Origin of the sequence: Hydrogenophaga sp. NFH-34, from assembly GCF_021401345.1 — a bacterium.
GTDB lineage: Bacteria > Pseudomonadota > Gammaproteobacteria > Burkholderiales > Burkholderiaceae_C > Hydrogenophaga > Hydrogenophaga electricum.
Window position 1 is genome coordinate 112,834 of the sequence record NZ_JACBGE010000009.1, and the last position, 55,229, is coordinate 168,062.

Sequence of the window (55,229 nt, forward strand, 5' to 3'; positions counted from 1 at the left end):
TGCCTGCGCGCGGCTCAGGCGCCCGGCCGGCGGACGGATCCGGACCACCAGGCCATCGCTGGCCGCCATCGGCCGCACCGCCCCCGGGCACCAGCCCTTGACGGTCACCGGGTTTTCGCCGCGCAGCGCGGTAGGGTCGGGCAGGTTCATGCGCATGCGCCCTTTCAGGCGGCCTCGAAATGCGGGCTGAGCTGCACGGTCTCGCCGATGAGTAGCAGGCCGGGTTGCGGCCCATAGGCCGGCGCCTGGGCCACCAGGCGGCTGAGGCGGCAGGCCAGCACGGTCTGTGTCGGGCGGGTGCCGTCGCGCACGATCGCAGCCGGCGTTTCGGGCGACAGGCCGGCAGCGATCAGGCGTTCGGCAATGTGCGGCAGGCGCTGGATGCCCATGTAGAACACACGGGTCTGGCCCGGCCGGGCCAGCGCACGCCAGTCGTGGGTGGCTTCGTCGTCGGCCAGGTGCCCGGGCAGGAACACGCAACTGGCCGACAGCTCGCGGTGGGTGAGCGGGATGCCGGCGGCGGCAGCGCAGCCGCTGGCGGCCGTGACCCCGGGCACCACCTCGAAGGCGATGCCCGCGGCCAGCAGGGCCTGCACCTCTTCGCCGCCGCGCCCGAAGACGTAGGGGTCGCCACCCTTGAGCCGCACCACCCGGCGCCCTGCCCGCGCGTGTTCGATCAGCAGCGCATGAATGCCGGCCTGCGGCACGCTGTGGTGGCCCAGGGCCTTGCCCACGTACACGCGCTGCGCGGTCGCCGGAATGCAGGCCAGGATCTCGGGCGAAATCAGGCGGTCGTGCACGACGACCTCGGCGCGCTGCAGGCGGTCCAGCGCACGCAGGGTCATGAGGTCGGCCGGGCCGGGGCCCGCACCGACGATCGCGACCTGAGTGGTGTGTGGCCGATCGCTCACGATCCGCGTCTCCCGGCGTCCGGCGCGTGGCGCCGGTTCCTCACCATGACCATGGCCCGGTGGCCCTCAGGCGGCGTTGTGCAGGCGCGGCTCGACCACCAGCGTGCCCTTGAGGCGGTGCAGGGTCTTGGCCACGGCCAGCACGGCCAGGTCGATCAGGGGCTCGGCCAGCACCACGCTCATGTAGGCCACGCCAAAGCTGCCGATGCTGGCGAGGTTGCTCACTTCCAGACCGCCGCCGTACAGCGCCCAGAAGCCCACCCACAGCACGATGCCACCCTGGTAGGCCACCGACAGCTTGAGGGCCTGGCCGTAGCGCAGGTCCACATAGGCCACGTTGGCGGGGATCACACGGCGCGCCAGCGCGGCGGTGGCGAACAGTGGCACCAGCAGCGTGGTGACGTTCATGCCGTACTGCGGCAGGTCGAAGGGCGCGAAGAACAGGCCTTGCACCAGCAGGCCACCGGCCAGGCCGATGGCCGCGGGTGCGGCACCGAACAGCAGCAGCAGCGTGGTGCCCAGGATCAGGTGCACCTCGGACACGCCCACCGGGTGGTGCGGCAACACCTCGAAGAAGCAGAACACCAGCGCGATGGTGAACAGCGAACGCAGCAGCAGGGCCGCCACCCCTTCCTTGCGGACCATGTCCAGCGACAGCTTGGCCGCATAGCCCAGCGACGCTGCCGCCGTGGCATAGCTCAGGACGATCTTGGTGCCGTCGACCAATCCGGGTTCAATGTGCATGACTCCACTCCTCGAAAAAATGCGTTGCGCGCAACGCGGTTTGAAAAACGTTTCAGCCGGGCGCCCCGGTCCGGGGCAGCGCCACCCACTGGCCCTGCAGGGCGTGCACGGCGATGCGGTGGTCGAACACCGCCTCCAGTGCGCGGTGTGTGGCGGGGTCGGCGCAGGGGCCCTGGTGGCGGATGCGGCCTTGCGCCATCACCACCAGGTCGTCGGCATGCAGGGCCATGCCCACCTCGTGCAGCACGCTGACCACGGTCCGGCCTTCGGCCACCAGGGCCTGCACCAGCGCCAGCCAGTCGGCCTGGTGCGGCGGGTCCAGGTTGGCCAGGGGTTCGTCCATCAGCAGCACCTGGGCCTCCACCGCCAGGGCCCGCGCCAGCAGCACACGCTGGCGCTCGCCACCGGACAGTTGCCCGAGCGAACGGGCGCGCCAGTCCCAGGCCTGGGTGGCGCGCAGCGCACGCTCGACCGCCGCGCGGTCGGCGGCGCCGGGAGCGCTCAGCCAGGGCTGGTGCGGCAGGCGGCCAAGCATGGCCACGTCCCACACAGTGAGGTCGTCGCCGCCGTGTTCGCTCTGCCCCAGCCACGACAGGTGCTGCGCACGCTGGCGCTGTGGCCAGTCGGCCAGCGGCCGGCCCAGCAATCCCACGTGGCCCGTGGCCGGCAGCAGCCCCGCCAGGACTTTGAGCAGCGTGGACTTGCCAGCCCCGTTGGGGCCGACGATGCAGGTCCAGCGGCCGCGCGGCAGCGACAGGTCAATGCCGTGCAGGATCGTGGCACCGCCCAGGCGGGCCTCCAGGTCGCGCGCCTCGATCGCGGTGGTGGTGAACGGCAGGGTCGTCACAGACCAGCCCCCCGCATGACGCGCGTGTTGCGCTGCATCAGCCACAGCAGGTACCCGCCCCCCAGCACCGCGGTGAGCACGCCCACCGGCAGTTCCTGCGGCGCGATCAGCCAGCGCGCCAGCGTGTCGGCGGCCATCAGCAAGGCCCCGCCCATGGCGCTGGCCAGCAGCATCAGGTAGGCGCTGGTGGTCTTGACCAACGAACGCACCAGGTGCGGCGCGGCCAGGCCCACGAAAGCGATCAGGCCGGTCTGGGCCACGGCCGTGCCGGTGGCCAGCGCCAGCACCGCCACCAGCGCGGCGCGCATGGGACCGATGGGCAGGCCCAGGCTGCGCGCGGTGGCGTCGCCCAGGCTCAAGCCGTCGAGCACCCGCGCCAGCAAGCCCGCCGCCAGCGCACACAGCGCCCACACGCCGGCCATCAGCGCGCAGGCGGTCCAGCCGACGAAGCTGGTGGAGCCCAGCATGAAGGCCTGCATGGCCTGCAACGATTCGGGCGAAAACAGCAGCACCAGGTGCGTCATGGCGCCCAGCACCACGCCCACCACCACGCCGGCCAGCAGCAGCCGCAGCGTGTGCTGCACGCCGCTGGCCAGCGCCAGCGTGATCAGCACCGCCAGCACGGCACCACCGAAGGCGGCACCGGTCAGGCCCAGGCGCACCCAGGCGCTGCTGGAAAACACGCCGATGGCCATGGCCCCGTTCATCATGCCTGCGCCGCCGAGCATGCCGGCACCGCCCCCCAGCGCCGCCAAGGCCAGCGCCACGCCAAGCGAAGCGCCCGAAGCGCTGCCGAGCAGGAAGGGATCGGCCAGCGGGTTGCGGAACAGCCCCTGCGCGACCGCACCGGCCAGGCCCAGCAGCGCGCCGGCGCACCACGCGCCCAGCGTGCGCGGCAGCCGGATGTCCCACACGATCTGCTGCGCCATGGCGGTGGCACCCGGGTCGCTGACCGGGTCCAGCAGCGGGCCGACCAGGTTTTCAAAACCCGCGCTGCCCACGCACACGCCCAGCAGCGCCAGAGCGGCCGCGAGCAGCAGCAGAGCCCCCAACAGCCAGGATGCGCGGCGGGCGTTCACGGGCGCGCTCCCGGGCGGACCGCTGCCTTGTCGGCCAGGCAGCGCGCCATCAGGCGCGCGCCTTCGGCCATGCGCGGGCCGGGCCGCACCAGGGTGTCGGATTCGTCGGCGGTAAACACGCACAGCCGCTGCTGGCGCAGTGCGCGCAGGGCCTGCCAGCCCGGGCGTTGCAACAGGCCGTCGACGCTGCGCTGGCCGACCATGATGAGGTCCGGATCGGCGCGCACCACGTATTCGGGGTTGAGTTTGGGGAACGGCCCGAGCGCGGCCGGCACGATGTTGCGCGCGCCCAGGCGCTGCAGCGTCTCGCCGATGAACGAACTCTCGCCCGCGGCATAGGGGCCGGGGTTGACCTCGAAATACACCCGCGTGCCGCGCGCGGCCGGCGGCAGCGACAGCGCGGCCGCCATCACGGCGGCGTCGATGGCGCGCCAGATCTTCTGCGCGTCGGGCACGCCCAGCACCTGCCCGACGGTGAGCATCACGCGCTGCACGTCGGCATGGGTCTTGGGCTCCAGCGCCACCACCTTCAGGCCCAGCGCGCGCAGCCGGTCGCCCGCGCGGGACGAGACGGACATCAGCACCAGGTCGGGGCGCAGCGCCACCACGCGCTCGATGTTCGGGTCCAGGCCGCCGCCCACCTGCGGCAGCGCCTGCACGCTGGCCGGCCAGTTGGTGTAACGGTCCACCCCCACCAGGCGCTGGCACTGGCCCAGTTCGCACACGATTTCGGCCAGCGAAGGCAGCAGGCTGACGATGCGCTGCGGCGGGCGGTCGAACACCACCGTCGCGCCCAGGTCGTCGGTGATCCGGGTCTGCGCCAGCGCCAGGCCGGGCATCCCGCCCAGCAGCGCCACACACAGCGCCCCCAGCCACCACCGTCGCCAGAGTGCGCTCATGCCAGGGCTCCTTTCAGGGTCAGCGGCAAACCGGCCGCCATCAGCGTGACGCCTTCGCACGCGGCCGCCACCTGCTGGTTCAGCCGCCCCAGGGCGTCGACAAAGTGCCGCACCTCGCGGCCCATAGGAATCACGCCCAGGCCGATCTCGTTGCCCACCAGCACCACGGGCCCCGGCACCTCGGCGATGGCGCGGCAGAGGTCGTCGCCGGCCGCGGCCACCGCCGCGTCGGACAGCGCCGCCGCGGTGGCCGCCGGCATCAGCAGATGCGTCAGCCACAGGGTGAGGCAGTCGATCACCACCAGGGTCTGCGCATCGCTGCAGCGGCGCAGGGCGGCGGCCAGCGCGGCGGGTTCTTCCACCGTGCGCAGGCCAGGCACGCGCACGGCGCGGTCGGCCTGGTGGCGCGCGATGCGCTCGCGCATCTCGTCGTCCCAGGCGGTCGCGGTGGCGATCAGCACCGCCGCATGGGCGGGCGAGGCATCCAGCCACTGGCGGGCGCACATTTCGGCCCGACGCGACTTGCCGCTGCGCTGGCCGCCCAGGATGAATTCGCTGCGCAGACCTTCAACCATGGGCCAGCCTCCAGGCCTGCACGATGTGGTGCAGTTGCGCCACGCCGTCGGTCAGCGCGGCCGGGCCGGGCTGCAGGATGTCGGCCGACTTGATCTCGAACAGCTGGTTGTCCCGGACCGCCGGCACGGCGGCCCAGCCCGGGCGCGCGGCCACGTTTTCGGGCCGGAACTTCTTGCCGCACCACGAGCCGATCACGATGTCGGGCGCGCGCGCCACGATCTGCGCCCCGTCGGCGATGATGCGGTCCTTGCCCAGCGGCTGCACCGCCAGTTCGGGGAACACGTCGTCGCCGCCGGCCATGCCCAGCAGTTCGGACACCCAGCGGATGCCGCTGATGTGCGGCTCGTCCCATTCTTCAAAAAACACGCGCGGGCGCCGCTTGCCGGCGGCCGTCAGCGCGTCGGCCTCGGCGCGAATCGCGGCCAGCCGTTCGCGCATCGCGGCGATGCGCGCCAGGCCCTGATCGGCACAGCCCACCACGGCCGCAACCTGGAACAGCATGTCGAAGATCTGTTCCACGCTGCGCTGGTTGAACACCGTCACCGGCACGCCGGCGCGGATCAGCGCGGCGGCGATGTCGGCCTGCAGGTCGGAAAAGCCGAACACGCAGTCGGGCTGCAGCGCGAGGATCTTGTCGATCTTGGCGTTCAGGAAGGCGCTGACCTTGGGTTTTTCGGCGCGGGCCCGGCGGGGCCGCACCGTGTAGCCGCTGATGCCGACAATGCGCTGCTCCTGCCCCAGCAGGTACAGCCACTCGGTGGTCTCTTCGGTCAGGCAGACGATGCGCTGCGGTCCGGGCAGGGTCATGCGGCCTCCGGCAGGAACAGGCCCGCGCTGGCCACCGGGTGGGAGGCAAACCAGGCGTGGAAATAGCTCGCCCGCACCGGCCCCTGGCCGTACACGGCTTCGGGGCGACCGTAGGCGCTGGCGGCCTCGGTCTGCGCCACCGGTGCCAGCGGCGATTCGGTGAGCGAGTAATGGAAGGTGTGGCCGCGCAGGTCGCCGCGCGGCGTGGCCCAGCGCTGCGGGCCGAGCGCCGCCAGCCGGGGCTGCATGCGCACCTCGCCGGGCAGCAGGCCCCACATGGGTTGGCGTTCCCCGCCGGCCAGCGTCAGGCCCTCGAACAGCGGCATCATGCCGCCACATTCGGCCCAGACCGGGCGCCCGGCCGCCACATGCGCGGCGATGCCGGCGCGGCTGGTGCCGGCGCACGCCAGGGCCGCCGCATGCAGTTCGGGGTAACCGCCGGGCAGCCACAGCGCGTCGCACGGCGGCAGCGGTTCGTCGGCCAGCGGTGAAAAGAACACCACGTCGGCACCAAGCGCGCGCAGGGTGTCGAGGTTGGCGGGATAGATGAAGCAGAAGGCGGCGTCGCGCGCCACGGCCACGGTGCGGCCTTGCAGCAAGGCGGGCGTGGAGGCAGGTTCCGGCGCCTCGAAACGCACGGCCCAGCGCTGCCAGCCGGCCGCGTCCAGCTGGCCCAGCGGGGTGCGGGCCAGGGCGTCGGCGAGCGCGTCCAGGCGCGCCATCGCATCGGGCAATTCGGCCGCCAGGGTCAGTCCCAGATGGCGCTCGGGCAGTGCAAAGGCCGTATCGCGCGGCAGGGCCCCGAGCCAGCCGGCGTCGAGCCCGCCCGGTTCGGCGCCCAGGTCGTCGGCCCGCACAGAGCGGCACAGCATGCGGGCATGGCCTTCGCTGGCCACGCGGTTGGCCAGCACGCCGGCCCAGGGCAGGCCCGCCCGGTAGTGGCGCAGGCCGTGCACCAGCGCACCGAAAGTGCCCGCCATGCCCGAGGCGTCGATGACGGCGAGCACGGGCAGGCCGAAACGTTGTGCCAGATCGGCCGCACTGGGCTCGCCGTCGAACAGGCCCATGACACCTTCGATCAGGATCAGGTCGCTGTCGGCCGCCGCCGTGTGCAGGCGGGCGCGCACATCGTCTTCGCCGTTGAGCCACAGGTCGAGGTTGTGCACCGGCCGGCCGCTGGCCAGCGCGTGCCAGTGCGGGTCCAGAAAGTCGGGCCCGCACTTGAACACGCGCACCCGCCGCCCCTGCCGCGTGTGCAGGCGCGCCAAGGCCGCGGTGACGGAGGTCTTGCCCTGGCCCGAGGCCGGCGCCACCACCATCAGCGCCGGGCAGGCCTGGGCACCACGCAGCGGTGCAGCCGGGTGCGTCATCTCAGCGCGGCGACCAGGTCAGACCGAGGTAGAACGTGCGTCCGGCGGTGGCGTAGCCCAGCACCGACTCGTAGGCCTTGTCGGTCAGGTTGTTCACCCGCGCCAGCAGTTGCCAGTCGCGGGCGATCGTGGTGCTGGCGCTCAGGTTGAGCAGCGTGTAGGCAGGCAGCAGTTGCGTGTTGGCCGCGTCGTTGTAGCGCTTGCCCACGTGCTGCAGTTCGCTGCCCAGGGTCCAGCCGGCCAGCACGGTGTCGGCGGTCAGCGTGGCCTGCGTTTCGGCGCGGCGCGCCAGCAGCATGCCGGTGTCGCTGTTCTTCGGCCGCATCAGGTCGAGCGAGCCCCCCAGGTTCACCATGCCCACGCGCAAGCCGCCACTGAGCGTAGCGCCGTGGTACTGCGCACGCCCGGTGTTGCCGTAGCAACCGGCCCAATCGCCCACGCCGTTGAGGCAGTTGCCCGGGCCGGCCACGTAGTTGATCAGGTCCTTGACCCGGCTGCGGTAGAGCACCAGCCCCGCATGGCGGGTGCCGTCCTGCCAGCGCAGGCCGGCTTCGGCGCTGCGCGAGGTTTCGGCCTTGAGGTCCGGCGTGCCGTAGAGGCTGAAGCGCTGGAACAGCGTCGGCACGCGGAAGGCCGTGCCGGTGGATGCCGTCAGTTGCCATTGCGGGCTCAGCGCATAGCCGTAGGCCAGCGAGCCGGTGGTTTCGGCACCGAATTCGCTGTCATCGTCCCGCCGTGCGTTGACCTGCAGGGTGTGGGCGCCGGAACGCAGGCCGTAGCCCAGGGCGACGCCATCCAGGTGGCGGTCGCTCACCGCGGGCACGGTGCTGTCGTTCTCAAGGTTGTCCTTGCGGCGTTCGACATCCAGGGTCAGCAGGCCGGGCCCGGCTTTCCACTCGTTGCGCAGCAGCAGCGTGTCGACGCGGGTTTCGCTCAGGTAGGGCGAGGGCGTGGTTTCGTAGCGGTCGGTGCCCCGGCTGACGCTGACGCGGGTGCGCCAGGCATCGCTCCACCGGCCGTCCCAGTTCAGGCCCAGGGTCCGCAGATGGCTGCGGGACTGGTCGTCCACCCCGGGCACGAAGCCGTCGTAGTCCGCCTTCTGGCGGTTGTCCAGCCAGGTCAGTTCCAGGCGCTGGCCCGGGGCCAGCTTCCAGCCCAGACGGCCGGAGAACGATTCGTTGCGGTAGCCGTCATCGTCGGGATTGCCTTGCGGACGGGCATTGAAGCCGTCGCTGCGCTCGGTGCCCAGACCCAGCGCGTAGTCGAAAGCCCCTTCCCCACCGCGCAAGGACACCAGGGCCTCGCGCGTGCCGTGCGAGCCCAGACCCACCCGCACCGACGGGAAAAAGCCTTGCTCGCCGGCGCGCGTGAAGATCTGCACGACACCGGCCATCGCGTCGGAGCCGTACACGGCGGCAGCCGGCCCGCGCAGCACCTCGATGCGCTCGACCTGGGACAGCGGGATGGCGTTCCAGCTCGCACCGCCGGTGGCCTGGGAGTCGACACGCACACCGTCGATGAACACCGCCGTGAAGCGGGTCTCCCCGCCGCGCAGGTACAGGCTCGTGGAAGCGGCCGGCCCGCCGTTCTGGTTGATCGTGACGCCAGGGACGCGCGCCAGCACCTCGGCCACCGAGCTCACCCCGCTGCGCTCGATGGCGTCGCGGTCGACGATGGACACATCGGCCACCACGTCGGTGATGGGCTGCTCGGAGCGGGTGGCCGACACCACCACGGTGGGCAGCGTGGTCTGGGCCAGGGAGGCAAAGGAAGCGCAGGCGGCCGCACAGGCCAGCGGCAGCACGGCCAAGCGTGCACGGGAAGCGTGGGTAGACATGAAAAAGAATGGCGATGAAGCTGCCCTCGCCATCTTCCCCGACAGCGCATGGGCGATACGGCGGAGCCCGCATGCGCGCGCACCACCACCTCGTTGGCCGGTATCCGGGCTGACAGAAACAACCTCCAAAAGCCTTCCCAGATGTCGATGACGTCCAGTGGCTGTTGATGGAAGCGGGGCCTGCGCTGAAAACGAAGGCCCGTCTGCTTACCGTTGCGGGGGCAGCGCAGGTTAGGTCCACCCGGCATGGGCTTTCCCTCCTGCTTCCCGTTGAACTGCGGCGTGAGACCCACACCGCGAGCACCAACACCGCCATTGTAATTGGCCCCGCCCTGCCACAACCCTACAATGTCCCGGCAACTCGTGGTAACCATGCATGGCCGACCTCAATCCCATTGACCAGATCGCCGAGCGGGTGGAACGCCTGCTGCTGCGCCATGAAGAACTGCAGCGCACCAACGCGCTGCTGACCGAACAGGTGCAGACCCTGCAGGCTGAGCGCGACTCGCTGCGCTCGCGCCTGAGCGCCGCGCGCGGACGCATCGAGGCCCTGCTCGAACGCCTGCCGCTCGACCCGGCCGATGCGGCCCCCGCCAAGGAACGCGAATGAACAAGCCCGCGACCAAGCAGATCGAGGTGCAGATCATGGGCCAGAGCTACCTGCTGGCCTGCCCCGCCGGTGGCGAACAGGCCCTGCTCGAAGCCGTGGAACGGGTCGACACCGCCATGTGCCGCATCCGCGACGCCGGCAAGGTCAAGGCGCGCGATCGCATCGCCGTGCTCGCCTCGCTGAACCTGGCTTTCGAGCTGGCCCAGAAGGAAACCCAGGCCCTCGAAGCCACGGCCCACCCGACCCCGCTGCCTCCGGCCATGGCGGCGGCCGCACCGGCCGAGTCGTGGGACACCGCATCGCTGGCCCGGCTCGACGACCTGGCCCGGCGCATCGACCACACCCTGGGTCAGGACGGCCAGTTGCTCTGATAGCGCTTTCGCGGCGCCCCGGACCGGCGGTGGCTCCGGGACAGCGCCGCGAGGCAGGCAACCGGCCTACAATGGCGTTGTCTGCGGTGCATGCCGGGCTTTATATTTCCTTGAACCAATGCTCTTTGAGCCCGGGCTTGGTACATTGCGTGGCTGGTGCGAGCGTCTCGCGTCAGATGAACCCGAAGCCCCGCTGCCCTCGCCCACCTGAACCCCCGGTTCAGGATGACGGTCCGGTGGCACTTGCAGACACCTTCTTTTTTCATGCGGCCCTCTGGGCCGCATGTCTTTTGTGCGCCGCCCTATGCTCGACCCCCTGCTGATCCTGGAACTGGCCGCACTGGGCCTCGCCGCCGGCTTCCTCGCCGGGCTGCTGGGCATCGGCGGCGGCATGCTGATGGTGCCCTTCATCACCCACATCCTCGGCGCCCGGGGCGTGGCGCCGGACCTGGCGGTCAAGATGGCCATTGCCACCTCGATGGCCACCATCATGTTCACCTCGATCTCCAGCGTCCGGGCCCACCACCGCAAGGGCGCGGTGCGCTGGGACATCGTGCGCCAGCTTGCACCGGGCATCGTGATCGGTGGCGCCATCGCCAGTCTGGGCGTGTTCGCCGTGCTCAAGGGCAGCACGCTGGCCCTGCTGTTCGCGGTGTTCGTCGGCTTCTCGGCCACACAGATGCTGGTGGACCGCAAACCACGCCCGTCGCGGGCCCTGCCCGGCCCCGCCGGGCAGACCGGCGCCGGCGCCGCCATCGGGCTGCTCTCGGGCCTGGTGGGTGCGGGCGGTGGCTTTCTGAGCGTGCCCTACATGACCTGGTGCAACGTGGCCATCCACAACGCCGTGGCCACCAGCGCCGCGCTGGGCTTTCCGATCGCGGTGGCCAACGTCATCGGCTACGCCGTGTCGGGCCAGGGCATGAGCGGACTGCCGTCCGGTTCCCTCGGCTACATCTCCCTGCCTGCGCTGGCCGTGATCGCCAGCGCCAGCGTGCTGATGGCCCCCCTGGGTGCCAAGGCCGCGCACGCCCTGCCCGTGCGCACCCTCAAGCGCGCTTTCGCCGGCGTGCTCTACCTGCTGGCGGCCTACATGCTCTTCAAGGGACTCGGCAGCGCCTGAGGCCACCGAGGCTCAGGCTTCCAGACGGCGGTCGGACACGACGATGCCGTCTTCGTCCGCGTAAAGCCAGTCACCAGGCCGGACCCAGACGCCCTGCACCAGAACGGGCAGATCGCGCAGACCTTCGGCTTTGCGCTCGGTCGGCAACGGCATGCTGGCCAGCGCCCGGATACCCACCTCGCAGACAGCCAGCTCCGCCACATCGCGCACGCAGCCGTCGATGACCACACCGGCCCAGCCATTGCGGGCCGCCGCCGCGCCCAGGTTGCCGCCGAGCAGCGCGCGCCGCAACGAAGCGCCACCGTCCACCACCAGCACACGCCCTTCCCCCGGGCTCTCGACGGCGGCCTTCACGGGCGTGTTGTCCTCGAAGCACTTGACGGTGACCACCGGCCCGGCAAAGCGGCGCACGGCACCGAAATCGCGGAACACCGGAGGCAGCACGCGAAAGCGGCCGCTGGCGTCGTTTTTGTGCGCATCGCACAGGTCGCAAGTGGGTATCACAGGGGTCGTGTTCATGAGGAAATCGGCGGGCAAAAAGGGGGAGACAAAGGCCTGGTCAGGCGGCGGAAAACCGCATCATGCCAAGGCCCGCCAGCAGCCGGATACAGGCGGTGGTGACAAGTGTTGTTTTCGGGGCCAAAAAAGAGGGCCAACCCTCGGGAAACGCGCAAAAAATCAGGCGCTCCACCTTGGAATGGCCCGGCATCTCCATTAGCATGCGGAGCACTGGTGAGAAAGCGCGTTTTCCGCCAGTCTCCGACTCACTTCTAGAAGGAAACTCCAACATGGCAACTGCAAAGAAAGCTCCCGCCAAGACGGCGGCAGCCGCCCCGGCCAAGAAGGCCGCTGCTCCGGCGAAGAAGGCCGCTGCGCCCGCCAAGAAGGCTGCCGCTCCGGCGAAGAAGGCCGCTGCGCCCGCCAAGAAGGCTGCCGCCCCGGCGAAGAAGGCCGCTGCGCCCGCCAAGAAGGCTGCCGCTCCGGCAAAGAAGGCCGCTCCTGCCAAGAAGCGCACCCCCAACGCCGCCTTCCTCAAGCCCCTGACCCCCAGCGCTGCGCTGGCCGCCATCGTCGGTGCCGCTCCGCTGCCCCGCACCGAAGTGACCAAGAAGGTCTGGGACTACATCAAGAAGAACAAGCTGCAGGACTCGGTGAACAAGCGTGTCATCAAGGCCGACGCCAAGCTCAAGGAAATCTTCAAGAAGACCGAAGCCACGATGTTCGAACTGACCAAGTTCGTCAACGAACACCTCAAGTGAGCTGACGCCCGGCAGCCCGGCATCTGACCGGCTGCCTCCAGGCAAAAAGAAAGCCGGCATCTGCCGGCTTTCTTTTTGCCTGCGGCGTCGCCCCCGCCCGGTTGGCGTTCGCGTTTCGGTGGGTGCTCAGGCAGCGCCCTGGCTGGCCCGGCGGATCGCCGACAACGTGCCGCGCGTGGTGATCACCTCCAGATCCAGCGGCACCTCGATCAGGGTGCCGGTGGGCGCGGCCAGCGCGCGCAGCAGCGCCGGCTCGAAAGCGGCTGTCCCGGTCACGCGTTCGGCCGCCCAGCCATAAGCCCTCGCCAGCGCACAGAAATCGGGATTGCCCAGCGCGGACCCGCTCACATGGCCGGGATAGGCCCGCTCCTGGTGCATGCGGATGGTGCCGTAGCTGCCGTTGTTGAGCAGCAGCACGATGCAGCGCGCGCCTTCCTGCACGGCCGTGGCCAGCTCCTGTCCGTTCATGAGGAAGTCGCCGTCGCCCGTGATGGTGAACGCCACCCGGCCGGAGGTGATCGCGGCACCGATACCGGCCGGCACCCCGTAGCCCATGGCCCCGTTGGTGGGGGCAAGCTGGGTCTTGAGCCCCCTGGCGAGGCCGTGGTAGCGGTAGAAACGGTGCAGCCAGCTGGCGAAGTTGCCGGCCCCATTGCTCACCACGGCGTCGGCCGGCAAGTGCCGCTGCAGCGTGTGGATGAGGGCCGGCATGTCGATGGGACCAGGCAGCTCGATGCCGCCATTGCCCGGATCCACGTTGGCCAGGTAGTCGGCGTGGCAGGCCTTGGTCCAGGCCGTCCAGGGCAGTGTCGGCGGCGCCGTCAGCACTTCCAGGCTGCGGGCCGCGGCGTTCATCGTCGCCTGCATCGCCAACACCGGCAGGTACACCCGCCCGAGTTCCTCGGCACTGGCGTGGATGTGCACGAGCTTCTGCCGGGGCTGCGGGGCCTCGATCAGCGCGTAGCCGCCGGTGGTGGCCTCCCCCAGGCGCGGACCGATGGCCACGATCAGGTCGCTGTCGCGGATGCGCCGGGCCAGCGCCGGGTTGATGCCCAGCCCGACGTCGCCCGCATAGTTCGGATGGTGGTTGTCGAAACAGTCCTGAAAACGGAAGGCGTTGGCCACCGGCAGTTGCCAGTTTTCCGCAAAACGCTGCAACGCGGCCGCACTCTGCGGCGTCCAGCCACCGCCACCAGCGATCACCAGCGGACGCTCGCTCGACAGCAGCAGGCGACGCAGCTCGCGCAGACCACCGGGATCGCTCCAGGCCTGTACCGGCTCGACCCGCGGCAGCGGCGCCGCCGCCTCCACGGTCTGGGCCAGCATGTCCTCGGGCAGCACCAGCACCACCGGGCCGGGCCGCCCGTTCATCGCCGTGGCAAAGGCACGCGCCACGTATTCGGGCAACCGACGCGGGTCGTCGATGCGCTCGACCCGCTTGGCCAGCCCCTTGGTCGAGGGGCCAAAGAATGCCGCGAAGTCCACTTCCTGGAACGCCTCGCGATCGCGCGCGTCGCTGGCCACGTCGCCCACAAACAGCACCAGGGGCGTCGAATCCTGAAACGCGGTGTGCAGGCCGATGGCGGCGTTGGTCGCCCCCGGCCCACGCGTGACGAAACACACCCCGGGCCGCCCGGTGAGTTTGCCCTGGGCTTCGGCCATGAAGGCCGCACCCCCCTCCTGCCGGCAGGTCACGAACCGGATGCGATCTTCATGCACATGGAAACCGTCCAGCACGGCCAGGTAGCTTTCACCCGGCACCCCGAAGGCGTGGGTGACCCCCTGGGCGATCAAGCATTCGACGAGCAGGTGGCCGGCAATCTGGGGCATGGCTTGACTTAATTAACCAACTAGTGAATTATCGCGGCATGCACACAGAACAGGCACCTGCCACGGAAGAGCGTCAGCGGGACGCCGAACGCTCGCAGAGCACCATATTAGCGGCGGCCCGCGACGAGTTCGCCGAACACGGCCTGGGTGGCGCGCGCATGGACCGCATTGCCGAACGCGCCGGGCTCAACAAGCGGCTGATCTACTACTACTTCGCCGACAAGGAGCGTCTGTTCCAGGCCGTTCTGGAGCAGGCCTACCGGGACATCCGCGACCGGGAGCGGGCGCTCAAGCTGCAGGATCTGAGCCCCACGGAAGCCGTGCGGCGGCTGGTGGAATTCACCTGGCAGTACTACCTCGAATGCCCCGAATTCCTGACGCTGCTCAACAGCGCCAACCTGCACCGGGCCCGGCATCTGCACCAGTCGGCCGAGGTGCGGGAAATGAACTCGCCCCTGGTGGACATGCTGGGCGAAATTCTCGAACGCGGCCGCAAGGACGGCAGCTTTCGCGGCGGCATCGATCCGGTGCAGCTGTACGTGTCCATTGCCGGGCTGGCGTACTTCTACCTGTCCAACAACCACACGCTCTCGGCCATCTTCGGGCGCGACCTCATGGCCCCCAAGGCGCGCAACGAGCGCCTCTCGCACATGTGCGACGTGATCCTAGGGTATGTCCTGAGAGATTGACGGTCCAGACAAATTGACACCCCGTGGGCGCTTCCTACAATTCACTGTTTGGTGAATTAAACAGGAGACAACCCATGCCATCGTTCCCCCTTGCCCGTCGCGCGCTGGTTCTCGGCGCCCTTTCCCTCGCTGCCGGCGCCGCCATGGCGCAGTGGAAGCCCGACCGCCCGATCACGCTGATCGTGCCCTGGGCTCCGGGCGGCTCCACCGACCAGGTGACCCGCGTCACCGCGGCCGAACTGGAAAAGCACCTGGGCCAGAAGATCGTCATCATGAACCAGCCGGGCGCGTCGGGTTCGGTGGGCACCAAGAACGCCATGGCTGCGCCGGCCGACGGCTACACCTGGACCGCCGGCGGCGCCAAGGACCTGGGCACCTACAAGGTGCTGGGCATGCTGGACACCTCGGCCAGCGACTGGAACCTGTACCTGAACGTGGCCCACATTGCCGTGGTCGGCGTCAATGCCGACACGCCTTACAAGACCATGCCGGACCTGCTGGCCGCCATGAAGGCCAACCCGGGCAGCATCTCGGTGGCGACCGCGGGCGTGAATTCCAGCGGGCATTCGGCCATCGAGGCGCTCGCCCGCGCCACGGGCGTGACCTACAAGCACGTGACCTACGACGGTGGCGCCCCCGCCGCGGTGGCCGCAGCCTCCGGCGAAACGCAGGTGACCACCCAGCTGGCCGCCGAGCAGACCGACATGATCCGCGCCAAGAAGATCCGCCCGCTGGCCGTGGTGGGCGACAAGTCCATCGAGATCGAAGGCTACGGCACCATCCCGCCGCTGTCGCAGTTTGTGCCGGGCTTCAAGGACCCGATCAACTACTTCGGCATCTTCGTGCCCAAAGCGTCGCCGCCCGAGGTCAAGCAGACGCTGGACCGCATCTGGGCCACCGAAATGGTCAAGAACGAAGCCCTGCGCAAGTACGCGCAGTCGCGCGGCGCCATGTTCGCCCCGATGGCGGGCGACGAAGCGCAAAAGGCCGTGTTCCCGGCCATCCAGGCCTATGCCTGGACGCAGCAGGCCGCTGGCAAGGCCAAGGTGTCGCCCGACACCGTGGGCATTCCCAAGCCCTGACATCCCAGCAGGAACACCCATGAGCGAGGGCGGAACAACCGCCCGCTCCGACCTCCGGGGCGGGGCGGCGTGGGCAGGCTTTGGCCTGCTGATCCTGGGCGAGTCGCTGCGCATGGACCGTTTCGAGTCCATGGGAGCGGTGATCTACAGCATGCCGGGCTTCGTCCCGGGCATGCTCGGCGTGGTGGTGCTGTTGCTGGGCATCAGCCTGATGCTGCGCGGCTGGCGACGCCAGCGCGACGAAGCCGGCGCCGACGCGCCGGACGAACCGCTGTTCAACCGGCGCATCGTCGCCACCATGGCGCTCTGTCTGCTGTACGCCGGGCTGCTGATCGGCCGGGCCCCGTTCTGGCTGGTCACCGCGCTCTTCGTCGGCGCCTTCGTGGCCGTGTTCGCCCCGGCGGAGCAGCCCCTGCGCCGCCGCATCGCGGTTTCGATGCTGGCGGGCGTGATCACCGCTGCCGTGGTCACCGTGGTGTTCCAGCAGGTCTTCCTTGTCCGCCTCCCCTGATTGCGCTTGCCCATGCTCGACGGACTGCTTCTTTTCGGCCAATCGATCCTGCGCTTCGGCGCACCGGAAACGATCTTCCTGGCCTTGCTGGCCTCGCTGGTCGGTGTGGTCATGGGCGCCCTGCCCGGGCTGACCGCCACCATGTCGCTGGCGCTGGTGACCACGCTGACGCTCAAGCTGCCGCCGGAACAGGCGCTGCTGATCCTGATCTGCACCTACGTCGGCTCCATCTATGGCGGATCGCGCTCGGCGATCCTGCTGAACATTCCGGGCACGCCGGCCTCGGCCGCGTCCTGCCTCGACGGCTACCAGCTGGCGCGCCAGGGCATGGCCGGCCGCGCCATGGGCATCGCCACCACCGGCTCGGTCATGGGCACGCTGATCGGCATGTTCTTCCTGGCGGCGTTCACCCCCGTGCTGGGCGGGCTGGCCCTGAAGTTCGGCGCCTACGAATTCTTCTGGCTGGCGCTGTTTGGCGTGATCATCGCCGGCACCCTGACCGGGGACGATCCGCTCAAGGGCTGGATCGCCGGCATCGCCGGGCTGTTCATCGCCACCATCGGCCAGGAGCCGCAGTACGGCTACGAACGCTTCGCCTGGGGCGTTCGCGACCTGGCCGGCGGCATCCAGCTGGTGCCCGCGCTGGTGGGGGCCTTCGGTTTCGCCGAACTGCTGACCGCCATGCGCCAGCGCCAGGCGCCGGTGAAGATCAGCGCCTTCGACACCGTGATCCCCAAGCTGCGTGACGTGACGCGGTACTGGCGCACCATCCTGCGCTCCGGCCTGATCGGCACCGGCGTGGGCATCGTGCCCGGCGTGGGCGAAGACGTGGCCGCGTGGTCGTCCTACGCCGCCGCCAAGCGCGCCAGCCCGGAGAAAGCGCAATTCGGCAAAGGTTCGGTGGAGGGCCTGATGGCGGCCGAAACCGGCGACAACGCCTGCGTGCCCGGCGCCATGATCCCGGTGCTGACCCTGGCCATCCCCGGCTCCGCGCCTGCCGCCGTGCTGATGGCCGCGATGATCATCCACGGCGTCAAGCCGGGGCCGCTGATCATGGTGGAGAACCCCTCGTTCGTGTACGACGTGGTGGCCATGATGCTGTTCGCCACCATCGGCATCCTGATCTACGGCCTGGTGCTCACCAAGGCGCTGGTGCAGGTGCTGCGCGTGCCCCAGCACCTGATCGTGCCGATCATCTTCGTGCTCTGCTCGGTGGGCAGCTTCGCCATCGCCGGACGCCTGTTCGACGTCTACGTGATGCTGGCCTTCGGCCTGATCGGCTTCTTCCTGCGCCACTTCGGCTACCCCATGGCGCCGCTGGTGCTGGGCATCGTGCTGGGCGACCTGCTCGAAAAGAACCTGCGCCGCGCGCTGATTCTGTCGGACGGCGACCTCTCGCCCTTCTTCACCCGACCCATCTCGGGAGCCGTCGCGGCCCTGATCTTCGGCACCATCGGCTTCAAGCTCTACAGCCTGCACCGACGGCGCAAGGGGGCCGCATGAAGCTGGCCCTGTGCAACGAGGTGCTGCACCCCCTGCCCTTCGAACGCCAGTGCGCACTGGCCTCCAGCCTGGGTTACCAAGGGCTGGAGCTGGCGCCCTTCACGCTGGCCGACGATCCGCTCGCGCTGGACGAAGCCGCTGCCCGGCGGCTGCGTGACACCGCCCGCGACCACGGCCTGGCCCTCTCGGGCCTGCACTGGCTGATGGTCAAGCCCGAGGGCCTGTCGCTGGTCGACCCCGACCCCGGCGTGCGGGCCCGCAGCCTGCGCTGGCTGCGTCAACTGATCGGTTTTGCCGCGGCCTGCGGCGCGCCCGTGCTGGTGCACGGATCGCCCCGCCAGCGCTCACCGCTGCCCGGCCAGAGCGTGGGCGACGCCACCGCGCGCCTGGCCGATGCACTGGCCGAGCTGGCGCCCCATGCCGAAGCGGCGGGCGTGACCTATTGCCTGGAACCGCTGTCGCCGGCCGAGACACCGGTGATCAACACCGTGGCCGAAGCCGCCGCGCTGGTGGACCGCATCGGCTCCCCCGCGCTGCGCACCATGCTCGACACCAGTGCCGCCGCACAGGCCGAGGCCGAGCCGCTTCACACCGTGCTCGCGCGCTTCCTGGCCAGCGGCCACATCGCCCATGTGCAGCTCAACGACCGCAACCGGCGCGGCCCTGGCCAGGGCGACACCGCACTGCTGCCGGTGCTGCGCACCCTGCGCGACACCGGCTACGCGGGCTGGATGGCGGTGGAACCCTTTGATTACGTGCCCGATGGTCCGGGCTGCGCGGCGTTCAGCGCCGGGCATGTGAGCGGGCTGCAAGCCGCGCTGGAGGCCGAATCGCCATGAAGGCTGTCGCCCTGAAACTGCTGTCGGTGGCCCTGTACGAACGCCCCGTCACCCTGCGCCTGCCGTTCCGCTTCGGCGCCGCCACCGTCACCCGCTGCCCGCAGGCCTTCGTGCGCGTGCAGGTCGAGATCGAGGGCCGCCGCGTCGACGGAGCCAGCGCCGAGCTGATGGTGCCCAAGTGGTTCGACAAGCACCCCGAACTCACCCACGAACAGAACTTCGAGCAATTGCGCCAGTCGCTGCGCAGCGCCCGCGACGCCTACACCGGCGCCGGCCCCATGGCCAGTGCCCACCGGCTCCACCAGGAGGCGGGCAGCGCCGCGATCGCCACGTCGGTGGCGCAGGGTCTGCCCCGGCTGGCGGCGCAATTCGGGCCCGCACAGCTCGACAAGGCCGTGGCCGACGCGGTGCTCAAGGCGCGCGGCCTGGGCTGGGTGCGCGGCTTGCGGGCCGGTCTGCTCGGCGACCCCTGGAGCCCCAGCCTGCCGCTGGTGGAAGCCGCCAGTGTCACGCTGCGCCACACCGTGGGCCTGGCCGACCGCCTGCAAGACCGCGACGATGGCCACGATCCGCAGGACGGCTTGCCCGCCACCCTGGAGGCGGCCATCCGGGCCTACGGCCTGCACCACTTCAAGCTCAAGCTCTCAGGCCAGATCGAGCCCGACCGGGAGCGCCTCGCGCGCATCGCCGCGGTGCTCGACACCCATGCGGGCGACTACCGCGTGACGCTGGACGGCAACGAAACCTTCACCGACACCGATGCCCTCGGCCAGCACTGGCAGGCTTTGCAGTCCACGCCCGCCCTGCTAGGCCTGCTGCAACGCACCCTGCTGCTGGAGCAGCCACTGGCGCGCAAGGTGGCGCTGGAACAGCCCCTGCATGCCCTGAAGATACCGGTGCCCGTGATCCTCGATGAATCCGACGACAGCGACGACGCGCTGGAGCGGGGCCTGGCGCTCGGCTACCGGGGCATTTCCAGCAAGGCCTGCAAGGGCATCTACCGGTCGCTGCACAGCGCGGCGCGCATCGCGCGCACGCCCGGCCTGTTGCTCTCGGGCGAAGACCTCACCTGCCAGGCCGGCCTGGCGGTGCAGCAGGACTGCCTGCTCGCCAGCAGCCTGGGCGTGACCCACATCGAACGCAACGGCCACCACTACGTGGACGGCTTCGGTATCGCGCCCGCGGAAGAAGCCACCGCCTTCGCCCGCGCCCACCCGCACCTCTACGACGACACCGCCGGGCGCCCGCACCTGGCCGTGCGCCAGGGGCAGATCGCCCTGCAAGACCTTCACGCCCCCGGCTTCGGCAGCAGCGCCGCGCCGCTGTGGGACCGCCTCACCCCCATTCTTTGAAACCCGCCAGGAGGACACACCATGGCCACCCAGAATCTCGGTCTCATCATGCACGGCGTCACCGGACGCATGGGCATGAACCAGCACCTGATCCGCTCCATCGTCGCCATCCGCAACCAGGGGGGCGTGACGCTGTCCAACGGTGACAAGGTCATGCCCGACCCGATCCTCATCGGCCGCAACGCCGAAAAGATCGAAGCGCTGGCCCGGGCCCACGGCATCGGCCGCTGGGGCACCAACCTCGACGCCGCGCTGGCCAACCCCAGCGACACCGTTTTCTTCGACGCCGGCACCACGCAGATGCGCCCCACCCTGCTGGCCCAGGCGCTGCGCGCCGGCAAACACGTGTACTGCGAAAAACCCATCGCCACCACGCTGGCCGAGGCGATGGACATCGCCAGGACCGCGCAGGCCTCGGGCCTGAAACACGGCGCCGTGCAGGACAAGCTGTTCCTGCCCGGCCTGCGCAAGCTGGACATGCTGCGCCGCGCCGGCTTCTTCGGTCGCATGCTGTCGCTGCGCCTGGAGTTCGGCTACTGGGTGTTCGAGGGCGACCTGCAGCCCATCCAGCGCCCGAGCTGGAACTACCGCGCCGAAGACGGCGGCGGCATGATCCTCGACATGATGTGCCACTGGCGCTATGTGCTGGACAACCTGTTCGGCGAGGTCAAGAGCATCAGCTGCCTGGGCACCACCCACATCCCGCAGCGCTGGGACGAAGCCGGCCAGCCCTACCCCTGCACCGCCGACGACGCCGCCTACGCCACCGCCGAACTGATCGGCCACAACGGCGAGCCGGTGGTCGCGCAGCTCAACATGAGCTGGGCCACCCGCGTGAACCGCGACGACCTCGTCACCTTCCATGTGGATGGCACACACGGCTCTGCCGTCGCCACGCTCACCGGCTGCAAGGCGCAAAGCCGCGTGAACACGCCGCGCCCGGTGTGGAACCCGGACATCAAGAACACCATGAACTTCTCCGAGCAGTGGCAGGACGTGCCCGACACGCAGGTCTACGACAACGGCTTCAAGATCCAGTGGGAACACTTCATCCGCCACGTGGTGGAAGACGCGCCCTACCAGTGGACCCTGCCCGAAGGCGCCAAGGGGGTGCAGCTGGTGGAAACCGCGCTGCAAAGCTGGAAAGAGCGCCGCTGGGTGGACGTGCCCGCGCTGAATTTCTGAGGCGCGCCATGACACTGTCGCTCAACCTGCCCCAGACCGACGGCGCGCTGGCCCGCTACGCGCTCCAGGGCGCTCCGCTCGCACTGCCCGCCAGTCGCCCCGCCTTCAACCGCATCGCCTACTCCGCCGCCCATGTGGTCGCCGACCCGCGCGCCGCCATCGACCCCTGGCTGCAGAGCGCGGTGGACTGGGACGCCACCATCGCCTACCGCCAGCGCCTGTGGTCGCTGGGGCTGGGCGTGGCCGAGGCCATGGACACCGCGCAACGCGGCATGGGCCTGGACTGGCCCACCTCGCTGGAGCTGATCCGCCGCTCGCTCGACGCCGCGCGCGACGTGCCCGGCGCGCTGGTGGCGTCGGGCTGCGGCACCGACCACCTCGCTCCCGAGGACGCGAAAAGCGTGGACGACGTGATCCGCGCCTACGAAGAGCAGATGGCCGCCATCGAAAAGCTGGGCGGCAAGCTGATCGTGATGGCCAGCCGTGCCCTGGCCCGTGTGGCCAAAGGCCCGGCCGACTACGAACGCGTCTACGACCGCGTGCTGAGCCAGGCGCGCCAGCCGGTGGTGCTGCACTGGCTGGGCGAGATGTTCGACCCGGCGCTGGCCGGCTACTGGGGCACACGCGACACCGACGCCGCCATGGACACGGCGCTGGGCATCATCGCCGCGCACGCGGACAAGGTCGACGGCATCAAGATCTCCCTGCTCGACAAGGACAAGGAAATCGCCATGCGCCGGCGCCTGGCGCCCGGTGTGCGCATGTACACCGGCGACGACTTCAACTACGCCGAACTCATTGCCGGTGACGGCTGGGGCAACGAAGCCACGCACGGAAAAAGCGACGCGCTGCTGGGCATCTTCGACGCCATCGCGCCGGCCGCGAGCGCTGCGCTTGGCGAACTGGCGCAGGGCCACACCGAACGCTTCCACGCCATCCTGGGCCCCACGGTGCCGCTGTCGCGCCACATCTTCCAGGCGCCCACGCGCTTTTACAAGACCGGTGTGGTCTTCATGGCCTGGCTCAACGGCCACCAGAGCCACTTCACCATGGTGGGTGGTCAGCAGAGCACGCGCAGCCTGGTGCACCTGGCCGAGCTGTTCCGCCTGGCCGACGCGGCCCACCTGCTGGAACAACCCGAACTGGCCGTGCAACGCATGGGCCAGTTGCTGGCCGTGCACGGGGTCGCGGCATGAGGGACTTTTCCGCGGACCACCGCTGGCTCTCGATCAACACCGCGACCATCCGGCGCCAGCGCGGGCAGGAGGAGGTGCCGCTGGCACGCCTGATCGACCAGTGTGCGGCACACGGCGTGCGCGCGATCAGCCCCTGGCGCGACCAGGTGGCCGCCGCCGGCCTGGCCGACACCGCGCGCCAGCTCAAGGCCCTGGACATCGGCCTCTCGGGCTACTGCCGCGGCGGCTTCTTCCCGGCCGCCGATACCGCTGGCCTGCGCGCCGCGCTGGACGACAACCGCCGCGCCATCGACGAGGCGCTGACGCTGGGCGCGCCCTGCCTGGTGCTGGTGGTCGGCGCCCTGCCCGGCGCGCTGGAAGGCCGGCCGGTGCACAAGGACATCGCCCGCTCGCGCCACGAAGTGCGCGACGGCATCGCCGCCACGCTGGCCTATGCGCGCGAAGTGAACCTGCCGCTGGCAATTGAGCCCCTGCACCCGATGCAGGCCGCCGAACGCGCCTGCGTCAACACACTGGAGCAGGCGCTGGACCTGTGCGATGAACTGGACCCGGCGCGCAGCGGCCTGCTGGGCGTGGCGCTCGACGCCTACCACTGCTGGTGGGACCCGAAGCTGCAGGCCCAGACCGCCCGCGCGGGCGAACGCCGCACGCCCCAGGAGCGCTCGCGCCTGCTGGCCTACCACGTCTGCGACTGGCTCACCCCCACACGCGACCTGCTCAACGACCGCGGGATGATGGGCGATGGCGTCATCGAGCTGCGGCGGCTGCGCCAGTGGGTGGAAGCCGCCGGCTACGAAGGCTTTGCCGAGGTGGAGATCTTCTCCACCCAGGACTGGTGGCAGCGCGACGGCGACGAGGTGCTGGCCACCTGCATCGAGCGGCACCGCACCGTGGTCTGACGGCGGGCGCCGGTGGGCGCCCGTTTTTTCAGGCCGCGGCCGACACCGGCCCGGCGGCGGTGCGCCGCACCCGGCGCACATTGAAGGCGCTGGCGATCAGCACCGCCTGCACCACGGCCAGCCCGAGCAGCACGGCGGTGTACTGGCCATGGTCCATCAGGCGGCCGAAGATCAGCGGCGTCGCCGCCTGGCCGATGTCCAGCCCGGAATAGACCACCCCGTACACGCGGCCGGTGGCGTTTTCGGGCGTGGAGCGTTTGACCAGCAGATCGCGCGACGGCCCGGCGATGCCCGAGGCAAAACCCATCAGCGCAAACAGCACCGGCACGGCCATCACCGGCAGATCGGCCAGCGCCAGGGTCAGCGCCATCACCGCGGCGATGCCGAAAGCCACGCCCACGATGCGTTCGCAGCGCGAAGGATCGGCCGCCAGGAAGCCGCCCAGCACCATGCCGCCAGCGGCCGACACCATGTAGGCCGTCAGGCAGACCGCGCCCAGCGCCAGCGGCACACCGTGCAGGTGGCGCGCCGCTTCCGGGGCAAAGGCCTGCACCACGCTGATCACCATGGCGTAGAAAAAGAAGAACCCGAAGCACATCCACACCGCCGGGATGCGCAGGAAAGCAAATCCGCTGTCGGCCGGCTGCGCGCCCTGGGCCCCGGTGGCGGGGGCCGGACGCGCGGCGGGCAGTGCCAGCCAGTCGCGGCGCCACCAGACCACCACCAGCACCACCAGCGCCACGACGCCGGCCGCCGCCAGCGCCACACGCCACGAAAAGGCCAGGGTCAGCGGCACCACCAGGGCCGGCGCCGCCGCCCAGCCCAGGCTGCCGGTGATGCCGTGCACGCTGTAGGCGTGGCCCAGCCTGGAAGCGCTGACCTTGCGGTTGATCAGCGTGTAGTCCACCGGGTGGAAGACCCCGTTGCCCACCCCGGCCACCATCGCAAACACCGCCAGCATCCAGTAGCTGGTGCTCAGGGCATAGCCGAATGCCGCCACCGCCAGCAGCCCCAGCCCGGCGAACAGGATGGGACGCGGCCCATGCCGGTCGACCAGGAAGCCGGACGCCGTCTGCACCACGCAGGAGACGATGAAGAACAGCGTCATCAGAAAACCCAGCTGGGTGTAGCTGACCTGGAAGGCGTCCTTCAGCCAGGGGAACAGCGGCGCCAGCAGCAACTGGGAAAAGTGGCTGATCAGGTGGGCGATGCCGATGAGGGAAATCACGCCCGCGTCCTGCTTCAGGGGCACGAGCGGGGTCGGGGAAAGGCTTGCGGTGCTCATGGCCGGTACTGTAGTATCGGCCGCGATTGCAGGTATGCGACAGTACGACAATATTTAGCGAATTCCCGACAACCTCATGGCCTTGCCCCGCCAGCCGCACCGGGTACCGGTCGGTGACACCGACGGCTTTGAACCCACCCCCACCCGACCGGTGCGGGTGCGCGCGCGCCATCTGCCCATCGACACGCATTTCGTGCCGCACCGCCACCTGTGGGCGCAACTGGCCTATTGCGCCAGCGGCATGCTCCAGGTGGTGGCCGCCCGCGGGCTCGATGCCAGCGACGAGGTCACCTACATCGTGCCGCCCTCCCGCGCGGTGTGGATCGCCCCCGGCGTGCGCCATGCCGCGCTGGCGCTGGAAGCGGCCGACTTCCGCACGCTGTACCTGCACCCCGACGTCAGCCCGCCGGGCTGGTCCACCTGCCGGATGATCGTGGTCAGCGACCTGCTGCGCGAACTCATTCCCGCGCTCGACCAGGCCGGCGGCCAGCCCGCGCGCGAGCAGGCCCTGACCCTGCTGGTGCTCGACGAGATCGCCCGCGCCGATACCCAGCCCCTGGGGGTGCCGATGCCGCACCCGGAAACCGGCGACAAGCGCCTGCGCACCCTGTGCGAAGCCGTGCTCCACGAGCCCGGCGACCGCGCTACGCTGGCCGAATGGGCCGGCAGCGTGGGCGCCAGCGAACGCACGCTGGCGCGCCTGTTCCGGGCCGAGCTCGGGCTCAGCTACCCACAATGGCGCCAGCAGGCCGTGCTCGCGCACGCCTTGCCGCTGCTGGCCCGGGGCCTGCCGGTGGGCGAAGTGGCGCGGCGCTGCGGTTATGCCAGCGACAGCGCGTTCAGTGCCATGTTCCGCACCGCCCTGGGCCAGTCGCCCACCCACTTCGGCCCACGCGCCCGTTCCACGGCCGACTGACGCGGGCGGAACGGAGACGCACGGCCCCGCCTCAGGCGCGGGACGGCAGCACCTCCAGCACCCGCTCCTTGGGCCGGCACAGCCGCGTGCCCAGCGGGGTCACCACGATGGGGCGCTCCACCAGCACCGGGTGCGCCACCATGGCCTGCAGCAGGGTCTCATCGTCCACCCCGGGGCGGTCCAGCCCCAGCTCGCCAGCGAGATCGCCCTTGGTGCGCAGCACCGCACGCGGCCCGAGACCCATCGCCTGCAGCAGACTGCTGAGCTGCTCGCGGGTGTAAGGCGTCTTCAGGTATTCGACCACCTGCGGCTCGAAACCCGCGTCGCGGATCATGGCCAGCACCTGGCGCGACGTGCTGCAGGCGGGGTTGTGAAAGAGGGTGATGGACGGCGTGGTCATGACAGAAAAGTAACAGATGGAAACGAAGGCCTGGTGCGTCAAGCGGGCGTCACAACAGGCCCATATCTTGCTGGTCATCCGGGCGAAAGCCCGATCCGCCCCGCATCATGCCCCCCGTTGAACGCTTCGCCAAAACACCCCAGGCCTGGGAGGCCCTGTCCCACCCCCACGTCATCGGCCGCAAGGCCTATGCGCTGCTGCTCATGGCCAACGGCCGGCGCAGCATGCGCGAACTCTCGCGCCTGCTCGACCACGACGTCACCGAACTCGCCCACGAGTTGCAAGGCCAGGGCTTCCTGCACAAGATCGCCATCGGGGAAGACGAGCCCACGGGCGCCACAGGCTGACACTCGGCAGGCCGCGCCGCGGTTCAGAACAGGCGGCGCAGCACGCTCATGAAGCGGTCGAAGCGCTCGCCGTATGGCGGGTAGACCACCTGCCCCAGCGCCCAGTGCGACTGGATCAGCACCGGCTTCTCCTGCGTGAAACGCCGGAATCCGGTCTCGCCGTGGTAGGCGCCCCAGCCGCTGTCGCCCACCCCGCCGAAGGGCAGGTTCGGGTGCACGATGTGCATCAGCGTGTCGTTGACCGACACGCCGCCGCTGACCGTGCGCGCCAGCACCCGGTCGCGTGCGGCGGTGTCGGTGCCGAACCAGTACAGCGCCAGCGGCCGTGGCCGCGCGTTGATGAAGGCGATGGCTTCGTCGGCGCTGTCGCAAGGCAGCACCGGCAGCACCGGGCCGAAGATCTCTTCGTCCATCAGCCGCAGGCCAGCCGCCGGCGGGTCGAACACCAGCACCGGCGCCATCTGCCGCGGGCCGCCGTCAGGCGGCGCCTCCGCCAGCGGCACCACGCGCGCGCCCGCCGCCTGCGCTTCGGCCACCAGGGCGTGCAGACGCTCAAGATGGCGCGGGGTGACGATGGCCGCATAGTCGGCATTGCCGGCGATGCGGGGGAACAGGCGCTGCACCGCCGCCCGCAAGGCCTGTTCAAAAGCCGCCTCGCGCCCGCGCGGCAGCAGCACGTAATCGGGAGCGATGCAGGTCTGCCCGCCGTTGAGCAGCTTGCCGTGCGCGATCTTCAGGGCCGCATCGGCCAGATCGGCCGATGCGTCGACGATGCAGGGCGATTTGCCGCCCAGCTCCAGCGTCGTGGGTGTCAGGTTCGCGGCGGCGGCCATCGCCACCTGGCGCCCGACGGCGGTTGAGCCTGTGAAGAACAGGTGATCGAAGGGCAAGGCGGCAAACGCCCGGGCCACGTCGGCGCCGCCCTGCACCACCGCCATTTCGTCGGCCGCAAACCCGGCCTGCACGGCCTCGGCCAGCACCGCCGACGTGCGGGGCGTGATCTCGCTCGGCTTGATCATCACGCGGTTGCCCGCCGCCAGGGCCGCGGCTGCCGGCCCCAGGGTCAACTGGATGGGGTAGTTCCAGGGCCCGATGACGCCCACCACGCCGAGCGGCTGGCGCTGCAGCAGCCCCCGGGCAGGCCACAGATAGGCCGGCGTGGGCACGCGCCGCGGCGCCATCCAGCGCGACAGGCGGCGCTGCAGGTGCACCAGCTCGGCCCGCAGGACGAACAGGTCGGCCACCTCGGTCAGGCGGTGCGACCGCGCACCGAAGTCGGCCTGCACCGCGTCGGCCAGGGCCGGGCCGTGTTGGTGAATCAGGGCCTGCAGGCGCTGCAGGCGGTCGCGCCGCAACGCCTGCGGCACGTCGATCTGTGCCCGGCTGGCCTGGTGCTGGGCATCAAAGAGCGCTTGGGGGGAAAGGGGGGAAAGCGGCATGGAACGCGGGAATGTCTTCAGTCGGCCAGGGCCACGGCATCGTGCCGCGGGGCGCCGCGCGGCGCGGCCTGGACCACGGTTTCCAGGGCCTTCTTCACCACCGGCCGGCTGGCCACCGGCCGCAGCCAGCGCCCGCTCAGCAGCTTTTCGCAGCTGCGGCGCGTCATGGTGTGGGAACGGCCCCCACGGCTGGTGAACAGGAACAGGTTGCGGTTCGTGCCGACCCAGACGAGTTGCGCCCGCAGCCATTCCCCCCCCGAATGCAGGTCCGCCCAGCCGCCGACCTGAAGCGCCGACAACAGGTCGGCCAGGGCTTCGGGCGGCATCGGCGCCGGGGTTTCCGCCCCCTCGGCCGGACTGCGGTCTTCGACCCCGGCCTCTTCCGTGCCGGGCACCGGCATCGGGTCGAGGCCGGCGGACGCCCGTTCGCGCTGGCCGATCCAGGGCTGCTCGGGGGGTTGGGGTTTCTGCTGTTCGGGCGTGGCCGCAGCCAGCAGGGTGCTGTCGTCGCCCTCGCCGATGTCCAGCGGCGTCCGCCCGGAGGACCCGGCGTGGTCGGCCTGGGCACGAATCCGGCGCAGCTTGAGCGCGGGCTCGTGCAGCTTGAGCAGCGCATCAAAAAAGGTCTGGGTCTCTTCGGGGGGCTTGCCCAGCATGTCCAGGCCCCGGCGCAGCGTCTGCAACATGCTCGGCACGATGTCGAACAGCTGGCGCGGCTGGCGCAGGGTCACTTCGCGGCGCGTGCTCCAGAGCAGGTCGCCAATGACCTTGCGGAAGCCAAAAGGGTCTTCGCCCGCTTCGGGGTGACTCAGTTGCGCCCCGGCGATGACGAGCGACCACGACCCGTAGAGGAAGTCGAGCACGATGCCCGGCACGTTGTAGAGATCGGGGCGGTGGCTGATTTCCCAGGCGATCTGGTTGGCCAGTTCCTGGCGCGCCTCGGCCAACTGCAGCGCGTCGCGCTGGCGTTTCTGGCGCTCTTCGCCCTCGGCATCGGCCGCCGACCAGTGGGCCTGCAACGACGACAGCGCCTGCGCAAAAGGGGCCGGCTCCGGCGAAGCGGCGTCATTGAGCGCCACCACCTGCGCGCGCACGGGCTCGAAGAACGCGTCGAAATCGGTGGCGAATTCGTCGTTGTAGCGGAAGCTGCGCTGGGCCACGCTCTCGATCAGCCGGCGTGCCGGGTGGTCGTCCTGCCCGAAGTAGCGCGGCTCGGTCATCGCCAGGCGCAGCAGCGCCGGCTCCATCGCCACCACGGCTTCGCGCACGGGCGCCAGCAGCAGCGGATCGCGGGCGACCTGGTCGACCAGCTTGCGCACCACGTCCAGCCCCAAGGCCTGCGACACCTGGTCCGCCTGGTGCTTGAGCTCCAGCAGCACCCGCGCGCGTTCGTGCGGCGCCGCGTAGACCCCCCAGCGCTCGGCACTCAGCGGCGAGGCCCCATGCACCTGGCGTGCCGGGCGCTCGACCACCGGCAGGTCGCGGTACCGGGTGCGCTCGCGTTCGATCGCCCCTTCGTCCAGCGGTGGCCGTGCCGCATGACCGTCCACGCGGGCCAGCTCGTGACGCACCTGCTCGTAATAGCCGTTGTCGAGCGGGGCATCGAAAGCCTCACCCTCACCCGCCAGGAAAGCCCGCATCACCTCGTGCCGCAGCGGCGTCTGTTCCCGCGCCAGATCCCCCATGCGGAAATCGGCCGCGGGCGGCGTCGCCGTGCCCGCCGGCGCGGCAGACACGCTCCCCCAGCGGCTCGCCGAGGTTTCGCCGTCGTCCTCCGGCATCCCGTCCTGGGCCAGCGGGGACGGCCTGGACGGCGCCCCATCGGCCACCAGCCGGATGCGGTAGCCGGCTTCCTGCACATGGGCGTTCTGCAGCATCAGCGCCACGCGCTCGTACAGCGTGCACAGCTCGCGCGCCAGCGGCGGGGCCACGTGCTGCAGCCACAGCGTGCGCACGGGTGCGTCGCTTTCGCGCTCGGACATCAGGTCGCGCAGCGTGCGCACGAACACCGAAGGCCGGATGGGGTTCTTCTCGACGTGCACGGTCTCCAGCCCGATGAGCGAACTCATGCGGGCGTCCACCATCGCCAGCGCCTGCTCCACCACCGGCATCAGCGCCTGCTGCAGGCGAACGGCTTCGAGCGACTCGTTCACCGCGTTGTCGTCCACGAGGGCCAGAAAGGACGACCCCGACAGCGGCGCTGGCACCGACAGCGAAGACCCGCCATCACCCTGGCGGAAAGCCTGCGCCAACCGGTCGGGGTATTGCGCCACGAGGGCATCGCGCTGCTGTTGCAGGCGCCACCAGGCGTTGGCCACCCGCTCGCGTTCGGCCACCTCCCGGCCCTGGTTCTCGGCCTGCTGGAGGCTGGCAATGGCCACGTCGATGCAACGCCCGGACAAGGGTCCGGCCTCGTGCACCACACAGGCAAAACATTGTTCGAGCAGGGACGAATCGGCCGGCATGGCAGAGGCAGACGGGAGGGACAGCGGCGGGGAGAAAACCCTTCGCGTTATACCCCCACCACCGGTCCGCCATCGGTCAAAGTGCCGCCTGCATGGCCACCGTGAGGCACCCACGCGCCCTTTAATTGCAACCGTTTGTGTCTTTTAAATCCAAAGCAAACAGGCTGAGAGCCGCAGGCGCCCCGAGGGCGCCTGCGCTCAGGGCAGCACGATCGGCTCGCCGAACTCGAACACCCCCGGGTTGCGCACCGGATCGACGCCGACCGGAATGGCCGACTTCGGCGGGTACCGGCCCTCCAGCAGCAGCTTCGAGAGCGGGTTTTCGATGCGCTGCTGGATCGCGCGCTTGAGCGGCCGCGCACCAAACACCGGGTCGAAGCCGACCTTGGCCAGCTCGGCCATGGCCGCCGGCGCCACGTCCAGCCGCAGGTCCATCTTCTGCAGACGGGCCTGCAGCGCCTTGAGCTGGATGCCCGCAATCGCTTCGATGTGCTGCGCGTCGAGGCCGTGGAACACCACCGTCTCGTCGATGCGGTTCAGGAACTCGGGCCGGAAGTGCTGTTTCAGCTCGCCCCAGACCGCGTCCTTCACGTCCTCATACGGCTCGCCCACCATCGCCTGGATCAGGTGCGAGCCGATGTTGCTGGTCATGACGATGACCGTGTTCTTGAAGTCCACGGTGCGGCCTTGGCCATCGGTCAGGCGACCGTCGTCCAGCACCTGCAGCAGCACGTTGAACACGTCCGGGTGGGCTTTTTCCACCTCATCGAGCAGCAGCACGCTGTAGGGCTTGCGGCGCACGGCTTCCGTCAGGTAGCCGCCCTCCTCGTAGCCCACGTAGCCGGGCGGCGCGCCGATCAGGCGGGCCACCGAGTGCTTCTCCATGAATTCGCTCATGTCGATGCGCACCAAGTGCTCTTCGCTGTCGAACAGGAAGCCGGCCAGCGCCTTGCACAGCTCGGTCTTGCCCACGCCGGTGGGGCCCAGGAACAGGAAGGAGCCGGTCGGCCGATTCGGGTCGGACAGGCCCGAGCGCGAGCGGCGGATGGCGTTGGCCACGGCGGCAATCGCTTCGTCCTGGCCCACCACACGCTCGTGCAGCTTGGCCTCCATCTGCAAGAGCTTGTCTTTTTCGCCCTGCATCATCTTGGCCACCGGAATGCTCGTGGCGCGGCTCACCACTTCGGCGATTTCTTCCGCGCCCACCTGGGTGCGCAGCAGCTTGGGACAGCTGCCGCTGGCGCCCTGCCCGGCTTCCTTGTCCTGCGCCTCCTTGAGCTGCTTTTCCAGCTCCGGCAGCTTGCCGTACTGCAGCTCGGCGACCTTGTTGAAGTCGCCCTTGCGCTTGAGTTCCTCGATCTGCAGCTTGAGCTTTTCGATCGCCTCGCGCACCTGCGCACTGCCCTGGGCCTGGGCCTTTTCGGCCTTCCAGATCTCTTCCAGGTCGGCCGCTTCCTTCTGCAGCTCGGCGATTTCCTCGTCGATCAGCGCCAGGCGCTTCTGCGAGGCCTCGTCGGTCTCCTTCTTCATGGCCTCGCGCTCGATCTTGAGCTGGATCAGCCGGCGGTCGAGCTTGTCCATGACCTCGGGCTTGGAGTCGATCTCGATCTTGATCTTGGCCGCCGCCTCGTCGATCAGGTCGATGGCCTTGTCGGGCAAGAAGCGGTCGGTGATGTAGCGGTGGCTGAGTTCGGCCGCAGCCACGATGGCCGGGTCGGTGATGTCCACGCCGTGGTGCACCTCGTACTTCTCCTGCAGGCCGCGCAGGATGGCGATGGTCTGTTCCACCGTGGGTTCGTCGACCAGCACCTTCTGGAAGCGGCGCTCCAGCGCGGCGTCCTTCTCGATGTACTTGCGGTATTCGTCGAGCGTGGTCGCGCCGATGCAGTGCAGCTCGCCGCGCGCGAGCGCCGGCTTGAGCATGTTGCCGGCGTCGATGGCGCCTTCGGCCTTGCCCGCACCGACCATGGTGTGGATCTCGTCGATGAAAAGAATGATGCGGCCCTCGTCCTGCGCCACTTCCTTGAGCACGGACTTCAGGCGCTCCTCGAACTCGCCCCGGTACTTGGCGCCGGCCAGCAGGCCCGCCATGTCGAGCACCAGCACCTTCTTTTCACGCAGGGTTTCGGGCACTTCGCCATTGACGATGCGCTGCGCCAGGCCTTCGACGATGGCGGTCTTGCCGACGCCGGGTTCGCCGATCAGCACCGGGTTGTTCTTGCTACGGCGCTGCAGCACCTGGATCGCGCGACGGATCTCGTCGTCGCGGCCGATCACCGGGTCCAGCTTGCCCTGGCGGGCGCGCTCGGTGAGGTCCAGCGTGTACTTCTTGAGCGCCTCGCGCTGGCTTTCACCTTCGGGCGAATCCATGGTCTGGCCGCCGCGCACGGCGGCGATGGCAGCTTCCAGGCTCTTGCGGCTCAGACCGTTTTCGTTGGCGATGCGGCCGATCTCGCCCTTGTGGTCGGCCACGGCGAGCAGGAACAGTTCGCTGGCGATGAAAGCGTCCCCGCGCTTGATGGCTTCCTTTTCGGTGGCCTGCAGCAGCTTGACCAGATCCGGGCTGGGCTGCACCTGATCCTGCCCCTGCACCTCGGGCAGGCGGCTGACGGCGTCTTCAGTCGCCTTGCTCAGGCCAGGCACGTTGACGCCTGCGCGCTGCAGCAGCGACTTCGGGCCATCGGTCTGGCGCAGCATGGCCAGCAGCAGGTGGGCCGGTTCGATGTAGGCGTGGTCCTTGCCCAGCGCCAGGCTCTGGGCTTCTCCCAGGGCTTCCTGGAATTTGGTGGTGAGTTTGTCGATGCGCATGGAAAGTGGCTCCCGAAAGCTTGAACTGACGCTTAGGTGGCACTGGTGGCCGCCATTTCAAGACCCGCTTCGCGCGAGGTCAAGCGGGTTTGACGCAGCGCAAGCACCGGCCCATCGGCACGCAGCGCGGCCTGACGCTCGGCCTCTCAGGCCGCACGCCAGTAGGCGTAGGTCCAGGCGGTGGCCATGCGGGCGCGTCGGTACAGCGCCAGGGCTGCGTCGTTGCCCGCATCGACCTGGAGAAAGGCCCGTTCGATGCCACGCCGCCGGGCCTCTTCGGCCATCACGCGGATCAACCGACCCGCCAGACCGCGGCCCCGCTGGCCCGCCGCCGTGCGCAACCCGTGCAGGCTCAGCCAACCCTGGGCATAACACGCCGCACCGCAGGCCAGCGTCTGCCCGCCTTCGCGCAGGCTGGCAAACAGGGTGCCATCGGCGCGGGCCAGCGCCCGCGAGCGGCAGGCACCATCGACCGGATCCAACCCTTCGCCCAGATACATCGCCATCCAGGCCGCGTCGGGGCGCGTGGACAGGCTCGCCCCGGCGGTATCGGGTGCCAGCGCGATCAGGCCGTCGAGCGCGCCGACCTGGGTGAATGTGGGTTGCCGGCGGTGATAGCCCCCCACCGCCAGCAGGCGGCGCCAGGTCTCGAAACTGGGCAGATCGGGCAGCCGGAACACCGGCGCCAGCCCGGCCACGCGATAACGATCGGCCAGCAAGCCGATCAGGGCCGGGTCGTGCGCGCCGTGGTGCAGCGGTACGGCGCTGTGGGCTCGGCCGATGGTGCCGGGGTCCAGCGGTAGCAACCAGCCCGGCAGGCTGTCCAGGCGCTCGGGTGCCACGGCGGCCAGCGTCGCCCGCTCGATGGCCTCGATGTCGCCTGGCGGCAGCGACGGCGCGCCGGCCGGCTCAGCCATTGCGGCTTTCGATGCCCCAGCGGGCCAGCGCCGCGTCGTCGCTCACGCGCGCATCGACCCAGCGCGCGCCCTCGGGCGTCTGCTCCTTCTTCCAGAAAGGCGCCTGGGTCTTGAGGTAGTCCATCAGGAATTCGCAGGCCTGGAAGCTTTCGCCACGGTGCGCCGAGGTCACCGCCACCAGCACGATCTGGTCGAGCGGCTGCAGCAGGCCGACGCGGTGGATCACGCGCACGCCCCGGATGTCGAAGCGGGCAAAGGCCTCAGCCGCCATCGCCTCGATGGCCTTTTCGGTCATGCCCGGGTAGTGCTCCAGTTCCAGGGACAACACCGATGGGGTCGCCTGCCCGGCCAGGCCGGTCGCGCCGTTGCGGTCGCGCACCGTGCCGACAAACGCGCAGACCGCCCCCACGCCCGGGTCGCCCGCACGCAGCGCCGCCACCTCGTCGTCGAGGCTGAAGTCGGCCGTCTGCACAGAGACGCGGGTCGGGTGCGGCAAGGGCGTGGGGGCATCGGACATGGCAACGATTGTGGCAGAGGGCCCGCTATACTGCGCGCCATGGCTCGCCCCGATCACCGTCCCTTCGCCTCCCGGGTTTCGCCCCGGGGCACGGGTCTGGCCGTGGCCGCCAAAGCCAAAAAACTGCAGCTCATTTGACCGGAGCTGTGGCTCCGTGCTCGGATGAGCGACGGAGCCTCTCCCCCAGCCGGCACACCCGACCTCCTTCGTCCACGGTTCCTTCTCGGTCCCAACGGATAGGAATCTGCCCGTGTCTGCTTCTGCCTCTGCTCCCGCTCCTTTGTTCCAGGGTCTCTGGATTCCCCTCGTCACCCCGCTGCGCGAAGGCCGCATCGACCATGACGCCGCGGCGCGGCTCACCCGGCGCCTGTGCGCCGATGGCATCGCCGGCCTCGTGGTCTGTGGTTCGACCGGCGAGGCCGCCGCGCTCGACGCCGATGAACAATTGGCCCTGCTCGACACGGTGACCGAGGCCGCGAGCGGCCTGCCTGTGGTGATGGGCCTGTCGGGCTACCACCTGCCCGACACCTTGCAATGGGTGCGCACCCTGGCACGGCGGCCGCTGGCCGGCCTGCTGGTGCCCGCGCCCCACTACATCCGGCCGGGCCAGGCCGGCGCCCTGCACTGGTTCCAGGCGATTGCCGATGCCACTGCCGCGCCGCTGATCGTCTACGACATTCCGTACCGCACCGGCGCTGTGCTGGAGCGCGACACGCTGCTGACACTGGCCGCGCACCCGAACATCCGCGCCATCAAGGACTGCGGTGGCGACGCGGCCAAGACCCAGGCGTTCATCGCCGACGGCCGGCTCGACGTGCTGGCCGGCGAAGACATCCAGTTGTTCAGCACCGTGGCCCTGGGCGGCCGCGGCGCCATCGCGGCCAGCGCCCATCTGGCCACGGCGGCATTCGCCCGGGTGATCGCCCTGTTGCAGGCCGGCGAGCTGGCCGCTGCACGGGCGCTGTGGCAGCCCCTGCTGCCGCTGGTGGAAGCGGCCTTCGCACAGCCGAACCCCGGTCCGGTCAAGGCCTGGCTGGCCGAGCGCGGCGAGATCGGTGCCGAACTCCGGCCGCCCATGATGCCGCCGTCGGCCGCCTGGCGCGCCCAATCGCTGAACCTGCCAGCCAGGCTGGCGGCGGCACGCGGCGGCTGAGCCGCCGTCAGCCGCCGGTCACGGGCGGAAAGAACGCCACTTCGGCGTTCTCGCCCAGGGGAGCCGTTTCGTCGACCATGGCCTGGTTCAGGGCCATGCGCACCGCGCGGTGCCGGGCGAGCACGTCGGCGTGCGCACCGCCCCGCGCGATCAGCTCGTCGCGCAATGCGGCCAGCGTGGCGGCACCGGTCTGCACGGTTTCGCTGCCGGCGCCGATCGCTTCGCGGATGGCGGCGAAATAGCGCACCTGGACCGTCTTCATGCCAGCAACTCCGCCAGGGGCAGGTAGTCCACCAGATCACCGTGGGCGATGGTGGCACCGGCCGGGTTGTCCACCAGCCCATCGGCCCAGACGGTCGACGTCAGCACGCCGGAGTTCTGGTTGGGAAACAGCTCCAGCCCGCCCTGCGCGTTGCGCCGCACACGCAGGAATTCGCGGCGGCGGTCGGCGCGGGGCAGATCGAAATGCGCCGGCACCCGCAAGGGCCGCAGCGTCGCCTGCCACAGCGCTGCCTCGGCACCCTGCAACTTGAGCAGGAAAGGCCGCACCAGCAGCAGAAAGGTGACGAAACTGGACACCGGATTGCCAGGCAGCCCCATGAAGTGGCAGGGCTTGGCCGCATCTGCCCCGGCGCCGGCATCCCGTCGCACCGTGCCGTAGGCAAAGGGCTTGCCCGGTTTCATGGCGACCTGCCACAAGTCCAGGCTGCCCAGCGCCTGCACCGCCGGCTTGATGTGATCCTCCTCGCCCACCGAAACCCCGCCGCTGGTGAGGATCAGGTCGTGGTGATCGGCGGCCGACTTGAGCGCCGCGAGCGTGAGATCGCGCCGGTCGGGCACGATGCCCAGGTCGCTGACTTCGCAGCCCAGGCGCTCCAGCAGCACGCGCAGGAAAAAGCGGTTGCTGTTGTAGATGGTTCCTGGCTTCATCTGCTCGGGCGGCACGTCGCCCGGCATCACGAGTTCATCGCCGGTGGAGAACAGCGCCACGCGCGGCCGGGCGAATACGCGCAGTTGCGCGCGCCCGATCCCGGCAGCCAGGCCGAGGCTGGTGGCGCCCAGGCGGGTGCCGCACCGCAGCACCACGGCACCCCGTGTCACGTCCTCGCCAGCCTGGCGAACCCACTGGCCGGCCCGCGGCACGGCATCGATGTGCACCGCGTGCAGATCACCGCCGACCTCGCGCGTGTCCTCCTGCATCACGATGGCGTCGGCACCGGGCGGCACGGGCGCACCGGTGAAGATGCGGGCACATGTGCCGGGCTGCAGCACCACGGCCGCATGCCCGGCCGCAACACGCTGCGAAATGGGCAGCACCACCCCGGCTTCGGTCACATCGGCCACACGCACCGCGTAGCCGTCCATGGCCGAGTTGTCCTGCGGCGGCACGTGCAGCGCCGACACCAGGTCTTCGGCCAGCACACGGCCGTCGGCCTGCACCGTGGCCAGGGTTTCGGTGGTGTCGATGGGCACCACGCGCGCCAGCAGGTCGGCCAGCACGGTGTCCAGGGCCATCAGCGGACGGCGGGCTTTTTCAACGGGGGCAGTCTGGTTCATAGGTTCGGCATCGGTCTCCGGGCGATCCGACAGGCGATGGGTCGCCGGGTGCGGCCCATCGCTCCCTGCCTCCTCTTCAGAGGTAGGCTTCAGGGACGTATTCGAAGCGATCCCCATTCTCCACCAGCCAGGCGGCAAGCGCGGCGGGCTGGTTCAGATCCAGCACCGGACGCAAGGTGGTTGCTGGCAGGGCTTCCGGGGCGTCGGTGGCGATCGCGGCGATGAACGGGTTGTCCGGGTACTGCGCAGGCTGGCCGGTTTCAGCACGCCAGACCTCGATCTTGAGCAGGTTGCTGTGCTTGTAGCCTTCGACCAGCACCCAGTCCACGCCGGGATGCAGCACACGCAGCAGATCGTGCACCGTCAGGTCGGTGGGTTGCTCGAACTCGCGCTGCAGCGCCATGCGGCGGTCGGAGGCGGCCACCACCTCGTAGGCCCCGGCCTGGCGATGGCGCCAGGTGTCCTTGCCCGGGTAATCGATGTCGAACGCGTGGTGCGCGTGTTTGACCACCGACACGCGCAAGCCGTGCGCCTTCAGAGCCGGAATGAGCTGCTCCGCCAGCGTGGTTTTGCCCGCACCGGAGAAACCGGCCAACCCGACAACCTTCACCGCAGGCTCCTCAGGCGTGGCAGTGGTCGCCGATGTAGCGCTTGACGGCCGCCACGTCGGCGCGCATGACCTGCACCCGCTTGGGCAGCGCCTCGATGCCCTCGAATTTCGCCGGCCGTTCGGGGTCGCGCCCCAGCGCTTCACGGATGGTTTCGGCAAACTTGATCGGCAGTGCGGTCTCCAGGACCACGACGGTTTCGCCGGGCTGGCGCCGCTCACGGGCCACCTTCACGCCATCGGCGGTGTGCGTGTCGATCATGACGCCGAAGCGCTCGAAGGTGTCCTGGATCGTCGCCAGGCGGTCGGCGTGCGTGCTCTTGCCGCTGACGAAGCCGTAACGGCTGGCGGCCTGGGCAAACAGCGGGTCGGTGCCGAGATCGAAACGGCCTTGCTGGTGCAGCCCGTCGTCGAACAGCTGTTTCGTGCGCGCGGCATCGCGGCCGAGCAGGTCGAACACGAAGCGCTCGAAATTGCTGGCCTTGGAGATGTCCATGGACGGGCTGGACGTCTCGTAGGTGTCGGCGCTGCCGCGCACGCGGTAAGTGCCGGTGCGGAAGAACTCGTCGAGCACGTCGTTCTCGTTGGTCGCGACGATCAGGCGGCCGATCGGCAAGCCCATCTGGCGTGCCACATGGCCGGCGCAGACGTTGCCGAAGTTGCCCGAAGGCACGGCGAAGCTCACCTTTTGATCGTTGGACCTCGTGGCATAGAAATAGCCGGCGAAGTAGTACACCACCTGGGCCAGCAGACGGGCCCAGTTGATCGAATTGACGGTCCCGATCTTGTACTGGCGCTTGAAGTCCAGGTCGTTGGACACCGCCTTGACGATGTCCTGGCAGTCGTCGAACACGCCTTCGACGGCGATGTTGTGGATGTTGGCGTCCATCAGGCTGAACATCTGTGCCTGCTGGAACGGGCTCATGCGCCCGTGCGGGCTGAGCATGAACACGCGCACACCCTGTTTGCCCCGCATGGCGTATTCGGCCGCGCTGCCGGTGTCGCCGCTGGTGGCCCCCAGGATGTTCAACTCGGCCCCACGGCGCCCCAGTTCGTATTCGAACAGGTTGCCCAGCAACTGCATGGCCATGTCCTTGAAGGCCAGTGTGGGGCCGTTGGACAGGGCTTCCAGACTGAAGCCGTCTTCCAGCTTCGTCAGCGGCACGATGGCTGCCGAACCGAACACCTCGGCGGTGTAGGTCCGCGCGCAGATCGCTTTCAGGTCGGCCGCCGGAATGTCGTCGATGTAGAGCGACAGCACCTCGAACGCCAGCGCAGCGTAACCCTGGTCGGCCAGCACGGCGCGCCAGCGCGCCAGCGTGGCGGCATCGACCTGCGGATACACCTCGGGCAGGTACAGGCCACCGTCCGGCGCCAGGCCTTCGAGCAGGATTTCGCAAAAGCGCTTGCGATCCGGGTGACCGCGGGTCGACAGGTACAGCATCTCAGTTCAACTCTTCCTTGCGGATGCGGGTGATCGGCGCCAGCACGCTGGGCAGCCCCTGCATTTGCGCAATCACGTCGTTCATGGTGCCCTCGCGCGTCTCGTGCGTGAGGATGATCAGGTCGGTGGAGGTGGCGCCTTCGCCGCCCACTTCGTCGGCTTCGCGCTGCAACACCGCATCGATGCTCACACCGGCGCCGGCCAGCAGGCCCGTCACCTGGGCCAGCACGCCGGCCTGGTCGGCCACGCGCAGACGCAGGTAGTAGCTGGTCACGACCTCGCTCATGGGCAGCACGGCCACGTCGCTCATGGCATCGGGCTGGAAGGCCAGGTGCGGCACGCGGTGGTGCGGGTCGGCCGTGTGCAGGCGGGTGATGTCCACCAGGTCGGCGATCACGGCCGAGGCGGTGGGCTCGCTACCGGCGCCCTTGCCGTAGTACAGCGTGGTGCCGACGGCGTCCCCGTTCACCACCACCGCATTCATCGCGCCCTCGACATTGGCGATCAGACGCTTGGCCGGCACCAGGCTGGGGTGCACGCGCAGCTCCACGCCTTGCGCCGTGCGCTTGGTGATGCCCAGCAGCTTGATGCGGTAGCCCAGTTGCTCGGCGTAGCGGATATCGACCGCGCCCAGCTTGGTGATGCCTTCCACATAGGCCTTGTCGAACTGCACCGGGATGCCGAAAGCGATGGCGCTCATCAGCGTGGCCTTGTGCGCAGCATCCACGCCTTCGATGTCGAAGGTCGGATCGGCTTCGGCATAGCCCAGACGTTGCGCCTCTTTCAGCACCACGTCGAAATCCAGACCCTTGTCGCGCATCTCGGACAGGATGAAGTTGGTGGTGCCGTTGATGATGCCGGCGATCCACTGGATGCGGTTGGCGGTCAGGCCCTCGCGCAGCGCTTTGATGATGGGAATGCCACCGGCCACGGCGGCTTCGAACGCCACCATCACGCCCTTGGCCGACGCCGCCGCGAAGATTTCGGTGCCGTGCACCGCCAGCAACGCCTTGTTGGCGGTGACCACGTGCTTGCCAGCGGCAATGGCTTCGAGCACCAGGGCCTTGGCGATGCCGTAGCCGCCGATCAGCTCGATCACGATGTCGATGTCGGGGTTGGCAATGACCTGGCGGGCGTCGTTCACCACCTGCACATCGGGGCCCACGAGGGACTGGGCGCGGGCCACATCCAGGTCGGCCACCATGGTGATCTGAATGCCACGGCCGGCGCGGCGCTGGATCTCTTCCTGGTTGCGCTGGAGCACGTTGAACGTGCCGCTGCCCACGGTGCCAATGCCCAGCAGGCCTACTTGGATCGGTTTCATGCTTGACTCATCCACTCTGACGTTGGAAGTCCGCGTCGGACTCCGGAAAAAACGATATTAGGGCTGCACCGGCCAGGCATTCATGCCCTGGGTGCGACCCATTGATGCCTGCGGCGGCTCAGGTGCCGTGGCGCGCCCGCCATTGCTCCAGGAACTTCGCAAGCCGGCCGATGGCCTCGCGCAGATCGTCCTCGTGCGGCAGGAAAACGATGCGGAAGTGCTGGTTGTCCGGGTAGTTGAAGCCCGAGCCCTGCACCAGCATCACGCGCGTGGCGCGCAGCACCTCCATGAAGAACTGGCGATCGTCGGCAATCGGGTACATCACCGGGTCGAGCCGCGGAAACATGTACAGCGCCGCCTTGGGCTTGACGCACGTCACCCCGGGAATCGCGGTGATCAGTTCATAGGCCAGATCGCGCTGGCGACGCAGGCGCCCCCCTTCGCGAATCAGGTCGTTGATGCTCTGGTAGCCGCCCAGCGCGGTCTGGATGGCGTACTGGCCCGGGACATTGGAGCCCAGCTTCATGTTGGCCAGCATGTTGATGCCTTCGATGTACTCCTTGGCGACCGTCTTGTCGCCCGAGATCACCATCCAGCCGGCGCGGTAGCCGCAGGCGCGGTAGGCCTTGGACAGCGAGTTGAAGGTCAGCGTCAGCACATCGGTCGACAGGCTGCCCATGGCCGTGTGCGTGGCGCCCTCATAGAGCACCTTGTCGTACACCTCGTCGGCCATCAGCACCAGACCGTGCTCGCGCGCAATCTGCACCAGCCCCCGCAGCAGCTCGTCGCTGTAGAGCGCACCGGTCGGGTTGTTGGGGTTGATGACCACCAGACCCTTGGTCTGCGGCGTGATCTTGCGGCGGATGTCGTCCAGATCGGGCATCCAGCCGTTGTCCTCGTTGCAGCGGTAGTGCACCGGCTTGCCGCCCGAAAGGCTCGTGGCTGCCGTCCACAGCGGATAGTCGGGCGCGGGCACGAGCAGTTCGTCCCCATCGTCCAGCAAGGCGTTGAGCGCCATCGCGATCAGTTCACTGGCGCCATTGCCCAGGTAGATATCGTCCAGCGTGACGCCCGCAATCCCCTGCTGCTGGGTGTAATGCATCACCGCCTTGCGAGCGGCAAAAATCCCCTTGCTGTCCGAATAGCCCGCCGAATTCGGCAGATTGCGGATCATGTCCTGCTGGATCTCTTCGGGCGCATCAAACCCGAACGGCGCCAGGTTGCCAATGTTCAGCTTGATGATCTTCTGGCCCTCGTCCTCCATCTGCTTGGCCGCGTCCACGATCGGTCCTCGGACGTCGTAGAGCACATTGGCCAGCTTGGCGGACTTCTGGATCGTTTTCAAGGATGCCTCCGGGGGAATGCGGCAGGATAAGACCGGACACCGGGGCAGGCGCTATATTCCGCCCACCCGCAGGAAAACCTGCCATTTGACCACAGAACGCGGCCGCCAATGGCGCCGCCGCCCTTCCATGAAACTGCACGCCGACCACCCCGAAGCCCACAGCATCACCGCCTACGGTGACGGCTGGATCACCGTCAACGGCCAGCGTCATGAGCAAAGTCTGGTGATCGGAGCGACTTCGGGCGTTGCACCGTGGGCTTGCCAGCGTTTCGAAGATCTGGAAGCCGCGCACTTTGATCAGCTGTTGGCCCATGCGCCGGAGCCCCCCGAACTGGTGCTGCTGGGCAGCGGCCGGCGCCTTCGTTTCGTGCACCCCCGGTTGCTGCAAGGCTTGCTGGGGCGACGCATCGGCGTCGAGACCATGGACACCGCCGCCGCCTGCCGCACCTTCAACATCCTCGCCGGCGAAGGCCGGCGCGTGCTCGCCGCCCTGCTGGTCGAGCCCTGACCCGCCGCGAGTGCGCCGGCACGACCCCGGCAGGAAGGCGGTTGCTGCTGCCACGTTCGGGCAGCCACCCCAAACAGGGTAAAATAGGCGATTGTTTCCAGCGCCGGCTTCCGTCACATGGCCCAGCACCATGCGTGGCCGGCGGCAGCCACCGCAGTGTGCCGGGAAGCCAACGAATCACCACCATCTTCACGCAGGGGTCCACGCAGCATGGCAGTCGTTGTCAACAAACCCATTCCCGAATTCGAAGCGCAAGCCACCGGCGGCATCAAAGTGAGCAACCAGTCTCACCTGGGCCAGACCGTGGTGCTGTACTTCTACCCCAAGGACAACACGCCCGGATGCACGACCGAGGCCATGCAGTTCCGCGACAAGTACAAGGACTTCGTCAAGGCCGGCGCCCAGGTGTTCGGCGTTTCGCGCGACAACATGAAGTCGCACGACGACTTCAAGGCCAAGCTGGAACTGCCTTTCGAACTGGTTGCCGACACCGAAGAGAAAATGTGCCACATGTTCGGCGTGGTCAAGAACAAGATCATGTACGGCAAGAAGGTCAAAGGCATCGAACGCAGCACCTTCCTGATCGGACCGGACGGCGTGCTCAAGCACGAATGGCGCGGCCTGAAGGTGCCGGGCCACGTGGAAGAAGTGCTCAAGGCTGTCAAGGCCCTCAAAAAGGCCGCCTGAAACGGTACTTTGCCCCGTTCCGCCCGGCCCGACCGTCCGCAAAATGCCGTCACCGGGCTCGTGCATAATGGGTTCATGACCCCAGGACATCGTCCCCACCGTCTGAACTCCACCCAACCGACTGCGTCTCCCGCAGCCCCGAAAGCCGCCCGGTCTTCCTGGCGGCTTTTTGTTTTCACGCCCCTGCGCTGATACTGCCCATGCCCCTGCCTCCCGCCCCCTCCAAACGCGCGGCCCTCCTCTCCCCCGATGCCTACGATTTCAAATCCACGTCGCCTGTTGCGGAGTTGCTGACGGCGCCGCCTTCCACCCCGGCGCCTGAAGCGCGCCCTTCCGAGACAGCCCCGGCCAAGAACACCCGGTCGCGCACCGCTCAGGCGCCCCGCAAGCGCCCGGTCAAGGCCGTGCCCGCCCAGGAAGCGGCGCCGCCAACCCCGGTGATCGAGACCTCTCTGCCGGTGACGGCGCCCGCAGCGCCAACACCCACCCCGGTCAAGGCGCCCGTGACAGCGACACGCCGCCCGAGCCGGGCCGGCAGCACCGGCCCCCGCCGCCTGTTCGTGCTCGATACCAACGTGCTCCTGCACGATCCGACCAGCCTGTTCCGCTTCGAGGAACACGACATCTTCCTGCCCATGATCGTGCTGGAAGAGCTGGACGGCCACAAGAAGGGCATGACGGAAGTCGCCCGCAACGGTCGGCAGACCAGCCGATCGCTGGATGCGCTGGCCGCCCAGGCTGGTGGGGACATGACCAAAGGCCTGCCGCTTTCGGGCACGGGACACCAGGCTGCGCGCGGCCTGCTGTTCTTCCAGACCGAAACGCTGGTTGACGAACTGCCCGCCAGCCTGCCGCAAGGCAAGGCCGACAACCAGATCCTGGGCGTTGTGTATGCGCTGCGCCAGAAATACCCCGAGCGTGAAGTCATCCTGGTGTCGAAAGACATCAACATGCGCGTCAAGGCCCGCGCACTGGGGCTGACCGCCGAAGACTACGAAAACGACAAGACGCTGGACGATGGTGAGCTGCTCTACGCCGGTTCGCTGGCGCTGCCGCAAGACTTCTGGACCCGCCAGAGCAAGACCATCGAAAGCTGGCAGAGCGGCAGCCACACCTTCTACCGGGTCAGCGGCCCGGCGGTGGGTCAGTTCCACATCAACCAGTTCGTCTATTTCGAAGCCCCGGGCGAACCTTCGCTCTATGCCCGGGTGACCGAGATCCGCGACAAGACCGCGGTACTCAAGACACTCAAGGACTACACACACCTGAAGAACGCGGTCTGGGGCGTGACCAGCCGCAACCGCGAGCAGAACTTCGCGCTCAACCTGCTGATGGATCCGGAAATCGACTTCGTCACGCTCGCCGGTACCGCCGGCACCGGCAAGACCTTGATGGCCCTGGCCTCCGGCCTGACGCAGGTACTCGACGACCGCCGCTACACCGAGATCATCATGACCCGCGCCACCGTGAGCGTGGGCGAGGACATCGGCTTCCTCCCCGGCACCGAAGAAGAAAAGATGGGCCCCTGGATGGGCGCGCTCGACGACAACCTGGAGTTCCTGGCCAAGGGCGACGGTGGCAATGCGGGCGAATGGGGGCGCGCCGCGACCAACGAACTCATCCGCAGCCGGATCAAGGTCAAGAGCATGAACTTCATGCGTGGGCGCACGTTCATGAACAAGTACATCATCATCGACGAAGCGCAGAACCTGACGCCCAAGCAGATGAAGACCCTGATCACCCGCGCCGGCCCGGGCACCAAGATCATCTGCATGGGCAACCTCGCGCAGATCGACACCCCCTACCTGACCGAAGGCTCCTCCGGCCTGACCTTTGCCGTGGACCGTTTCAAGGGCTGGCCGCATGGTGGCCACATCACGCTGGCCCGTGGTGAGCGCTCGCGGCTGGCCGACTTCGCCAGCGAAGTGCTCTGACCAACCCGTGCAGACGCTGCTGGAGGCTTGGCGACACACCAGCGAAGGGGGCCCCGGCGCGCTGATCCTCCCCGACGGCTGCCAGGACCTGATCGGTACCCGCCGGCCCGGCGAGGCCACGCGGTGGTTCCTGGCACCGCTGGCCGACCAAGCCTACCTCGCCACCGCTTCGCCAGGCCAGCAATACCGTGGCTACCGCCTGCGGCCCGGGGTGACGCTGGAAGCCGGGCGCCTGCTCGCCCGGATGCATGGCCACGATCTCGGTGACGAGGGATTCGCCGAGCAAGTATTGGCCGAACACACCGCGCTGATGGGCTCCGTGGCCTCTGCCCTGGAAGCCATCGCCCAAAGCGCGGACCTGCGCCAGGCGCAGCGCCTCCTGGGGGTCTCGGAGCGCAGCCTGCAACGCCTGCTGAGCACCCGCTCTGGGCGCCCGCCGCTCTACTGGCACCGGCTGGCCCGCTGGCGACGCACATTGCGGCTGCTGGAAACCGATGCCCCGCTGGCCGAGATTGCGGCCGAAGCGGGCTATGCCGATCAGGCCCACATGAACCTGGAATGCCGTCGTTGGGCAGGGTTGAGCCCCCTCAGGCTGCGCCAACGCCCCGAGCTGCTGGCGCTGGGCCACGCATCAGGACACGGCTGAGGCACCGCCCCAGGCTCAGCCCATGGGCGTGCACAGCTCCACCCAGAACCCGTCCGGGTCGGCCACGTAGGCCACTGTCTGCCCCCAGGGCATCTCTTCGGGCGCCTGGATCAGTTGCGCCCCCGCCGACACGGCCCGTTCGAGCGCGGCAGGCACGTCCTCCGTGGTCAGGGCGATTTCAAAACAGGGACGCATCCGGTCGGGTGCGCCGGGCGTCTTGCCTTGTGACGCCAGCAGCGAATGGGCGCAGAACGCGAGCGCCGTGCTGCCGGTGGCCAACGTGGCAAAGTCGCCCGCCTCGTCCACAAAAGACGGTGCCAGCCCGAAGGCCTGGCCATAGAACGCCACGGATCGCCGGACGTCCGGCACATAGAGAATGGTGTAGCCCAGTTGCATGTCGGGATTCCTTGGGAAAACAGGCCGCCACTGTAGCCCCGCCCATTCCGGGCGTCTTGGAAAAAACCGCCACCGCGTGCATGCATGCGTGGTGACCGCCCTCCTCAGAAATCGTCGCCGCCGCCCGCCAGGGTTTCGAAGCGCGTGAGCATGTTCAGGAAGGCGAGTTTCACTATGCCCGTGGGGCCATTGCGCTGTTTGCCGATGATGATCTCGGCCACGCCCGGCTCCTTGCAGTTCTCGCGGTTGTAGTACTCGTCGCGGTAGATGAACATGATGATGTCCGCATCCTGCTCGATGGCGCCCGATTCACGCAGGTCGGACATCATGGGGCGCTTGTCGGTGCGCTGCTCGACCGAACGGTTCAGCTGCGACAGCGCGATCACCGGGCACTGCAGCTCCTTGGCCAGCATCTTCAACCCCCGGGAGATTTCCCCCAGCTCCGTGGCGCGGTTGTCACCCCCATCGGAGTTGGAGCCGCTCATGAGCTGCAGGTAGTCGACCACGATCAGCCCCAGCTTGCCGCACTGCCGGGCCAGCCGCCGCGCATTCGCGCGCAGCTCACTCGGCGTCAGACCCGGCGTTTCGTCGATGTGCAGCGACACGTTGCGCAGCTTCTCGATGGCTTCGGTCAGGCGCGGCCATTCGTCGTCGGTGAGCTTGCCGGTGCGCAGATGCCCCTGGTTGATGCGACCGATCGAGCCGACCACCCGCACCGCCAACTGGGCGGCACCCATTTCCATGGAGAAGACGGCCACCGGCAGGCCCTCGTTGAGCGCAACGTGCTCGGCGATGTTGATGGCGAAGGCGGTCTTGCCCATGGAAGGCCGGGCCGCCAGCACCACCAGATCGCCCGCCTGGAGCCCCGAGGTCATGCGATCGAGATCGATGAAACCGGTCGGCACCCCCGTCACATCGTTCGGGTTGTCGGCCATTTCCTGTACGCGGTCGAGCAGGTCGACGACCAGGCGGTCCATCGACTGGAAGCCCTCCTTCATCCGGGAGCCTTCTTCACCGATCTTGAAGATCTTCTGCTCGGCCTCGTCCAGGATCTTGGCCACCGGCCGGCCCTGCGGGCTGAAAGCCGCTGTGGCGATCTCGTCGCTGGCCGTGACCAGCTTGCGCAGGATGGCGCGCTCGCGCACGATTTCGGCGTAGCGCCGGATATTCGCCGCGCTGGGCACGTACTGCGCCAGTGAATTCAGGTAGGCCAGTCCGCCCGCCTCTTCCGCCTTGCCCTGGTTCTGCAGGTGCTCGAACACCGTCACCACGTCGGCGGGCTTGCCCGCGTTGACCAGGGTCGCGATGGCCGAATAGGCGAGCTTGTGCTCGTAGCGGTAGAAATCCGAGTCGTTGACCAAATCGGCCACCCGGTCCCAGGCGCCGTTGTCGAGCAGCAGCCCCCCGACCACGCTGGATTCGGCCTCGATCGAATGGGGCGGCACGCGCAACTGGGCGATCTGGCGGTCGCCGGCCGCGTAATCGGCGTCGTCCAGCCCCGCGTCAAAGGCCGATGGAGGGGAGGAATACAGGTCGGACATGGCGGATCAGATCAAAGGGGCATGGTACGCCGTCGGCGCGCCGGTGTCATGGGACAACCCTGTGGACAAACCGTGGACGGGCTGTGCAGCGCCGAGGACAAGTGCATGCCCATTCCGGCCCACAAACAAAAAAGGCCGCCGGCCCGGAGGCTGGCGGCCCTGGCCGGCCGAGCCGGCAGTGCGATCAGGCGGTTTCGCCCAGCACCGTGACGGCGACGTCCACGTTCACGTCGGTGTGCAGATGCACCTGGACGGTGTAGTCACCCACGGCCTTGAGCGGACCGTTGGGCAGACGCACCTGGGACTTGGCCACGGAGAAGCCTTGCTTGTTCAGCTCTTCGGCCACGTCGTGGTTGGTCACGGAACCGAACAGTCGGCCGTCGACGCCGGCCTTCTGGGTCAGCTTCAGGGTCAGGGCAGCGACCTTCTCACCCAGGGACTGGGCTTCGGCGAGCTTGGCCGCAGCGGCCTTTTCCAGATCGGCACGGCGGGCTTCGAACTCCGCCACGGCGGTGGCGGTGGCGCGGCGGGCACGGCCGGACGGGATCAGGAAGTTGCGGGCATAGCCGTCCTTGACCTTGACCACATCACCCAGAGCGCCCAGGTTGACAACTTTGTCGAGCAGAATGATTTGCATGTCGGTTCTCCCTGTATCAGACGCGGTGCTGATCGCTGTAGGGCAGCAGCGCCAGGAAACGGGCGCGCTTTATGGCCGTGGTGACCTGGCGCTGGTAGATGGCGCGGGTACCGGTCAGGCGGGCCGGGATGATCTTGCCGTTTTCGGCGATGAAGTCACGCAGGACGTCCACGTCCTTGTAGTCGACTTCTTCCACACCAGCCACGGTGAAGCGGCAGAAACGCTTGCGCTTGAACAGCAGCGACTGGGTGTTGCGCTTGGGGCGCTTGTCCTTGTTGAAACGCTTGGGTGCAGCCATGATGGGCCTTTCCTATGTCTTGCTGAAATCTTGGATATGAAACGCGGTGCCTTTGCCGTTGCGGGCGTTGGCCAGGAAACCGTGGAACTCGCAGACCGTCTCCAGCCCTTGCCGGGCCAGCACTTCGGCCAATGCGCCAAAGGCGACGGCCTTGATCTGCAGCTTCACCGTTCGCGGCGTGTCCAGTTCGGTGATCACCGATTCGTGCTCCAGCACGAGATTGATCACCGGTATGCCTGCCGGGGTGTAGCGCAGGCCTTGTACCTGCACCACCGCAGCCGTGAGGCTGCACCGGTTGAGCGGCTGGTTCACGCCGGGGCCGGGCACCGACAACGAACTCAGGCGGCGGCCTGCTCCTGCGACTGGGCAGCCTTGCGCGCTTCTTCGCGCTCGACCGACTTCATCATCGAGGAAGGACCGGTTTCGGCCTTCTTCTTCTGCACGGTCAGCTGACGCAGCACGGCGTCGTTGAACTTGAACGCGTGTTCGAGTTCGGCCATGACTTCCAGGCCGGCTTCGATGTTCAGGCACAGGTAGTGGGCCTTGGACAGCTTGTTGATCTGGTAAGCCAGCTGGCGGCGGCCCCAGTCTTCAACACGGTGGATCTGGCCGCCACCGGCGGTGATCATGCCCTTGTAGCGCTCCAGCATGGCCGGAACCTGTTCGCTTTGATCCGGGTGGATCAGCAAAACGATTTCGTAATGACGCATGGACTCTCCTTGTGGATGGTAAAAACCGCCCCCGGCGTCTGATCGGGGTGCGGCAAGGCAAGCCCATGATTATAACCAATCCCCCGATTCCTATCACACAGCGCCCGGCTGGGGGGACCAACGGGCCGGTTTTCCGGCGCGCTGAGGTGCCCGCACGCGCCCTGCTCTCAGTCGACCCGGAGGTTCGGGTAGCGCACATGCTCCACCAGTTCCTGGATCGGGCGGCTGGGTGCCGGCGTCACCAGACTGACCAGGATGATCACCGCAAAACCCAGCGGCACGCCGAACACGCCGGCCGATATGGGCTGGATGCCCCACCAAAGCTCGATGGGTGAGGTGACGCCAAAGATCCCACGCAGCCAGGGCTGGGTCGTCACCATGTAGTAGAACGTGACGCCCAGGCCCGCAATCATGCCCAGCGACGCCGCGATCCCGGTGGCGCGCTTCCAGAAGATACCCAGCACCAGGGCCGGGAAAAAGGCCGCCGCCGCAAACGAGAACGCCGCCGAAACCAGGAACAGGATGTCCGCCGGCTTCTGCGCCGCGACATAGGCCGCCAGCAAGGCGACCACCAGCAACAGCACTTTGGAGATGGTCACCCGGCGCACGGTGGAGGCATTCGGGTCGATCATCTTGTAGTACAGGTCGTGGCTGAGGGCGTTGGCAATGGTCAGCAGCAGCCCGTCAGCGGTCGACAGCGCGGCAGCCAGCCCGCCGGCGGCCACCAGGCCCGAGATCACGTACGGCAGGCCCGCGATTTCGGGCGTGGCCAGCACGATGATGTCCCCGCCGATGGTCATTTCGTTAAGCTGCAGGATGTTGTCCTTGTTGACGTCCACCACCGACAGCAACGAGGGGTCGACCTTGTTCCAGGCGGCCACCCACTGGGGCAACTGGTCAAACGGCGTGCCCACCAGCACATGAAAGACCTCGTACTTGACCAGCACCGCCAGGGCCGGCGCCGTGAAGTACAGCAGGAAGATGAAAAACAGCGACCAGGTCACCGACTGCCGGGCCTCTTTGACGCTGGGCACGGTGTAGTAGCGCATGAGGATGTGCGGCAACGCGGCCGTGCCCACCATCAGGCAGAAAATCAGCGCCAGGAAGTTGCGGCGCGATTCGTCGTAGGTCTTGCGGGCCGCCGCGTCGCCGTCCGGATCGCCGGCGTACTGGGCCGCGTGCGGCGGCATGCCGTTGAGCGGTCGGGCCTTGGTTTCGGCCGCGGCCTTGGCGCGGGTCCAGGCGGCCCTGGCCGCTGCCTCATCCCTGGGCAGGGCGGCCAGCGCCTTCTCCGCATCGGCGATGGTTCCCATCGGCGCGTTGGCGGCCTTCAACCGGCTCAGTTGGGCTTCCGCTGCGGCCCGATCGGCCGCCAGCGCGGCCGCCGGGTCCTTGAGTTTGTCGTCCAGAACGGCGGCGCGCTGGCGGTAGATCTCGCGCACCTCCAGCTCCTTGGCATCGCTGGCGAGCAGCTTTTCCTTGGCCGTCACCTTCTCCAACTGGTAACCGTAGACCGCCTGCGGCACGGGCACGCTGGTCTGCTTCACCGAGAGCCACACCACCGGGATCATGTAGGCGACGATCAGGATGATGTACTGGGCCACCTGGGTCCAGGTCACTGCGCGCATGCCGCCCAGGAACGAACACACCAGAATCCCGCCCAGACCGAGGAAGATGCCCAGCTCGAACGCCACGCCGGTCAGGCGCGATGTGATCAGCCCCACGCCATAGATCTGCGCCACCACGTAGGTAAAGGAACACAGAATGGCCGCGCAGATGCCCAGAAAGCGCGGCAGATTGCCGCCGTAGCGCTCACCCAGAAAGTCGGGAATGGTGAATTGCCCGAACTTGCGCAGATAGGGCGCCAGCAACAGCGCCACCAGGCAATACCCCCCGGTCCAACCCATGATGAAGGCCAGGCCGCTGTAGCCCGTGAGATAGAGCGTGCCAGCCATGCCGATGAACGAAGCCGCTGACATCCAGTCGGCCCCGGTGGCCATGCCGTTGTAGACCGCCGGCACCCGGCGGCCCGCCACGTAGTATTCGACGGCGTCGGTGGTCCGGCTCATGATGCCGATGCCCGCATACAGACCGATGGTGGCCAGCAGGAAGATGAAGCCGATCCACTCGCGCGACAGGCCGACCTGCTCCAGCAGCGCCAGCGCGATCACGAACACCGCGAAGCCCCCGGTGTACCAGCGGTAGACCTTGTTGAGCTGCTGCTTGAAGGCCTTGTTGGACCCGCGACGGCCAGGGGCGCCGGAAGGCGCGGTGTCATAGGGGCCGGCCATGGCTCAGTCCTCCTCCTCGTCGACACCGTGTTCGATGTCGAGCCGGTTCATGTGCCACGCGTAGTACCCGATGATGAGCACGTACACCACCAGGGACCCTTGCGCCCCGACCCAGAAACTGAACGGCCAGCCGAAAAAGCGGAAATCGAGATCGCGGGCAAAGTACGCAACGACGAAGGTCGCCACGAACCAGATGACCAACAGCAGCGCCGTCACATGGAGATTCTTGCGCCAGTAGCGGCGGTGGTTGTCGGTCAGTGCCATGTTTCGGCCTCCTTTGCCGGTCGTCTGTTTGTGGGGGCGGTCGCACTCGAGCCGGCGATTTTCGCGGCCCCGTGCCGATGGCCCGCGCAGCCGGCGCCGCTCACACCCGGGCGGCGCCCAGGCCGGTCTCGCGCTCCAGCTGGGCGGCGACTTTGGGCTCGAACTGCCGCAGATGGTGGATGATCTGGGCCGCCTCCTCGGGCGCCTGCCGGTCCACATGCACCCGGGCCAGTTGGTACCAGCCGTAGGGACTCAGGGGTTGCAAAGCGGTGTTGCGGCGCAAGGCTTCGGCGGCGGCGTCGAAACGCTGCTGCCGGATCAGGGCCAGGCCCAGGCCGTACCAGGCCCGATCGCATTGGGGGTCGAGCGCGATGGCCTGCCGGAACGCCTGCTCGGCCGCCTCGGCGTCCCCCTGCTCCTCACGCAGAAAACCCAGGTTGAACCAGGCCGCCGCACGGTCCGGCGCCACGGCCAGCAGGCGCTCAAGCACATCGCCGGCCTCCCGCTGGCGCCCGGCCTGCGCCAGCAGATGGGCCTGTGTCGCCAGGGCGTAAGTGTCGGCCGGCTCGGCCTGCAGCCGTTCCTCCACGCGCGCCAGCGCCCGCTCATGAGCGCCCAGGAGCAGCAGCGCCCGCACCTGCCAGCGCACGAACCCGGCATCCAGTGACCGCCTCATTGACACCACTGCACCCCGATACGCAGGCAATGGGAGATCTTGGCCAGCGTCGCCAGCACCCAGACAAAACCCAGTATCAGAAAGGCCACCAGCGGGAGGTGGCGCTCGATCACCAGCCGCGGCGTGACCCACCGTGCCAGCTTGACAAACGGTCTGCCGATCTGCTGCAGCACCTGATAGAAGACATTCCGGTCTTTGTTCGGCCCCACCAGCAGCCCGAGCACCCACTGCCCGGCCAGGGCCAGGAGGGCCACTTCGGTCACGAGTTTGATGGAAGAGATCAGCAACAGCATTTTTTTGACCGGCCCGCTGGCGGTGTGCGGCCATTCTTGGGTTTCAGCTTACCAACTTCTTACGGACACCAACCCGCATTCTCTGACACAGGTCAAACCCCCATAGGGTATTCCCGGGAGCCATCCCGGCGTGGCGAGATAGCATGCCTTCGACCGCCTTGCCCAAACCGCCCATGCCCAGCCAGCCTCCCCTTCCCCTGATCGCCGCCCTGGCCCGCCACCGGGTTTTCCGCCACCTGCCGGCCGCGCTGCAACGCACGCTGGGCACCGAACGGCAACCGCTGCACTGCGCCGCCGGCCAGCACATCGCCAGCGGGCCTGCCCTGCAGCGGCAGCTGTTCTGGGTGCTGCAAGGCGAAGTGCTGCTGCAGGACGGGGAAGGCCACCCGCTGCTGACGCTCACCGCCGACGAGCTGTTTGGCCTGGACGCCGGCAACGCTTTGCTGGTCAGCGCCGCCGTGGCGGCCACGGAATGCCAGTTGGTGGTCTGGAACGAGCGCGAACTTCAGACCCTGCTGCGCGAAGCCCCGGCCCTGGCGTTCTTCCTGCCGCCCCTGCCAGCCGGCGCCCGCCCGGCACCCGCTCCGGCCCCGGCCGGTGACCCGGCGCTCAACCTGATGACCACCCCGGTGCGGGCCCTGATCCGTCGCCCGCCCATCACCCTGGCGCCCCAGACCCCGATCCGCGAAGCCGCGCAACTGATGCGGGCGCAGCGCGTGTCCTCGGTGCTGATCACGGAACAGGACCACCTGTTCGGCCTCATCACCGACCGCGACCTGCGCAACCGGGTCGTTGCCGCCGGCCTGGACACAGAGCGACCGATTGCCGACATTGCCACACTGGCGCCGATGACCATCGACGTGCAGAACCCCGCGTTCGACGCCTTGCTGCTGATGGCGCGCCACAACATCCACCACGTGCCGGTGCTCGATGGCGAACGCATCGCCGGCATGATCACCGCCACCGACCTGACCGAGCAGCACAGCACCTCGGCGGTCTATCTGGTGGGCGACATCCACAAGCAGACCACGATCGAGGGCCTGCAGTCCATCGCCGCCAAAACCGCCCGCCTGCAGCAGAACCTGGCGGCGGCAGAGGCCTCGGCCTACAGCACGGGCCACATCGTCACCGCGGTCACCGACGCCATCACGACGCGCCTGCTGCAAATGGGCGAGGCCCGCTTGGGCCCGGCCCCGGTGGACTATGTCTGGGTGGCCGCCGGCTCGCAGGCGCGCAACGAGCAGACCGCACGCTCCGACCAGGACAACTGCCTCGTCATCGACGACGCCTACGACGAAAGCCTCCATGGCGCCTACTTCCGGGATCTGGCGCGTTTCGTCTGCGATGGCCTCGATGCCTGCGGCTACGTCTACTGCCCGGGCGAGATGATGGCGATGACCGATGCCTGGCGCCAGCCACGCCGGCAGTGGCTGTCGTACTTCGAGCGCTGGACCGGTCAGCCCGAACCCAAAGCCCTGATGCTGACGTGCGTGTTCTTCGACCTGCGCGCGGTGTCCGGCCACAGCGGTCTGCTCGACGGCCTGCGCCGGGAAGTGCTGCAACGCACCCAGGGCAACACCCTGTTTCTGGCGCACATGGTGGGCAACGCTCTGCAGCACCAGCCGCCGCTGGGTGTGTTCAAGGGGCTGAGCACCATCCGCAGCGGCGAGCACAAGGGCACCATCGACCTCAAGCATGCCGGGCTGGTGCCCATCGTGGACCTGGCCCGGGTGTACGCGCTGGCCGGCGGCAACCCCGCGGTCAACACCTACGACCGCCTGATGGGGGCAGCGGCCGGCGGCGCCATCAGCGAGCAAAGCGCCCGCGATCTGCGCGATGCGCTGGAATTCCTGGCGTTCGTGCGCATCCAGCACCAGGCCCGTCAAAGCGCCGCCGGGGTGCGGCCGGACAATTTCCTGAACCCGGACGAGCTGTCCAACTTCGAACGCACCCAGCTCAAGGACGCGTTCACCGTGGTGCATTCGCTGCAGAGCGTGCTGGCCCAGCGCTACCGCTTCTGAGCACGGGCGGGCCTTGCGGGCGGCGGGCCCGGTTCAGAGGTTCAGTATTTGAGCCGGGCGTAGTAGGTCTGCTGCGCCGCCTCCCGCGCCTGGCCCAGCGTGCGGATGCCCTTTTCAGCCAGCAGGGGAATCAGCCGCAGGAAGACTTCGGCCGTGACCATGGCGTCGCCCATGGCCGTGTGCCGCCCGACCACGGTGATGTTGAAGCGCTCCGCAATCGCTTCGAGGCGGTGCGAATCCTGGTTGGGGTGCACCACCGCCGACAGCAGCAAGGTGTCCAGGACCGG

General features: G+C 68.7%; 57 protein-coding genes, 1 other RNA gene and 1 riboswitch (2 of these 59 only partly in view). Of the genes, 22 read left to right on the top strand and 36 right to left on the bottom strand.

Features of this window, described 5'->3' with window-relative positions; translation table 11 throughout:
• The 10 genes from cobG to L0977_RS10525 form a co-directional block, all read right to left on the bottom strand.
• A protein-coding gene (gene cobG, locus L0977_RS10480; protein WP_234264808.1) for a precorrin-3B synthase crosses the window boundary here: on the bottom strand, positions 1–156 show its beginning. Its footprint begins 1,047 nt before the window's first position; the window shows 156 of its 1,203 coding nt (coding positions 1–156); it begins with the start codon at positions 154–156; its stop codon lies beyond the left edge, outside the window.
• 8 nt (positions 157–164) lie between these two features.
• Positions 165–911 (bottom strand): uroporphyrinogen-III C-methyltransferase, encoded by a 747-nt coding sequence (gene cobA / locus L0977_RS10485; protein WP_234264809.1) that lies wholly within the window; start codon positions 909–911, stop codon positions 165–167.
• Positions 912–977: 66 nt separating this feature from the next.
• Positions 978–1,655, bottom strand: a complete 678-nt coding sequence (locus tag L0977_RS10490; RefSeq protein ID WP_234264810.1) for an energy-coupling factor ABC transporter permease — start codon at positions 1,653–1,655, stop codon at positions 978–980.
• A 52-nt stretch (positions 1,656–1,707) separates the two neighbouring features.
• Positions 1,708–2,502 carry an ABC transporter ATP-binding protein gene (locus tag L0977_RS10495; RefSeq protein ID WP_234264811.1) on the bottom strand — a complete coding sequence of 265 codons (795 nt, stop codon included), beginning with the start codon at positions 2,500–2,502 and terminating at the stop codon, positions 1,708–1,710.
• The gene (locus tag L0977_RS10500) at positions 2,499–3,581 is read right to left on the bottom strand and encodes a FecCD family ABC transporter permease (RefSeq protein WP_234264812.1); all 1,083 of its coding nucleotides are present in this window, start codon (positions 3,579–3,581) and stop codon (positions 2,499–2,501) included. The genes L0977_RS10495 and L0977_RS10500 overlap by 4 nt, the downstream gene beginning before the upstream one ends.
• Positions 3,578–4,480, bottom strand: coding sequence for an ABC transporter substrate-binding protein (locus L0977_RS10505; RefSeq protein WP_234264813.1), 903 nt, complete (start codon positions 4,478–4,480; stop codon positions 3,578–3,580). Before L0977_RS10505 ends, L0977_RS10500 begins: the two co-directional genes overlap by 4 nt.
• Positions 4,477–5,055, bottom strand: a complete 579-nt coding sequence (locus tag L0977_RS10510) for a bifunctional adenosylcobinamide kinase/adenosylcobinamide-phosphate guanylyltransferase (protein WP_234264814.1) — start codon at positions 5,053–5,055, stop codon at positions 4,477–4,479. Before L0977_RS10510 ends, L0977_RS10505 begins: the two co-directional genes overlap by 4 nt.
• Complete coding sequence (locus tag L0977_RS10515) at positions 5,048–5,863, bottom strand: cobalamin-binding protein (RefSeq protein WP_234264815.1); 816 nt, start codon at positions 5,861–5,863, stop codon at positions 5,048–5,050. The genes L0977_RS10510 and L0977_RS10515 overlap by 8 nt, the downstream gene beginning before the upstream one ends.
• Complete coding sequence (locus L0977_RS10520; protein ID WP_234264816.1) at positions 5,860–7,233, bottom strand: cobyrinate a,c-diamide synthase; 1,374 nt, start codon at positions 7,231–7,233, stop codon at positions 5,860–5,862. Before L0977_RS10520 ends, L0977_RS10515 begins: the two co-directional genes overlap by 4 nt.
• Before the next feature lies 1 nt (position 7,234).
• Entirely contained in the window at positions 7,235–9,070 is a 1,836-nt protein-coding gene (locus L0977_RS10525; RefSeq protein ID WP_234264817.1) for a TonB-dependent receptor domain-containing protein, read from the bottom strand.
• 78 nt (positions 9,071–9,148) lie between these two features.
• Positions 9,149–9,393: riboswitch (cobalamin riboswitch) on the bottom strand.
• Between the two features lie 53 nt (positions 9,394–9,446).
• On the opposite strand from L0977_RS10525, the gene L0977_RS10530 reads away from it, so the two are divergent.
• The 4 genes from L0977_RS10530 (at position 9,447) to L0977_RS10545 (ending at position 11,171) form a co-directional block, all read left to right on the top strand.
• Entirely contained in the window at positions 9,447–9,680 is a 234-nt protein-coding gene (locus L0977_RS10530; protein ID WP_234264818.1) for a DUF904 domain-containing protein, read from the top strand.
• Positions 9,677–10,051 carry a cell division protein ZapA gene (locus L0977_RS10535; protein WP_234264819.1) on the top strand — a complete coding sequence of 125 codons (375 nt, stop codon included), beginning with the start codon at positions 9,677–9,679 and terminating at the stop codon, positions 10,049–10,051. The genes L0977_RS10530 and L0977_RS10535 overlap by 4 nt, the downstream gene beginning before the upstream one ends.
• Positions 10,052–10,126: 75 nt before the next feature.
• A non-coding RNA gene (ssrS, locus tag L0977_RS10540) (6S RNA) lies at positions 10,127–10,307 on the top strand.
• A gap of 48 nt (positions 10,308–10,355) precedes the next feature.
• Positions 10,356–11,171 (top strand): sulfite exporter TauE/SafE family protein, encoded by an 816-nt coding sequence (locus L0977_RS10545; protein WP_234264820.1) that lies wholly within the window; start codon positions 10,356–10,358, stop codon positions 11,169–11,171.
• A gap of 12 nt (positions 11,172–11,183) precedes the next feature.
• Here L0977_RS10545 and rraA read toward each other — a convergent pair whose 3' ends face one another.
• Positions 11,184–11,690: a ribonuclease E activity regulator RraA gene (rraA, locus tag L0977_RS10550; RefSeq protein ID WP_234264821.1), complete on the bottom strand. Its 507-nt coding sequence runs from the start codon at positions 11,688–11,690 to the stop codon at positions 11,184–11,186.
• Positions 11,691–11,959: 269 nt separating this feature from the next.
• Between rraA and L0977_RS10555 the strand changes: the two genes are divergently transcribed.
• Entirely contained in the window at positions 11,960–12,430 is a 471-nt protein-coding gene (locus L0977_RS10555; RefSeq protein ID WP_234264822.1) for an SWIB/MDM2 domain-containing protein, read from the top strand.
• Positions 12,431–12,556: 126 nt separating this feature from the next.
• Here L0977_RS10555 and L0977_RS10560 read toward each other — a convergent pair whose 3' ends face one another.
• The gene (locus L0977_RS10560) at positions 12,557–14,260 is read right to left on the bottom strand and encodes a thiamine pyrophosphate-binding protein (RefSeq protein WP_234264823.1); all 1,704 of its coding nucleotides are present in this window, start codon (positions 14,258–14,260) and stop codon (positions 12,557–12,559) included.
• 38 nt (positions 14,261–14,298) lie between these two features.
• Between L0977_RS10560 and L0977_RS10565 the strand changes: the two genes are divergently transcribed.
• From L0977_RS10565 to L0977_RS10605, 9 genes are all read left to right on the top strand, one after another.
• Positions 14,299–14,949 (top strand): TetR/AcrR family transcriptional regulator, encoded by a 651-nt coding sequence (locus L0977_RS10565; protein WP_234264824.1) that lies wholly within the window; start codon positions 14,299–14,301, stop codon positions 14,947–14,949.
• A gap of 74 nt (positions 14,950–15,023) precedes the next feature.
• Entirely contained in the window at positions 15,024–16,031 is a 1,008-nt protein-coding gene (locus L0977_RS10570; protein WP_234264825.1) for a Bug family tripartite tricarboxylate transporter substrate binding protein, read from the top strand.
• 19 nt (positions 16,032–16,050) lie between these two features.
• Positions 16,051–16,542, top strand: a complete 492-nt coding sequence (locus L0977_RS10575; protein WP_234264826.1) for a tripartite tricarboxylate transporter TctB family protein — start codon at positions 16,051–16,053, stop codon at positions 16,540–16,542.
• Positions 16,543–16,554: 12 nt separating this feature from the next.
• Positions 16,555–18,045, top strand: a complete 1,491-nt coding sequence (locus L0977_RS10580) for a tripartite tricarboxylate transporter permease (RefSeq protein WP_234264827.1) — start codon at positions 16,555–16,557, stop codon at positions 18,043–18,045.
• The gene (locus L0977_RS10585) at positions 18,042–18,884 is read left to right on the top strand and encodes a sugar phosphate isomerase/epimerase family protein (RefSeq protein WP_234264828.1); all 843 of its coding nucleotides are present in this window, start codon (positions 18,042–18,044) and stop codon (positions 18,882–18,884) included. Before L0977_RS10580 ends, L0977_RS10585 begins: the two co-directional genes overlap by 4 nt.
• Positions 18,881–20,236 carry an enolase C-terminal domain-like protein gene (locus L0977_RS10590; protein ID WP_234264829.1) on the top strand — a complete coding sequence of 452 codons (1,356 nt, stop codon included), beginning with the start codon at positions 18,881–18,883 and terminating at the stop codon, positions 20,234–20,236. The genes L0977_RS10585 and L0977_RS10590 overlap by 4 nt, the downstream gene beginning before the upstream one ends.
• A gap of 21 nt (positions 20,237–20,257) precedes the next feature.
• Positions 20,258–21,421, top strand: a complete 1,164-nt coding sequence (locus L0977_RS10595) for a Gfo/Idh/MocA family protein (protein ID WP_234264830.1) — start codon at positions 20,258–20,260, stop codon at positions 21,419–21,421.
• Between the two features lie 8 nt (positions 21,422–21,429).
• The gene (locus L0977_RS10600) at positions 21,430–22,617 is read left to right on the top strand and encodes a dihydrodipicolinate synthase family protein (protein WP_234264831.1); all 1,188 of its coding nucleotides are present in this window, start codon (positions 21,430–21,432) and stop codon (positions 22,615–22,617) included.
• Positions 22,614–23,516, top strand: a complete 903-nt coding sequence (locus L0977_RS10605) for a sugar phosphate isomerase/epimerase family protein (protein WP_234264832.1) — start codon at positions 22,614–22,616, stop codon at positions 23,514–23,516. Before L0977_RS10600 ends, L0977_RS10605 begins: the two co-directional genes overlap by 4 nt.
• Before the next feature lie 28 nt (positions 23,517–23,544).
• Here the strand turns inward: L0977_RS10605 and L0977_RS10610 are convergent, their stop codons facing one another.
• Positions 23,545–24,801, bottom strand: coding sequence for an MFS transporter (locus tag L0977_RS10610; protein WP_234264833.1), 1,257 nt, complete (start codon positions 24,799–24,801; stop codon positions 23,545–23,547).
• 76 nt (positions 24,802–24,877) lie between these two features.
• On the opposite strand from L0977_RS10610, the gene L0977_RS10615 reads away from it, so the two are divergent.
• Positions 24,878–25,717, top strand: coding sequence for an AraC family transcriptional regulator (locus tag L0977_RS10615; protein ID WP_234264834.1), 840 nt, complete (start codon positions 24,878–24,880; stop codon positions 25,715–25,717).
• Between the two features lie 31 nt (positions 25,718–25,748).
• Here the strand turns inward: L0977_RS10615 and arsC are convergent, their stop codons facing one another.
• Positions 25,749–26,117, bottom strand: a complete 369-nt coding sequence (gene arsC, locus L0977_RS10620; RefSeq protein ID WP_234264835.1) for an arsenate reductase (glutaredoxin) — start codon at positions 26,115–26,117, stop codon at positions 25,749–25,751.
• Between the two features lie 107 nt (positions 26,118–26,224).
• Between arsC and L0977_RS10625 the strand changes: the two genes are divergently transcribed.
• A complete protein-coding gene (locus tag L0977_RS10625) occupies positions 26,225–26,464 on the top strand; it encodes a hypothetical protein (RefSeq protein ID WP_234264836.1) in 240 nt (79 codons plus the stop codon).
• Between the two features lie 23 nt (positions 26,465–26,487).
• Here L0977_RS10625 and L0977_RS10630 read toward each other — a convergent pair whose 3' ends face one another.
• The 5 genes from L0977_RS10630 to L0977_RS10650 all read right to left on the bottom strand — a co-directional run bounded on the left by L0977_RS10630 (position 26,488) and on the right by L0977_RS10650 (position 34,610).
• Positions 26,488–27,903, bottom strand: coding sequence for a coniferyl aldehyde dehydrogenase (locus L0977_RS10630; protein WP_234264837.1), 1,416 nt, complete (start codon positions 27,901–27,903; stop codon positions 26,488–26,490).
• A 17-nt stretch (positions 27,904–27,920) separates the two neighbouring features.
• The gene (locus L0977_RS10635; protein ID WP_234264838.1) at positions 27,921–30,368 is read right to left on the bottom strand and encodes a DUF1631 family protein; all 2,448 of its coding nucleotides are present in this window, start codon (positions 30,366–30,368) and stop codon (positions 27,921–27,923) included.
• A 198-nt stretch (positions 30,369–30,566) separates the two neighbouring features.
• Positions 30,567–33,176, bottom strand: a complete 2,610-nt coding sequence (clpB, locus tag L0977_RS10640; protein WP_234264839.1) for an ATP-dependent chaperone ClpB — start codon at positions 33,174–33,176, stop codon at positions 30,567–30,569.
• A gap of 146 nt (positions 33,177–33,322) precedes the next feature.
• Complete coding sequence (locus tag L0977_RS10645) at positions 33,323–34,093, bottom strand: GNAT family N-acetyltransferase (protein ID WP_234264840.1); 771 nt, start codon at positions 34,091–34,093, stop codon at positions 33,323–33,325.
• Complete coding sequence (locus L0977_RS10650; protein WP_234264841.1) at positions 34,086–34,610, bottom strand: molybdenum cofactor biosynthesis protein MoaE; 525 nt, start codon at positions 34,608–34,610, stop codon at positions 34,086–34,088. The genes L0977_RS10645 and L0977_RS10650 overlap by 8 nt, the downstream gene beginning before the upstream one ends.
• Before the next feature lie 250 nt (positions 34,611–34,860).
• Between L0977_RS10650 and dapA the strand changes: the two genes are divergently transcribed.
• Complete coding sequence (gene dapA, locus L0977_RS10655; protein ID WP_234264842.1) at positions 34,861–35,763, top strand: 4-hydroxy-tetrahydrodipicolinate synthase; 903 nt, start codon at positions 34,861–34,863, stop codon at positions 35,761–35,763.
• 7 nt (positions 35,764–35,770) lie between these two features.
• Here dapA and moaD read toward each other — a convergent pair whose 3' ends face one another.
• The 6 genes from moaD to L0977_RS10685 all read right to left on the bottom strand — a co-directional run bounded on the left by moaD (position 35,771) and on the right by L0977_RS10685 (position 42,040).
• A complete protein-coding gene (moaD, locus tag L0977_RS10660; protein ID WP_234264843.1) occupies positions 35,771–36,025 on the bottom strand; it encodes a molybdopterin converting factor subunit 1 in 255 nt (84 codons plus the stop codon).
• The gene (locus tag L0977_RS10665; protein ID WP_234264844.1) at positions 36,022–37,320 is read right to left on the bottom strand and encodes a molybdopterin molybdotransferase MoeA; all 1,299 of its coding nucleotides are present in this window, start codon (positions 37,318–37,320) and stop codon (positions 36,022–36,024) included. The genes moaD and L0977_RS10665 overlap by 4 nt, the downstream gene beginning before the upstream one ends.
• Positions 37,321–37,396: 76 nt before the next feature.
• Positions 37,397–37,930, bottom strand: coding sequence for a molybdopterin-guanine dinucleotide biosynthesis protein B (gene mobB / locus L0977_RS10670; RefSeq protein WP_234264845.1), 534 nt, complete (start codon positions 37,928–37,930; stop codon positions 37,397–37,399).
• Positions 37,931–37,940: 10 nt separating this feature from the next.
• The gene (thrC, locus tag L0977_RS10675) at positions 37,941–39,371 is read right to left on the bottom strand and encodes a threonine synthase (RefSeq protein ID WP_234264846.1); all 1,431 of its coding nucleotides are present in this window, start codon (positions 39,369–39,371) and stop codon (positions 37,941–37,943) included.
• 1 nt (position 39,372) lies between these two features.
• Positions 39,373–40,695: a homoserine dehydrogenase gene (locus L0977_RS10680; RefSeq protein ID WP_234264847.1), complete on the bottom strand. Its 1,323-nt coding sequence runs from the start codon at positions 40,693–40,695 to the stop codon at positions 39,373–39,375.
• 118 nt (positions 40,696–40,813) lie between these two features.
• Positions 40,814–42,040 (bottom strand): pyridoxal phosphate-dependent aminotransferase, encoded by a 1,227-nt coding sequence (locus L0977_RS10685; RefSeq protein WP_234264848.1) that lies wholly within the window; start codon positions 42,038–42,040, stop codon positions 40,814–40,816.
• A 127-nt stretch (positions 42,041–42,167) separates the two neighbouring features.
• Here L0977_RS10685 and L0977_RS10690 point away from each other — a divergent pair, with 127 nt between their 5' ends.
• The 4 genes from L0977_RS10690 to L0977_RS10705 all read left to right on the top strand — a co-directional run bounded on the left by L0977_RS10690 (position 42,168) and on the right by L0977_RS10705 (position 45,815).
• On the top strand, positions 42,168–42,548 hold the full coding sequence (locus L0977_RS10690) for an Mth938-like domain-containing protein (RefSeq protein WP_234264849.1): 381 nt from the start codon (positions 42,168–42,170) through the stop codon (positions 42,546–42,548).
• A gap of 210 nt (positions 42,549–42,758) precedes the next feature.
• The gene (locus L0977_RS10695) at positions 42,759–43,235 is read left to right on the top strand and encodes a peroxiredoxin (protein ID WP_234264850.1); all 477 of its coding nucleotides are present in this window, start codon (positions 42,759–42,761) and stop codon (positions 43,233–43,235) included.
• Positions 43,236–43,435: 200 nt separating this feature from the next.
• A complete protein-coding gene (locus L0977_RS10700) occupies positions 43,436–45,169 on the top strand; it encodes a PhoH family protein (RefSeq protein WP_234264851.1) in 1,734 nt (577 codons plus the stop codon).
• A 7-nt stretch (positions 45,170–45,176) separates the two neighbouring features.
• Positions 45,177–45,815 (top strand): AraC family transcriptional regulator, encoded by a 639-nt coding sequence (locus L0977_RS10705; protein ID WP_234264852.1) that lies wholly within the window; start codon positions 45,177–45,179, stop codon positions 45,813–45,815.
• 15 nt (positions 45,816–45,830) lie between these two features.
• On the opposite strand, the gene L0977_RS10710 is transcribed toward L0977_RS10705, so the two are convergent.
• The 10 genes from L0977_RS10710 to L0977_RS10755 form a co-directional block, all read right to left on the bottom strand.
• Positions 45,831–46,211, bottom strand: coding sequence for a VOC family protein (locus tag L0977_RS10710; protein ID WP_234264853.1), 381 nt, complete (start codon positions 46,209–46,211; stop codon positions 45,831–45,833).
• Positions 46,212–46,315: 104 nt separating this feature from the next.
• Positions 46,316–47,752 (bottom strand): replicative DNA helicase, encoded by a 1,437-nt coding sequence (dnaB, locus tag L0977_RS10715; protein ID WP_234264854.1) that lies wholly within the window; start codon positions 47,750–47,752, stop codon positions 46,316–46,318.
• 184 nt (positions 47,753–47,936) lie between these two features.
• Complete coding sequence (gene rplI, locus L0977_RS10720; RefSeq protein WP_234264855.1) at positions 47,937–48,389, bottom strand: 50S ribosomal protein L9; 453 nt, start codon at positions 48,387–48,389, stop codon at positions 47,937–47,939.
• 16 nt (positions 48,390–48,405) lie between these two features.
• Positions 48,406–48,687 carry a 30S ribosomal protein S18 gene (gene rpsR, locus L0977_RS10725; RefSeq protein WP_234264856.1) on the bottom strand — a complete coding sequence of 94 codons (282 nt, stop codon included), beginning with the start codon at positions 48,685–48,687 and terminating at the stop codon, positions 48,406–48,408.
• Positions 48,688–48,699: 12 nt separating this feature from the next.
• Positions 48,700–48,999, bottom strand: coding sequence for a primosomal replication protein N (gene priB / locus L0977_RS10730; RefSeq protein ID WP_234264857.1), 300 nt, complete (start codon positions 48,997–48,999; stop codon positions 48,700–48,702).
• 26 nt (positions 49,000–49,025) lie between these two features.
• The gene (gene rpsF, locus L0977_RS10735; RefSeq protein WP_234264858.1) at positions 49,026–49,397 is read right to left on the bottom strand and encodes a 30S ribosomal protein S6; all 372 of its coding nucleotides are present in this window, start codon (positions 49,395–49,397) and stop codon (positions 49,026–49,028) included.
• A gap of 167 nt (positions 49,398–49,564) precedes the next feature.
• The gene (locus L0977_RS10740) at positions 49,565–51,688 is read right to left on the bottom strand and encodes a sodium:solute symporter family protein (RefSeq protein ID WP_234264859.1); all 2,124 of its coding nucleotides are present in this window, start codon (positions 51,686–51,688) and stop codon (positions 49,565–49,567) included.
• Between the two features lie 3 nt (positions 51,689–51,691).
• Entirely contained in the window at positions 51,692–51,952 is a 261-nt protein-coding gene (locus tag L0977_RS10745) for a DUF4212 domain-containing protein (protein ID WP_234264860.1), read from the bottom strand.
• A gap of 100 nt (positions 51,953–52,052) precedes the next feature.
• Complete coding sequence (locus L0977_RS10750; RefSeq protein WP_234264861.1) at positions 52,053–52,628, bottom strand: tetratricopeptide repeat protein; 576 nt, start codon at positions 52,626–52,628, stop codon at positions 52,053–52,055.
• On the bottom strand, positions 52,625–52,921 hold the full coding sequence (locus tag L0977_RS10755; protein ID WP_234264862.1) for a hypothetical protein: 297 nt from the start codon (positions 52,919–52,921) through the stop codon (positions 52,625–52,627). The genes L0977_RS10750 and L0977_RS10755 overlap by 4 nt, the downstream gene beginning before the upstream one ends.
• A 143-nt stretch (positions 52,922–53,064) precedes the next feature.
• Between L0977_RS10755 and L0977_RS10760 the strand changes: the two genes are divergently transcribed.
• Complete coding sequence (locus L0977_RS10760) at positions 53,065–54,942, top strand: putative nucleotidyltransferase substrate binding domain-containing protein (RefSeq protein WP_234264863.1); 1,878 nt, start codon at positions 53,065–53,067, stop codon at positions 54,940–54,942.
• A gap of 41 nt (positions 54,943–54,983) precedes the next feature.
• Here L0977_RS10760 and L0977_RS10765 read toward each other — a convergent pair whose 3' ends face one another.
• Positions 54,984–55,229, bottom strand: partial view of an exonuclease domain-containing protein gene (locus tag L0977_RS10765; protein ID WP_234264864.1) — the final stretch only. Its footprint extends 1,965 nt past the window's final position; only the last 246 of its 2,211 coding nucleotides appear in the window; its start codon lies off the right edge, out of view — the gene reads right to left on this strand; it ends in the stop codon at positions 54,984–54,986.

Bases quoted from the DNA above. Each gene is read 5' to 3' on its own strand.
- L0977_RS10600 (WP_234264831.1), top strand. From the start codon at position 21,430: ATGACACTGTCGCTCAACCTGCCCCAGACCGACGGCGCGCTGGCCCGC.
- L0977_RS10605 (WP_234264832.1), top strand. From the start codon at position 22,614: ATGAGGGACTTTTCCGCGGACCACCGCTGGCTCTCGATCAACACCGCG.
- rpsR (WP_234264856.1), bottom strand. From the start codon at position 48,687: ATGGCTGCACCCAAGCGTTTCAACAAGGACAAGCGCCCCAAGCGCAAC.
- L0977_RS10760 (WP_234264863.1), top strand. From the start codon at position 53,065: ATGCCTTCGACCGCCTTGCCCAAACCGCCCATGCCCAGCCAGCCTCCC.
- moaD (WP_234264843.1), bottom strand. From the start codon at position 36,025: ATGAAGACGGTCCAGGTGCGCTATTTCGCCGCCATCCGCGAAGCGATC.
- L0977_RS10635 (WP_234264838.1), bottom strand. From the start codon at position 30,368: ATGCCGGCCGATTCGTCCCTGCTCGAACAATGTTTTGCCTGTGTGGTG.
- L0977_RS10510 (WP_234264814.1), bottom strand. From the start codon at position 5,055: ATGGTTGAAGGTCTGCGCAGCGAATTCATCCTGGGCGGCCAGCGCAGC.
- L0977_RS10610 (WP_234264833.1), bottom strand. From the start codon at position 24,801: ATGAGCACCGCAAGCCTTTCCCCGACCCCGCTCGTGCCCCTGAAGCAG.
- L0977_RS10560 (WP_234264823.1), bottom strand. From the start codon at position 14,260: ATGCCCCAGATTGCCGGCCACCTGCTCGTCGAATGCTTGATCGCCCAG.
- dnaB (WP_234264854.1), bottom strand. From the start codon at position 47,752: ATGTCCGACCTGTATTCCTCCCCTCCATCGGCCTTTGACGCGGGGCTG.
- L0977_RS10680 (WP_234264847.1), bottom strand. From the start codon at position 40,695: ATGAAACCGATCCAAGTAGGCCTGCTGGGCATTGGCACCGTGGGCAGC.
- L0977_RS10645 (WP_234264840.1), bottom strand. From the start codon at position 34,093: ATGGCTGAGCCGGCCGGCGCGCCGTCGCTGCCGCCAGGCGACATCGAG.
- L0977_RS10520 (WP_234264816.1), bottom strand. From the start codon at position 7,233: ATGACGCACCCGGCTGCACCGCTGCGTGGTGCCCAGGCCTGCCCGGCG.
- L0977_RS10755 (WP_234264862.1), bottom strand. From the start codon at position 52,921: ATGCTGTTGCTGATCTCTTCCATCAAACTCGTGACCGAAGTGGCCCTC.
- L0977_RS10650 (WP_234264841.1), bottom strand. From the start codon at position 34,610: ATGTCCGATGCCCCCACGCCCTTGCCGCACCCGACCCGCGTCTCTGTG.
- L0977_RS10750 (WP_234264861.1), bottom strand. From the start codon at position 52,628: ATGAGGCGGTCACTGGATGCCGGGTTCGTGCGCTGGCAGGTGCGGGCG.
- L0977_RS10585 (WP_234264828.1), top strand. From the start codon at position 18,042: ATGAAGCTGGCCCTGTGCAACGAGGTGCTGCACCCCCTGCCCTTCGAA.
- L0977_RS10695 (WP_234264850.1), top strand. From the start codon at position 42,759: ATGGCAGTCGTTGTCAACAAACCCATTCCCGAATTCGAAGCGCAAGCC.
- L0977_RS10625 (WP_234264836.1), top strand. From the start codon at position 26,225: ATGCCCCCCGTTGAACGCTTCGCCAAAACACCCCAGGCCTGGGAGGCC.
- L0977_RS10545 (WP_234264820.1), top strand. From the start codon at position 10,356: ATGCTCGACCCCCTGCTGATCCTGGAACTGGCCGCACTGGGCCTCGCC.
- L0977_RS10575 (WP_234264826.1), top strand. From the start codon at position 16,051: ATGAGCGAGGGCGGAACAACCGCCCGCTCCGACCTCCGGGGCGGGGCG.
- L0977_RS10565 (WP_234264824.1), top strand. From the start codon at position 14,299: ATGCACACAGAACAGGCACCTGCCACGGAAGAGCGTCAGCGGGACGCC.
- L0977_RS10530 (WP_234264818.1), top strand. From the start codon at position 9,447: ATGGCCGACCTCAATCCCATTGACCAGATCGCCGAGCGGGTGGAACGC.
- L0977_RS10515 (WP_234264815.1), bottom strand. From the start codon at position 5,863: ATGACCCTGCCCGGACCGCAGCGCATCGTCTGCCTGACCGAAGAGACC.
- L0977_RS10555 (WP_234264822.1), top strand. From the start codon at position 11,960: ATGGCAACTGCAAAGAAAGCTCCCGCCAAGACGGCGGCAGCCGCCCCG.
- L0977_RS10570 (WP_234264825.1), top strand. From the start codon at position 15,024: ATGCCATCGTTCCCCCTTGCCCGTCGCGCGCTGGTTCTCGGCGCCCTT.
- rpsF (WP_234264858.1), bottom strand. From the start codon at position 49,397: ATGCGTCATTACGAAATCGTTTTGCTGATCCACCCGGATCAAAGCGAA.
- L0977_RS10630 (WP_234264837.1), bottom strand. From the start codon at position 27,903: ATGCCGCTTTCCCCCCTTTCCCCCCAAGCGCTCTTTGATGCCCAGCAC.
- L0977_RS10505 (WP_234264813.1), bottom strand. From the start codon at position 4,480: ATGAGCGCACTCTGGCGACGGTGGTGGCTGGGGGCGCTGTGTGTGGCG.
- L0977_RS10535 (WP_234264819.1), top strand. From the start codon at position 9,677: ATGAACAAGCCCGCGACCAAGCAGATCGAGGTGCAGATCATGGGCCAG.
- L0977_RS10595 (WP_234264830.1), top strand. From the start codon at position 20,258: ATGGCCACCCAGAATCTCGGTCTCATCATGCACGGCGTCACCGGACGC.
- clpB (WP_234264839.1), bottom strand. From the start codon at position 33,176: ATGCGCATCGACAAACTCACCACCAAATTCCAGGAAGCCCTGGGAGAA.
- thrC (WP_234264846.1), bottom strand. From the start codon at position 39,371: ATGCTGTACCTGTCGACCCGCGGTCACCCGGATCGCAAGCGCTTTTGC.
- L0977_RS10665 (WP_234264844.1), bottom strand. From the start codon at position 37,320: ATGAACCAGACTGCCCCCGTTGAAAAAGCCCGCCGTCCGCTGATGGCC.
- L0977_RS10525 (WP_234264817.1), bottom strand. From the start codon at position 9,070: ATGTCTACCCACGCTTCCCGTGCACGCTTGGCCGTGCTGCCGCTGGCC.
- L0977_RS10590 (WP_234264829.1), top strand. From the start codon at position 18,881: ATGAAGGCTGTCGCCCTGAAACTGCTGTCGGTGGCCCTGTACGAACGC.
- L0977_RS10745 (WP_234264860.1), bottom strand. From the start codon at position 51,952: ATGGCACTGACCGACAACCACCGCCGCTACTGGCGCAAGAATCTCCAT.
- L0977_RS10690 (WP_234264849.1), top strand. From the start codon at position 42,168: ATGAAACTGCACGCCGACCACCCCGAAGCCCACAGCATCACCGCCTAC.
- L0977_RS10615 (WP_234264834.1), top strand. From the start codon at position 24,878: ATGGCCTTGCCCCGCCAGCCGCACCGGGTACCGGTCGGTGACACCGAC.
- arsC (WP_234264835.1), bottom strand. From the start codon at position 26,117: ATGACCACGCCGTCCATCACCCTCTTTCACAACCCCGCCTGCAGCACG.
- rplI (WP_234264855.1), bottom strand. From the start codon at position 48,389: ATGCAAATCATTCTGCTCGACAAAGTTGTCAACCTGGGCGCTCTGGGT.
- L0977_RS10580 (WP_234264827.1), top strand. From the start codon at position 16,555: ATGCTCGACGGACTGCTTCTTTTCGGCCAATCGATCCTGCGCTTCGGC.
- L0977_RS10740 (WP_234264859.1), bottom strand. From the start codon at position 51,688: ATGGCCGGCCCCTATGACACCGCGCCTTCCGGCGCCCCTGGCCGTCGC.
- L0977_RS10490 (WP_234264810.1), bottom strand. From the start codon at position 1,655: ATGCACATTGAACCCGGATTGGTCGACGGCACCAAGATCGTCCTGAGC.
- rraA (WP_234264821.1), bottom strand. From the start codon at position 11,690: ATGAACACGACCCCTGTGATACCCACTTGCGACCTGTGCGATGCGCAC.
- L0977_RS10710 (WP_234264853.1), bottom strand. From the start codon at position 46,211: ATGCAACTGGGCTACACCATTCTCTATGTGCCGGACGTCCGGCGATCC.
- L0977_RS10700 (WP_234264851.1), top strand. From the start codon at position 43,436: ATGCCCCTGCCTCCCGCCCCCTCCAAACGCGCGGCCCTCCTCTCCCCC.